Annotated in this window: 44 protein-coding genes and 2 tRNA genes (2 of these 46 cut by a window edge); 24 read left to right on the forward strand and 22 right to left on the reverse strand. The window is 42.4% G+C overall.

The genetic code is table 11. The features are described from left to right. Positions 1-541 carry the 3' end of an ExeM/NucH family extracellular endonuclease gene (locus ACXAC4_RS16535; protein ID WP_475163511.1) on the forward strand. 2,444 nt of this gene lie to the left of the window's left edge, so 541 of the gene's 2,985 nt are visible here — the last part of the coding sequence; the start codon falls outside the window, past its left edge; its stop codon occupies positions 539-541. A 52-nt stretch (positions 542-593) separates the two neighbouring features. On the opposite strand, the gene ACXAC4_RS16540 is transcribed toward ACXAC4_RS16535, so the two are convergent. The 5 genes from ACXAC4_RS16540 to ylqF all read right to left on the reverse strand — a co-directional run bounded on the left by ACXAC4_RS16540 (position 594) and on the right by ylqF (position 7,596). After that, a complete protein-coding gene (locus ACXAC4_RS16540; protein WP_475163512.1) occupies positions 594-986 on the reverse strand; it encodes a hypothetical protein in 393 nt (130 codons plus the stop codon). Positions 987-1,174: 188 nt separating this feature from the next. Beyond that, entirely contained in the window at positions 1,175-3,262 is a 2,088-nt protein-coding gene (gene fusA, locus ACXAC4_RS16545) for an elongation factor G (RefSeq protein ID WP_475163513.1), read from the reverse strand. Positions 3,263-3,455: 193 nt separating this feature from the next. After that, complete coding sequence (locus ACXAC4_RS16550) at positions 3,456-4,244, reverse strand: TIGR00266 family protein (protein WP_058031343.1); 789 nt, start codon at positions 4,242-4,244, stop codon at positions 3,456-3,458. A gap of 88 nt (positions 4,245-4,332) precedes the next feature. Continuing rightward, the gene (locus tag ACXAC4_RS16555) at positions 4,333-5,634 is read right to left on the reverse strand and encodes a GntP family permease (protein WP_475163514.1); all 1,302 of its coding nucleotides are present in this window, start codon (positions 5,632-5,634) and stop codon (positions 4,333-4,335) included. Positions 5,635-6,651: 1,017 nt separating this feature from the next. After that, complete coding sequence (gene ylqF, locus ACXAC4_RS16560) at positions 6,652-7,596, reverse strand: ribosome biogenesis GTPase YlqF (protein WP_475163516.1); 945 nt, start codon at positions 7,594-7,596, stop codon at positions 6,652-6,654. A 152-nt stretch (positions 7,597-7,748) separates the two neighbouring features. On the opposite strand from ylqF, the gene ACXAC4_RS16565 reads away from it, so the two are divergent. Together ACXAC4_RS16565 and ACXAC4_RS16570 are read left to right on the forward strand one after the other, a co-directional pair. Further along, positions 7,749-8,285, forward strand: coding sequence for a YaeQ family protein (locus tag ACXAC4_RS16565; protein ID WP_475163517.1), 537 nt, complete (start codon positions 7,749-7,751; stop codon positions 8,283-8,285). Between the two features lie 119 nt (positions 8,286-8,404). Next, complete coding sequence (locus ACXAC4_RS16570) at positions 8,405-9,010, forward strand: PGAP1-like alpha/beta domain-containing protein (RefSeq protein ID WP_130255403.1); 606 nt, start codon at positions 8,405-8,407, stop codon at positions 9,008-9,010. A gap of 13 nt (positions 9,011-9,023) precedes the next feature. Here ACXAC4_RS16570 and ACXAC4_RS16575 read toward each other — a convergent pair whose 3' ends face one another. Continuing rightward, positions 9,024-9,233, reverse strand: coding sequence for a hypothetical protein (locus tag ACXAC4_RS16575; RefSeq protein WP_130255402.1), 210 nt, complete (start codon positions 9,231-9,233; stop codon positions 9,024-9,026). Between the two features lie 297 nt (positions 9,234-9,530). Here ACXAC4_RS16575 and ACXAC4_RS16580 point away from each other — a divergent pair, with 297 nt between their 5' ends. Continuing rightward, positions 9,531-10,004, forward strand: coding sequence for a Dps family protein (locus ACXAC4_RS16580; RefSeq protein ID WP_475163519.1), 474 nt, complete (start codon positions 9,531-9,533; stop codon positions 10,002-10,004). Here ACXAC4_RS16580 and ACXAC4_RS16585 read toward each other — a convergent pair. From ACXAC4_RS16585 to ACXAC4_RS16605, 5 genes are all read right to left on the reverse strand, one after another. Further along, positions 9,972-10,397: a hypothetical protein gene (locus ACXAC4_RS16585; protein WP_475163520.1), complete on the reverse strand. Its 426-nt coding sequence runs from the start codon at positions 10,395-10,397 to the stop codon at positions 9,972-9,974. The genes ACXAC4_RS16580 and ACXAC4_RS16585 overlap by 33 nt on opposite strands. A 70-nt stretch (positions 10,398-10,467) precedes the next feature. Further along, the gene (locus tag ACXAC4_RS16590; protein ID WP_475163521.1) at positions 10,468-12,531 is read right to left on the reverse strand and encodes a S9 family peptidase; all 2,064 of its coding nucleotides are present in this window, start codon (positions 12,529-12,531) and stop codon (positions 10,468-10,470) included. Positions 12,532-12,606: 75 nt separating this feature from the next. Then, positions 12,607-13,158 (reverse strand): hypothetical protein, encoded by a 552-nt coding sequence (locus ACXAC4_RS16595; protein WP_475163523.1) that lies wholly within the window; start codon positions 13,156-13,158, stop codon positions 12,607-12,609. Positions 13,159-13,322: 164 nt separating this feature from the next. Then, positions 13,323-16,472, reverse strand: coding sequence for an efflux RND transporter permease subunit (locus ACXAC4_RS16600; protein ID WP_475163524.1), 3,150 nt, complete (start codon positions 16,470-16,472; stop codon positions 13,323-13,325). 10 nt (positions 16,473-16,482) lie between these two features. Then, complete coding sequence (locus tag ACXAC4_RS16605) at positions 16,483-17,643, reverse strand: efflux RND transporter periplasmic adaptor subunit (protein ID WP_475163525.1); 1,161 nt, start codon at positions 17,641-17,643, stop codon at positions 16,483-16,485. Positions 17,644-17,924: 281 nt separating this feature from the next. Between ACXAC4_RS16605 and ACXAC4_RS16610 the strand changes: the two genes are divergently transcribed. Next, positions 17,925-20,441, forward strand: a complete 2,517-nt coding sequence (locus tag ACXAC4_RS16610) for a zinc-dependent metalloprotease (RefSeq protein ID WP_475163529.1) — start codon at positions 17,925-17,927, stop codon at positions 20,439-20,441. 91 nt (positions 20,442-20,532) lie between these two features. On the opposite strand, the gene ACXAC4_RS16615 is transcribed toward ACXAC4_RS16610, so the two are convergent. Next, a complete protein-coding gene (locus tag ACXAC4_RS16615; RefSeq protein ID WP_130255394.1) occupies positions 20,533-20,826 on the reverse strand; it encodes a hypothetical protein in 294 nt (97 codons plus the stop codon). Positions 20,827-21,097: 271 nt separating this feature from the next. On the opposite strand from ACXAC4_RS16615, the gene ACXAC4_RS16620 reads away from it, so the two are divergent. The 5 genes from ACXAC4_RS16620 to ACXAC4_RS16640 all read left to right on the forward strand — a co-directional run bounded on the left by ACXAC4_RS16620 (position 21,098) and on the right by ACXAC4_RS16640 (position 28,137). Beyond that, positions 21,098-22,354 (forward strand): HlyD family secretion protein, encoded by a 1,257-nt coding sequence (locus ACXAC4_RS16620; RefSeq protein ID WP_475163533.1) that lies wholly within the window; start codon positions 21,098-21,100, stop codon positions 22,352-22,354. 9 nt (positions 22,355-22,363) lie between these two features. Beyond that, positions 22,364-23,056, forward strand: coding sequence for an ABC transporter ATP-binding protein (locus ACXAC4_RS16625; protein WP_475163536.1), 693 nt, complete (start codon positions 22,364-22,366; stop codon positions 23,054-23,056). Further along, positions 23,053-25,515 carry an ABC transporter permease gene (locus ACXAC4_RS16630; protein WP_475163539.1) on the forward strand — a complete coding sequence of 821 codons (2,463 nt, stop codon included), beginning with the start codon at positions 23,053-23,055 and terminating at the stop codon, positions 25,513-25,515. The genes ACXAC4_RS16625 and ACXAC4_RS16630 overlap by 4 nt, the downstream gene beginning before the upstream one ends. Before the next feature lie 66 nt (positions 25,516-25,581). Further along, positions 25,582-26,910, forward strand: a complete 1,329-nt coding sequence (locus ACXAC4_RS16635; protein WP_475163541.1) for a sigma-54-dependent transcriptional regulator — start codon at positions 25,582-25,584, stop codon at positions 26,908-26,910. 3 nt (positions 26,911-26,913) lie between these two features. After that, positions 26,914-28,137 carry a sensor histidine kinase gene (locus ACXAC4_RS16640; protein WP_475163543.1) on the forward strand — a complete coding sequence of 408 codons (1,224 nt, stop codon included), beginning with the start codon at positions 26,914-26,916 and terminating at the stop codon, positions 28,135-28,137. 18 nt (positions 28,138-28,155) lie between these two features. Here the strand turns inward: ACXAC4_RS16640 and ACXAC4_RS16645 are convergent, their stop codons facing one another. Next, positions 28,156-28,767: a hypothetical protein gene (locus ACXAC4_RS16645; RefSeq protein WP_475163545.1), complete on the reverse strand. Its 612-nt coding sequence runs from the start codon at positions 28,765-28,767 to the stop codon at positions 28,156-28,158. A gap of 199 nt (positions 28,768-28,966) precedes the next feature. Here ACXAC4_RS16645 and ACXAC4_RS16650 point away from each other — a divergent pair, with 199 nt between their 5' ends. Then, a complete protein-coding gene (locus tag ACXAC4_RS16650; RefSeq protein ID WP_475163547.1) occupies positions 28,967-30,133 on the forward strand; it encodes a tetratricopeptide repeat protein in 1,167 nt (388 codons plus the stop codon). A gap of 91 nt (positions 30,134-30,224) precedes the next feature. Here ACXAC4_RS16650 and ACXAC4_RS16655 read toward each other — a convergent pair whose 3' ends face one another. The 4 genes from ACXAC4_RS16655 to ACXAC4_RS16670 form a co-directional block, all read right to left on the reverse strand. Then, positions 30,225-31,640, reverse strand: a complete 1,416-nt coding sequence (locus ACXAC4_RS16655) for a sensor histidine kinase (protein WP_475163550.1) — start codon at positions 31,638-31,640, stop codon at positions 30,225-30,227. 181 nt (positions 31,641-31,821) lie between these two features. Continuing rightward, positions 31,822-34,695, reverse strand: coding sequence for a TolB family protein (locus tag ACXAC4_RS16660; protein ID WP_475163552.1), 2,874 nt, complete (start codon positions 34,693-34,695; stop codon positions 31,822-31,824). A gap of 115 nt (positions 34,696-34,810) precedes the next feature. Then, the gene (locus tag ACXAC4_RS16665; protein ID WP_349284882.1) at positions 34,811-35,065 is read right to left on the reverse strand and encodes a hypothetical protein; all 255 of its coding nucleotides are present in this window, start codon (positions 35,063-35,065) and stop codon (positions 34,811-34,813) included. Between the two features lie 134 nt (positions 35,066-35,199). Further along, a complete protein-coding gene (locus ACXAC4_RS16670; RefSeq protein ID WP_475163554.1) occupies positions 35,200-36,051 on the reverse strand; it encodes a D-hexose-6-phosphate mutarotase in 852 nt (283 codons plus the stop codon). A gap of 185 nt (positions 36,052-36,236) precedes the next feature. On the opposite strand from ACXAC4_RS16670, the gene ACXAC4_RS16675 reads away from it, so the two are divergent. Continuing rightward, positions 36,237-36,635: a YbaN family protein gene (locus tag ACXAC4_RS16675; RefSeq protein ID WP_475163557.1), complete on the forward strand. Its 399-nt coding sequence runs from the start codon at positions 36,237-36,239 to the stop codon at positions 36,633-36,635. Here ACXAC4_RS16675 and ACXAC4_RS16680 read toward each other — a convergent pair. Continuing rightward, the gene (locus ACXAC4_RS16680; protein WP_475163560.1) at positions 36,632-37,546 is read right to left on the reverse strand and encodes a diguanylate cyclase; all 915 of its coding nucleotides are present in this window, start codon (positions 37,544-37,546) and stop codon (positions 36,632-36,634) included. The genes ACXAC4_RS16675 and ACXAC4_RS16680 overlap by 4 nt on opposite strands. 464 nt (positions 37,547-38,010) lie before the next feature. Between ACXAC4_RS16680 and ACXAC4_RS16685 the strand changes: the two genes are divergently transcribed. Together ACXAC4_RS16685 and ACXAC4_RS16690 are read left to right on the forward strand one after the other, a co-directional pair. After that, a complete protein-coding gene (locus tag ACXAC4_RS16685) occupies positions 38,011-39,717 on the forward strand; it encodes an alkaline phosphatase D family protein (RefSeq protein ID WP_475163562.1) in 1,707 nt (568 codons plus the stop codon). Positions 39,718-39,859: 142 nt separating this feature from the next. Then, positions 39,860-41,980, forward strand: coding sequence for a methyl-accepting chemotaxis protein (locus ACXAC4_RS16690; RefSeq protein WP_475163564.1), 2,121 nt, complete (start codon positions 39,860-39,862; stop codon positions 41,978-41,980). A 56-nt stretch (positions 41,981-42,036) separates the two neighbouring features. Here ACXAC4_RS16690 and ACXAC4_RS16695 read toward each other — a convergent pair whose 3' ends face one another. Then, positions 42,037-46,212: a M4 family metallopeptidase gene (locus ACXAC4_RS16695; protein WP_475163566.1), complete on the reverse strand. Its 4,176-nt coding sequence runs from the start codon at positions 46,210-46,212 to the stop codon at positions 42,037-42,039. Between the two features lie 184 nt (positions 46,213-46,396). Here ACXAC4_RS16695 and ACXAC4_RS16700 point away from each other — a divergent pair, with 184 nt between their 5' ends. The 3 genes from ACXAC4_RS16700 (at position 46,397) to ACXAC4_RS16710 (ending at position 47,521) form a co-directional block, all read left to right on the forward strand. Next, complete coding sequence (locus ACXAC4_RS16700) at positions 46,397-46,999, forward strand: PKD domain-containing protein (protein WP_475163567.1); 603 nt, start codon at positions 46,397-46,399, stop codon at positions 46,997-46,999. 172 nt (positions 47,000-47,171) lie between these two features. Next, positions 47,172-47,294 carry a hypothetical protein gene (locus ACXAC4_RS16705; RefSeq protein ID WP_475163569.1) on the forward strand — a complete coding sequence of 41 codons (123 nt, stop codon included), beginning with the start codon at positions 47,172-47,174 and terminating at the stop codon, positions 47,292-47,294. Further along, positions 47,291-47,521, forward strand: coding sequence for a helix-turn-helix domain-containing protein (locus ACXAC4_RS16710; protein ID WP_475163571.1), 231 nt, complete (start codon positions 47,291-47,293; stop codon positions 47,519-47,521). Before ACXAC4_RS16705 ends, ACXAC4_RS16710 begins: the two co-directional genes overlap by 4 nt. A 42-nt stretch (positions 47,522-47,563) precedes the next feature. Here the strand turns inward: ACXAC4_RS16710 and rtcR are convergent, their stop codons facing one another. Beyond that, the gene (rtcR, locus tag ACXAC4_RS16715) at positions 47,564-49,174 is read right to left on the reverse strand and encodes an RNA repair transcriptional activator RtcR (RefSeq protein WP_475163574.1); all 1,611 of its coding nucleotides are present in this window, start codon (positions 49,172-49,174) and stop codon (positions 47,564-47,566) included. Positions 49,175-49,429: 255 nt separating this feature from the next. Between rtcR and ACXAC4_RS16720 the strand changes: the two genes are divergently transcribed. From ACXAC4_RS16720 to ACXAC4_RS16750, 7 genes are all read left to right on the forward strand, one after another. Beyond that, positions 49,430-49,503 (forward strand) — tRNA-Ser (locus ACXAC4_RS16720). 2 nt (positions 49,504-49,505) lie between these two features. After that, positions 49,506-49,574 (forward strand) — tRNA-Lys (locus ACXAC4_RS16725). A gap of 174 nt (positions 49,575-49,748) precedes the next feature. Continuing rightward, on the forward strand, positions 49,749-50,903 hold the full coding sequence (locus ACXAC4_RS16730; protein ID WP_058031387.1) for a slipin family protein: 1,155 nt from the start codon (positions 49,749-49,751) through the stop codon (positions 50,901-50,903). Between the two features lie 26 nt (positions 50,904-50,929). Further along, positions 50,930-52,156, forward strand: a complete 1,227-nt coding sequence (locus tag ACXAC4_RS16735) for an RtcB family protein (protein WP_475163578.1) — start codon at positions 50,930-50,932, stop codon at positions 52,154-52,156. A gap of 5 nt (positions 52,157-52,161) precedes the next feature. Further along, on the forward strand, positions 52,162-53,202 hold the full coding sequence (gene rtcA, locus ACXAC4_RS16740) for an RNA 3'-terminal phosphate cyclase (protein ID WP_475163580.1): 1,041 nt from the start codon (positions 52,162-52,164) through the stop codon (positions 53,200-53,202). A gap of 39 nt (positions 53,203-53,241) precedes the next feature. After that, the gene (locus ACXAC4_RS16745) at positions 53,242-54,495 is read left to right on the forward strand and encodes a multifunctional CCA addition/repair protein (protein WP_475163585.1); all 1,254 of its coding nucleotides are present in this window, start codon (positions 53,242-53,244) and stop codon (positions 54,493-54,495) included. A 130-nt stretch (positions 54,496-54,625) separates the two neighbouring features. Continuing rightward, positions 54,626-55,639, forward strand: a complete 1,014-nt coding sequence (locus ACXAC4_RS16750) for a hypothetical protein (RefSeq protein ID WP_475163587.1) — start codon at positions 54,626-54,628, stop codon at positions 55,637-55,639. A 99-nt stretch (positions 55,640-55,738) separates the two neighbouring features. Here the strand turns inward: ACXAC4_RS16750 and ACXAC4_RS16755 are convergent, their stop codons facing one another. Both ACXAC4_RS16755 and ACXAC4_RS16760 read right to left on the reverse strand, forming a co-directional pair. Further along, positions 55,739-56,944: a VWA domain-containing protein gene (locus ACXAC4_RS16755; RefSeq protein WP_349284907.1), complete on the reverse strand. Its 1,206-nt coding sequence runs from the start codon at positions 56,942-56,944 to the stop codon at positions 55,739-55,741. Then, positions 56,932-57,671: the end of a DUF5682 family protein gene (locus tag ACXAC4_RS16760; protein WP_475163591.1), read on the reverse strand. It continues 1,558 nt past the right edge of the window; 740 of the gene's 2,298 nt are visible here — the last part of the coding sequence; its start codon lies beyond the right edge, outside the window; it ends in the stop codon at positions 56,932-56,934. The genes ACXAC4_RS16755 and ACXAC4_RS16760 overlap by 13 nt, the downstream gene beginning before the upstream one ends.

A 57,671-nucleotide genomic window follows, 5' to 3' on the forward strand; every position in this document is an offset into this window, starting at 1 on the left:
TAAGTTTATGATTGAAGGTACTGAGCTTGTAAAGATCAACGAGCAAGGTAAGTTAATGGTTGCAGGTGAACTAGATTACGAAGCGAATAGCGTAATCACATTCACAGTACAAGCAGAAGACTCAGCGGGTAATGTATCTGACAAGGTTGAGGTGACGCTGAACATCCTTGATATTGATGATACCAGCCCAGTCATTGCTGCTAATCAAACTTTCCAAATCGAAGAAAACGCCGAGATGGACTCAGAGATTGGTATGTTAGAGTTCAGTGATAACACTGCGGTAACTAAGCTGATGATTGAAGGCACTGAGCTTGTGAAGATCGACGAACAAGGTAAATTAATGGTCGCGGGTGAGCTTGATTTCGAAACGAATAGTTCAATCACATTCACAGTACAAGCTGAAGATGCTGCTGGTAACCAATCAGAAGCCGTTGAAGTGACGGTTAATGTCCTTGATATTGATGAAGACGACAGCGGTAGCTTAGCATGGTTAAGCTTACTTGCGACACCGTTCGCTTTCTTACGTCGCCGCCGTAAATAGTCTGTATTAACAACATAAAAAAATGCGCCTTAGGGCGCATTTTTTATAAAAACTATAAAGCAAGTAAACGCTCTGCTTTTGACAAATCAGCCTCACTGACCTGCCAAGCGTAAAAACGGACCACACGATTATCTCGAGTTCTTACCGTCAGCACATCTCCAAATAAGCTTGTGTGAGATGAAATTGCTTCAATAGACTCTTGATGAATATATCTCACTGTAAAGCCAATACCATAACTGATACCCGCTTTATCAATGTGCACAAACAGCTTATTTTTTTGCTGAAGCGTTGCCACAATAACACTAGATGACACCAAAACTAAACCCAACCACTTAAGTAGTTGAAATGTCACGAGCTCAAAATTGACGAGCACTAAACAGAACAGACCTAATGAGAAGCTAATTAGAAGCAATATTTTATTCGAATTTAAATCCACAGTGTGCACAACACGACTCCATTATACGTATCACAAAGCTGGTACTAAAATAGTTACACTATTTGAAGAATCGGCATAATACTTAGCCAATGTCCCTTTTTCAACTATGTTTTATACGAAAATAGAATGAGATATTGCGGGCATAAAAAAACCGCTTGTAAAACAAGCGGTTTTTAAAATCAGATAAAAAGGGCTAATTACTTAGCTGCTTTTTTCTCTTTCTCAGCTGCGATTACAGTGTCAGCAACGTTTTGCGGACATGGTGCGTAGTGAGAGAATTCCATTGAGAACTGACCACGACCAGACGTGATAGTACGTAGGTGACCAATGTATCCGAACATTTCAGATAGAGGTACTTCACCCTTGATACGAACGCCCATTGCGCCAGCTTCTTGGTCTTTGATCATACCACGACGACGGTTAAGGTCACCGATTACGTCACCTACGTTGTCTTCAGGCGTGAATACGTCAACTTTCATGATTGGCTCAAGAAGTTGTGCACCCGCTTTAGGGATAGACTGACGGAAAGCGCCTTTAGCTGCGATTTCGAACGCGATTGCTGATGAGTCAACTGCGTGGAAAGCACCATCGAATAGCTCAACTTCAACGTCTAGTACAGGGAAGCCCGCTAGAACACCTTCTTGCATCATTGATGCAAAGCCTTTCTCAACTGCAGGCCAGAATTCTTTAGGAACGTTACCACCAACAACTGATGAAGAGAATGTGAAGCCTGAACCAACTTCGCCTGGCTTGATGCGGTAATCAATCTTACCGAACTGACCAGAACCACCAGACTGCTTCTTGTGCGTGTAGCTGTCTTCGATTTCTTGCGTGATAGTTTCACGGTAAGCAACCTGAGGCTGACCAACAACTAGCTCAACGCCGTAAGTACGCTTAAGGATGTCTACCTTGATGTCTAGGTGTAATTCACCCATACCTTTAAGGATAGTTTCACCTGAATCTTCGTCAGTCTCAACCTGGAATGACGGATCTTCTGCAACCATCTTACCGATCGCGATACCCATCTTCTCGTTACCACCTTTATCTTTAGGTGCAACAGCGATAGAGATTACTGGATCAGGGAAGATCATCGCTTCTAGTGTACATTCGTGCTTAGGATCACAAAGCGTGTGACCTGTTTGAACGTTCTTCATACCAACAACCGCGATGATGTCACCCGCTTGTGCTTCAGTCAGTTCGTTACGCTCGTCTGCTTGCATCTCAACCATACGGCCGATACGCTCTGTTTTACCAGTTGCAGAGTTAAGTACTGTGTCACCCTTCTTCATGCGACCAGAGTAGATACGGATGAACGTAAGTGCACCGAAACGGTCGTCCATGATTTTGAACGCAAGCGCTTTAAGTGGCTCTTCTGCAGAAACAGTTGCTACTTCACCAGTAGGCTCACCTGTGTCTTTGTCAGTTAGAGGCTGTGGATCAACTTCAGTTGGAGACGGTAGGTAGTCAACAACTGCGTCTAGAACTAGCTGCATACCTTTGTTCTTGAATGCAGAACCACAGAAAGTTGGGAAGAAAGCAAGGTCACGTGTACCTTTACGGATACAAGCTTTGATTTGCTCTAGTGAAGGCTCTTCACCTTCCATGTACGCTTCCATTAGGTCATCGTCTTGCTCAACCGCAGACTCAACTAGCATCTCATGGTATTCTTCAACTTTGTCTACCATATCAGCTGGAACGTCAGTGATTTCGTAGTTTTCAGGAAGGCCTGTCTCGTCCCAGATGTATGCTTTTTTCTCTAGTACGTCTACAACACCAGTGAACTGGTCTTCGATACCGATTGGAAGAGTCATAACTAGTGGGTTAGCACCAAGTACTTTCTCAACCTGACCAACTACGCGGTAGAAGTCAGCACCCATACGGTCTAGTTTGTTTACGAAGATACAACGTGCAACTTCTGATTCGTTCGCATAACGCCAGTTAGTTTCTGACTGTGGCTCAACACCACCAGAACCACAGAATACACCGATACCGCCATCAAGTACTTTAAGTGAACGGTATACTTCAACTGTGAAGTCAACGTGTCCAGGAGTATCGATAACGTTTAAACGGTGGCCTTTCCACTCACAAGTTACAGCTGCTGATTGGATTGTAATACCACGCTCAGCTTCCTGTTCCATGAAGTCAGTAGTTGACTCACCGTCGTGAACCTCACCAGTTTTGTGAATTTTACCAGTAAGCTTTAGGATACGCTCAGTGGTGGTAGTTTTACCCGCATCAACGTGCGCGAAAATACCAATGTTTCTGTATTTCGATAAATCTGCCATTGTTTTACTCTATTTAAAGTAGAAAATTATTCGGCGGGAGTATATCACCTCTTTCGGTGAACATCATCCTAGATATCGTCTAAAATGCAGACAATTTGCTAAAAAGTGATTTTTCTTGAAAAGAAATACGCCTCACTCGATACATTTAAATCGAATGAGGCCGAAAAGCGCTTAAATAAAAGGGTTTCTAAGGCTAGTCGCCATCAATTATGTCACCAATTGAACCTAGCACTGAGCCCTCACCTTGACGACTACCTCCTTGACTTGGTGCATGTTGGATCACTCTGTCGGCCAACCTTGAGAAAGGTAAACTTTGGATCCACACAGTGCCGGTACCCGACAACGTCGCTAGAAATAGTCCTTCACCGCCAAAGAACATACTTTTTAGACCACTGACACGCTCAATATCAAACTCAATGCCTTCACTGAATCCGACCACACAGCCTGTATCTAATTTCAATGTGTCATTATTAAGTTGCTTTTTGATGACCGTACCGCCTGCATGGGCAAAGGCCATACCATCACCTTGCAAGTGCTCAAGAATAAAGCCTTCGCCGCCAAAAAAGCCTGCGCCAAGTTTACGTTGAAATGCGATGTCAACTTTGGTGCCTAAAGCTGCACACAGAAAAGAGTCTTTTTGCAAATAAACAGAACCACCAAGCTCGGCCATATCTAAAGGTATGATGGAACCAGGGAAAGGCGCAGCAAATGCGACACGCTTTTTGCCATGCCCACTATTTGTAAAGTGCGTCATAAACAGCGACTCACCACTGATCATCCGCTTACCCGCACTGAATAGCTTACTCATAAAACCCTGTTCAGGCTCTGAACCATCCCCCATTTTGGCTTCAAACTCAATGCCGCTTTCCATATAGTTCATTGCGCCAGCTTCCGCGATAACGGTTTCTCGCGGGTCTAGTTCGACTTCGACCATCTGCATTGACTCGCCGATTATTTCATAATCAATTTCATGACATCGCATTGTGTAATCCTTCTAGATTGAACATGATAGTGGCTGTTATCTTGCGCCCAAAAACGCCACTTTTAACAGCCTTAAATTGTAAGCAAAGTTAAAAAACAATAAATAATCCTAATATCAACGCCAAGCCAATTAACGGCACGACCACAGTGAGCATGGCTAAAGGCCAATAAGCGTCTTGGTGTTTTTCTCCGCAAATCGCACGTATGGTTGTCACCACATAACCATTATGTGGCAAAGTATCAATGGCGCCTGAGCTTATTGCTACTACACGGTGCAATTCATCAGCCTCAACACCCAAGTCCATATAATGTGGCGCCACCAAAGGTAAAGCAATGGCTTGGCCACCAGATGCTGAGCCTGTTAAGCCGGCAATCACACTCACCGCTATCGCGGCACCTATCAGTTCATGCCCGGGGATCTGCGTCATCATAACCACGGCATCTTGAAATGCAGGGGTTAGCTTAGCCACTGCGCCAAAGCCAACAACAGCTGCCGTATTACCTATTGCAACTAAAGCGCCTGTTGTTGCTTGATTCACCGCAGCTTCAATATTAATAAAGTATTTAAAGTTAATAATAAACAGGCTGATCACCCCCCCAAGCAAAGCCACAATTAAGGCATTTTGCTGCAGTGTTTCATGTAAGGTAAAAGATAGCGCCAGCACGACCAACAAAGGGATCACACCCGTAATAGGATTTGGCAGCTTGTTGCGTGTTGCTTCGGGGTCATTATCTCGCGCTTCAAACTGCTCCCCGTTTGCCACGGCACGTTTAATCATATACTGCAGTAATACATACCCGAGCCCCGCCATGAATATGGCAATAACCAAACTCTCTTGCCACGCTGCATAAGGTGACGTACCTAGGTATTTAATCGGGATCCAGTTTTGAATTTCAGGGGAACCTGCTGATGTCATGGTGAAAGTAACAGACCCAAATGCCAATGCAGCAGGAATAAATCGACGCGGCAAGTTCGCATCTTTAAATAGACTGAGCGCCATTGGGTACACCGAAAATGCCACAATGAAAACGCTCACTCCACCATACGTGAGCAAAGCACAAGCAAGTACAACGGCCAACACCGCATACTTCATACCTAGCTTGTTAACTATATAGCGAGCAACTGCATCTGCCGCGCCACTGTCTTCCATCAACTTACCAAACAAAGAGCCCAGCAAGAACATCAAAAACCAAGCTTGTACAAAGCCTGCAAAACCACTCATGTAACCCGATACAAAGCTTGCTTGATCACTGATTTGGAATAAAGGTAGGCCACTCGATAACGCCACAACCACAGCACACAAAGGAGCAGAAATAAATAAATTCACACCCCTAAGCGTCAAGACAATTAAAGCAATAAGGGCAAGTGCTAGACCCATTGAACTCAACATAATGTCACCTGTTCATTTTTTATTTTTATTTAAAAGTTAACCACACGTTAGGAGATTCAGTTTGAAAAGTACACAGCTCAGTATATAAAACGTACTTACAACTCCGCCCAAAGCTAAATGAGAATTATTTTCAAATAAGTGTTGACACCTTTACAATTCTAACTAATAATCAATCTCAACAAGACGACAGCACGATACACAATCTTGTTTCTCGACCCAGAATACGTGATGCATACACGCTAACATTGCAGGCCAAGAACTCAAATTAACACGCCCCTGTTTTTTGCTGAGTTAGCGGCCGAACTTATTTTACTTGCTACATTGCTCATATCGGTGACGGTAGATATGAAAAGTCAAAAAGCCCTTAATTGGGCTTTTTTTATGTCTAAGTTTCATGTTTTCATCATAAAAGATCTAAATGAGAATTATTTTCAAATAATTGTTGACACATTTATAAATCTAACTAATAATCAATCTCAACAAGACAAGGCACGCTACTGAATCTTGTTTCTCGACCCAGAATTCGTGATGCACACACGTTAACAGCATTGGCCAATAACACTTTTTAACGCGCCCCTTGTTATCCAGTGTTGGCGGCCAAACCCATTTTACTTGCTACATTGCTCATATCGGTGACGGTAGATATGAAAAGTCAAAAAGCCCATAATTGGGCTTTTTTTATGCCTGCAATTCCCGAGTTTAGCCACCCAAAAATAAATGAGAATTATTTTCAAAAAGACTGTTGACACACTCGATAATCTAACTGATAATCAATCTCAACAAAGCGAGATTGACGGCTTACTTTGTTACTTTACTCTAATTTGTTTCTCGACCCGAAACACGTGTTGCCACGTTAAAGCCATGGTAGGGAGTGAGATATCGCAACGCCCCTCGCGATATCTTCACTTTTCTCCAAACACATTTTACTTGCTACATTGCTCATATCGGTGACGGTAGATATGAAACACAAAAAGCCCTGAAAGGGCTTTTTTTATGTCTGCAATATACGTGAGTGTTTTAGCGGCGGTTCTTACGCGCTCTTGCTCTGCGTAATTTTTTCTCTTCTTCTTTTGCGGCTTTCTTTGCTTCCGCTGCGGCGCGCAGCTCAGCAACCATAATTTCTTCTTCATCACGCATGATAGGTGTTTCCATGGTGATACGACCAATAATGGCATCTCGTAATTCATTGATTAGAATTTCAGACATCTTATGGGTATCAACTTGGTTGCCACCGCGAATACAACCACGCTTACGGCCCGCCATTTCGACGAACTCCCAATCTTGCTCCGGCAATTCATCAATTTTATAACGTGACTTTAATAACTCAGGGTAAGCAGTTAGCAAGTATTCAGCGGTAAAGCTGGCGACTTCTTCGTAGTTCATCGCCGTGTCTTTTACTGCACCAGTCGCCGCTAGACGATAACCCGAATTTTCATTTTCAACTTTCGGCCATAGCATGCCAGGTGTGTCATACAGCATGATGCCATCTTCTAGACGAATACGCTGCTGAGATTTGGTCACCGCAGGTTCATTACCAGTTTTCGCCACGATACGACCAGCAAGGTGGTTGATTAAAGTCGACTTCCCTACATTAGGAATCCCCATGATCATGGCTTTTAGCTGCTTATCTGCACCCACTTTATGTGGAGCGAGCTTTTTACAAAGCTCGTTTACTTTGGCAACTTCGGCACCTTTATCATGACCAAACGCAATGGCTTTTACACCACTTTCTTGTTCAAAATAGTCCATCCACTGCTTGGTAAGCTCAGGGTCAGCCAAGTCAGCTTTGTTCATAATTTTGATGACCGGCTTATCACCGCGAAGCGCAGACACCATTGGGTTTTCACTGCTATACGGGATCCTCGCATCTAAAACTTCGATAATCACATCCATCTGCGGCATGATCTCTTTAATCTCATTGCGAGCCTTGTTCATATGCCCAGGAAACCACTGAATGGCCATATTTGCGCTCCTAAATTCTGTTCGACAAAAATTGATTGCGCTATTTTACGCAAAAATCAGCAAAAACACTAAACAACCTCGTTGATAAAATCGTATTTAAACGCACTTGCTCATGTATACTGCTGCCATTCTTATTAGCATGAACGAAGACAATGGCTTTAAAATCGACCATCATCAAAGCGCAACTCGCTTTGAGCGATATGGATAAACACGTATACGAAACACTCTCTCTAACGGTAGCGCAACACCCTTCTGAAAATGAACAGCGCTTAATGATCCGCATTTTAGCATTTGCGCTTCACTACCAAGAACGCTTGGAATTCACCAAAGGTCTATGTGCTGATGATGAGCCTGAAGTTTGGTTAAAAAACTATAATGAAGAGATTGAACTTTGGATAGAGCTGGGTCTGCCTGATGAAAAGCGCGTTAAGAAAGCCTGTAATCGCGCTAAAGACGTTGTGCTTTATTGTTATGGCGAAAACAACCAAGAGATTTGGTGGCAAAAGAATCAGCCTAAGCTTTATAGCCACGATAATCTATCGGTTATCAGTTTACCGTATGAAGCAACATCACAACTTGCGACGATGGCAAAACGTGGCATGAATTTAACCGTGACAGTGCAAGATGGTGAAATTTGGGTAAGCGATGAAGAACAAAGTGTGCACATTATCCCTACCATCTTGAAATAGTGGTTATCATTGGTAAAACTTAAACTGTAATTGCTTTTCAACGATTAATTAAGCGCCGGCTCAGTTTCACTTGTTAGAGTAATCTCAACGAAACAGGGAAGGCTTAAATTGGAGGCACAATGGCAATACATAAAATCATCGTTTTGCATGGGCTTTATATGTCTGGCTTCGTGATGCAGCCATTGTGCAACAAACTTAAAAAACATCAGTTTGAGATTTTAAATCTTACTTACAATACCCTTAGCCCTGATAAATCAGAGATCTTCTCTCAAATCGATGACTTTATTGGTAATGATAGCGCTGCGCTAGTTTGCCACTCAATGGGCGGATTAATTGCGCGTGCATACTTAGATAACCACTCAGCTACCAGTGAGCAGGTTGAGAAGGTCATTACCTTGGGCACGCCCCACAAAGGCAGTATATTTGCCAAACAGATGCATGAAAAAGGGCTCGATGTTTTTTTAAAAAACAGTGTGGAGTTTTTGGTCTCAGACAACCAAGATTGGCCTTACAAGGCAAGGCTTTACAGCATTGCAGGTGATTTACCTTTGGGACTGATGCCCATCTTGCAAAAAGGCAGTAGCTCTGATGGCACAGTGTTATTAGAAGAGACAAAACTACAGGGTATGGCAGAACACAAAGTATTTCATGTTAGCCATACCAGTATGATTTATTCACGCAAAGTCACCGATTATGTACTATCACTTCTAACTGATTCTGAATGACTTTAGTACTTGCTTAGTGATCGCCTTTTTCTGCAATTTTATAAGCCACAAATGCGATAATGCCTGTGATCAGTGGCGTTGGCGCAGCAATATAACCAAATGCATCTGAGTTTGCGAAACTCGCACCTGCTAAATGACCAACAAGACCGACGACAAATGCCAGTAGCGCGATAACGACAACGGTGATTTCTGCTTTATGTTGAGATTGTGTTTTTAGTTCCATGATGACACCCATTGATTTTTGTCTGTTTACAGAGTCATTATGCGCGTCATGCCTGTGCAATTATTGACCTAAATCAAGTTCTATTTCTGGTATTTATACCCCCTATCACCAACTTGTTATAGATCAATTGTCAGGTCAAAAAGCAAACAAACCAGCTAATGTTGGCAAGCTTTATTCCATAGATTAATAACACCTAATCAATCGCTTTTTTGAATTGCAGTCATTGTTTTATCCCGTTAGACCAATCAAAGCACATACCCCATACTTACTCCCATGCAAACAACAGGAGTAAATAACATGACACAGTTCAGCGATATCGGTTTATCAACACAAGCAAGTGAAGACCTAGCAGTAAAACTAAATGGCTTATTAAGTAATTATCAAATTCAATACATGAATGCGCGTGGTTTTCATTGGAATATCAAAGGCAAAAACTTTTTTGAACTGCACCTAAAGTTTGAAGAGATTTATGACCAATTATTGTTAAAAGTAGATGAGCTAGCGGAACGTATCTTAACCATAGGTGGCCAGCCACTGCATGCATTTAGCGATTATCTTGAGCGTGCTGAAATTCAAGAAGCGAAAAACATCACAGATGGTAATGAAGCGGTGACAACACTACTGAATGGTTTCACGCTATTATTAAAACAACAACGCGAGATTTTAGGTGTGGCAAGTGATGCAGAAGATGAAGGTACAGCCGCTCTAATGAGCGACTATATTAAAGAGCAAGAAAAACTAGTGTGGATGCTCAAAGCTTATTTGGGATAGTTCAGTTAAAGGCTTCATATGCTCAGGCTTAGCACTAATATAAGCCTTCTCATCGGGGTAAAAACAGATCTCTGTTTTTGCTCCTTGCCACAACTGCTTTAAATTATATTCCGCAATTGGGTTCACACCTATATAGTCGACCCATTTATAACCTCGTTGCTTTACCCCTTCGAAATATTCTTTAGTTGCCTCCAAACTATCTGAGGTACTCATTTCAAATTCAGATAAATTCAGTACAGCACTGTCACAAGGTGTTGGCTCTGACATAACACGCTTAATAATATCATTTTGAAAATCAATCACCCCTTCGCGATTGAACCCACCTTTCAACGCAATATAAATCGTCGCATTTTCAATATGAACACGCCATAAACCGTGTGCTTTAAACTTCATCTTTACCCCTATTAAAACAGGGCTGTTAAGGTCACAGCCCGTCTTAGACATTTAAAAGTATAGCGTCTTATCATGACGCCTGTTCAAGCAGGCTAATAAAAAATGCCTGTTCTAGGGCAATTTCCTCAAGGCGTTTAAAGCGACCGCTTGCGCCGCCATGACCAGACCCCATATCCGTTCGGAATAACAATAAAGAGTCTGTAGTTTTAGTTTCACGTAATTTCGCCACCCACTTCATCGGCTCCCAATACTGCACTTGCGAATCGTGTAGACCCGTTGTGACTAATATATTTGGATAGGCTTGTTGCTTCAGATTATCGTACGGTGAATATGCTTTTATGGTTTGATAATCAGCTTCGTTATTTGGATTACCCCACTCGTCATACTCATTCGTCGTAAGCGGGATTGACTCATCAAGCATGGTCGTGAGCACATCTAAAAATGGCACGTGACATCCTACCCCTAAATACAATTGTGGCGCTTGGTTTACCACTGCCCCCATTAACAAACCACCCGCGCTGCCACCAGAAGCAAAGACTTTATGCGCATCAGCATAACCTTGTTCAACAAGGCTACGGGTCACATCTTCAAAGTCATTAAATGAGTTCTGCTTATGGGCTTTTTTGCCTTGCTCGTACCATTCTCGACCTAACATTTCAGAGCCGCGAATATGCGCTATGGCATAAACAAACCCTCTGTCTAATAAACTCAGAGTATTACTCGAGAAGTTTGGATCTATGGTGATGCCATAAGCGCCATAGCCATACTGCAGCATAGGATTAGAGCCATCTTTTTTGAATAATGACTTTTTATATACCAAAGAAACAGGCACTTTTACGCCATCTCGCGCCGTAATGTGTAGGCGCTCAGAGGCATAGTCATCCGCAGAAAAACCTCCGAGTACTTGCTGCTGCTTTAAGCACTGCTTTTCACCTGTGGCTAGGTCGCATTCATACACGCTACTCGGCGTAGTCAGACTTGAATAATGAATGCGCACGGCAGTTGATTCTGGCTCAGGATTATTGCCCATATGCGCGCTATAACACACATCATTAAATGCCAATGTATGGCTACCACCCTGATAGTCATGTACGACAAAACGTGTTTGCCCTAAATAACGTTCAGTCACAATATAGTGGCTATTGAAAAGCTCTAACCCTTCAATCAATACATCGCCTCTGTGTGCAATCTGTGTCTGCCACTTTGCAATATCAGCGATGTCTTCTAGCTTTGCTGTACAGAGCTTAAAGTTTTTCGCTTGGTGGTTTGAGACAATGAAGTACTGCTCTGCAAACTTATCAATACCAAACTCATGGCCTTCTAAACGCGGGCACAATAACTCAAATGCCTGTTCCGGATTGTTAGCATCGAGCGCCCATTGTTCTGATGTTTCGGTTGCTGCTAGATAAATATAGATTTGGCTATCGTCACGACTTTTTCCTAAGCCCATATAAAACTGACGATCTTGCTCTTCATAAACGAGTACGTCATCTGATTGAGGGGTGCCCAGAACATGTCTGAACACTTGAAAACCTAGTAGGGTTTGTAGGTCTTTTTTTACATAAAAAACCGTACGATTGTCATTGGCCCACACCACTTGGCCTTCGGTATTTTCTAACTCATCAGACAGATATTCGCCGCTTTCTAAGTTGATAAACTTAACTTTATAAATACGTCGGCCATCAGTATCTTCGCTATAGGCCATCAGTTCATCGTTTTGGCTCACCGCCATATCGCCAATATCATAATACTCATATGGCACAGCAAGTTCATTGACATCCAGCAGCAACTGCTTATTTTGCATCTCGGCATTGTCTGCTCGATAGTGAAACGCATATTCGTTGTCACCTGCAACTTCACTCATATACCAGTATTTACCATCTTTTACTGGTACTGAACTGTCGTCTTTTACAATACGCCCTTTCATTTCTTCAAACAGTTGATCTTTTAAAATATCGTGGGGTGCCATGACCGCATTTAGATAGTCGTTTTCAGCCTCTAAGTGCGCCAGTATTTCTGGGTCTTGGCGATTATCGTCGCGCATCCAATAATAGTTATCGACGCGTTGCTCTGCATGCGTCTCTAAAACATGGGGGATTTTTTTTGCGATTGGGGCTGAAATAGACTGACTCACTTGCCTTTCCTTAAATAAGTTAATTAGCAGCAGTGTACCATAGTCAAACTACCTGAAAAGGGGATGCGATATACCTCAGCACACTTCCCAAGCCATTTCCCACAAAGCGCCAATTCCAGGCTCGAAGTCGCCGCTGGTATCACGACAATATTCACTAAATGGCCAAGCTTTGCACTTGTAATAACGCCCTGTTGCTGGATGCCATACTTTGGTACCTGGTTGATAGTTTTGCGGTTGCTGAGGATAAATGTTTTGAGAGTGCGCTTCATCACTTCGCGCTTTCGGCTTGGCCGTACATTGGTAGCTGAGTTCGAACTCGGTAATACCACTACTTGGGTGGCTAAAGACAGGTAACTCTCCGTAGCCCACTTCCCAACCTAATAAGGCTTTTTTACCCACCTTCACAAGGGGGAGATGAAAATTAATGAGGTTTGCCAGTTCTCGCGTCCAATATTGTGATGTTTGCATTGCATTGTAAGCAATGTTTAAAGTGAGCTGTAACGCTTCGACTTCACCTTCTAGCGTGAAGAAATGCGCAGTGACAGCATCGCCCACATACAGGTGACGATTCTGTTTTAATACTGATATCTGTTGCCATTCATCAAGTATCAATTGGCGCCTAAACATAACTATCTCAAAATAAAGAACGAAGCTAAATTATAGCTAGCGACACCCCAAACTCAACCTTTTAACTACAAAATAAAAAACAGCTACTACTTTTGTATATAAACTCATATTCTACATAAAAAAGGCCAGCATATGCTGGCCTAGATATTCTCTAAAATAAGGTATTAGATATTTTGTACTTTACCTTTAGGCTTAAGCGCATTATTGGCACGCTTAAACAAGCTTCTAACTTTACCAAATATATTACCAATGTCAGTCAGTATGATGTACAAACACGGTACCAGCAATAATGTGATTAAGGTCGCAAACACAACGGCAAAGCCCAGAGACACGGCCATTGGAATGACAAACATTGCCTGTAAGCTAGTTTCAAACATGATCGGCAATACGCCCACAAAAGTGGTAATTGATGTAAGCGTGATCGCACGGAATCTTGCACAACCAGCTTCAATCACCGCTTCTTTTAATGAATGACCCGCTTTACGAGATTGGTTTACAAAATCAGTCATTACCAGCGAGTCATTGATAACAACCCCCGCAGCTGCAATGATCCCGTAAAGTGACATCAGACTTAAATCCAAGCCAAATGCTAAGTGACCCCATAACGCACCGACCAAGCTAAACGGAATAACTGACATAACAATCAACGGCTGAGAATAACTCTTAAGCGGAATTGCCAGTAAGATATACACTAATAGCATACCAATAATGAAGAATACGATTTGCTCATTCGTTTGCGCTTGCTGCTCTTCAATCGCACCACCTAGCTTAGTTTTAACAGACGGAAACGCCTTAATAAGCTCAGGTAATATTTCATCATCAATGCGTTTAGTAACAGCATTAGGTTCTACAACCTCTTCATCGATATTACCGTACACATATACAGTGCGGTAACCGTCTTCACGACGAATATAACTGATACCCGGTTTTTCAGAGATCTCAACAACATCACCTAGCATCACTTCTCGACCTTGCGGCGTTTTAATCACTGTATGCTTTAATGAAGAATATGCTTCACGAGTCAGTTTCGGGTAACGCACCATAACGCGTACTTCTTCACCGTTACGGATCACGCGCTGCGCTTCTCCACCGTAGAAACTTGCACCCACTTGAGAACCAATATCTCGTAAAGTTAGCCCCAGCTCATAAGCAACAGGTTTAAGCGCTAGCTGGATCTCTTTACTTGCAGGGTCAATGGTTGAACTCACATCAAAGATGCCTTTTTCAGTTTGTAGCATGCTGATTAATTGGCGACCCGCCGCATTCAGCGTATCGATGTCAGAACCAAATAATAGGTAACCGAAATCACCGTTACTACCCATGTTTATCACTTCATCGTCGATTTGGATTGACTTCATGCCTGCAATTTCAGGCAGTTGTTCACGCCAACGACGCGTTAATTCAAAGGTATTAAACGGACGGTCTTCTTCATCAACAAGTGGCGCAAGTAAACGGCCTTCAGTGCGACCTTGGTTAAATACCATGACATCACGTAACATAGATGCGCCATACTCTTGCTGAATTTGCTTATCTACATTCAGCACCACAGCTTCAAGTTTTCTAATCGCCTCAATGGTCTGTTCATCAGACACATTGTCATTCATGGTGATATTAATACTTGGGAAATCATGTGGGATCTTTGGTAAGAACAAGGTACGCAACATACCACTGCTGCTCAAAGCAATACTTGCGATGAACATACCAACAAAAGCACATAACACAGTCCAGCGCCACTCTACACAGAGTTTCACAAAACGACGATAAGGCCCATTCACAAAACCAAAGAACTTAGTATTAAACTTATGACGCCAGCTATCTTCTTTTAATGGCTTAAACTTAATCGCAGCGATATGCGCAGGCAAGATCAGTTTAGATTCAATCAAGCTGAAGAACAGACACAGCAGAACTACACCGGCGATATTAATGAAGTTGGCACTCTCAGGCCCTGTCGAGAACATAAGAGGCGCAAATACAGCCATCGTTGTCAGTACACCAAAGGTTGCTGGCGTAGCAACGCGTTTTGCACCCACAATCACGTTGTGAACTCCTGGACCTTTTTTCTCAACTTCTGTGTAAGCACTTTCACCTATAACGATCGCATCATCAACGACGATACCCAATACCATGATGAAGGCAAATAATGAAGTCACATTAATAGTAATACCCAGTACTGGCATTAACATAACCGCACCCAAGAAACATACTGGAATACCGATGGTTACCCACATTGCTAGCTTGAATCGTAAGAACAAGAACAACATTAAGGCCACTAAGAACATACCTTGTAATAAGTTGCTCTTCATCATGGTTAGACGACCATTTAAGTAATAAGTCATATCAACCAATGATTTAAGCTCTACACCCGCTGGTAGCTCTTGATTCTTCAACTTAATGAATTTCTTAACCGACTCAGCAACCGGTACCATGTTTTGCTCTTTGGTTGCCTTAACAGAAATGAATACCGCGTTCTTGCCATTTAGCTTGAAGTAACGTTCACCTTCGGTAAATTCATCTTTGATTTCTGCAATATCTCGCAGTAGAACTTTACCGCCATGCGCACCAATTTTTACTGGTAGCTGACGGAACTCGTCGCCATTATAAGACTGGTTTTCAATACGAACCGAGATGATGCCTGAGTCAGTACGTAACTGACCTGCTGAAAAGTTAGCCGAATAGTTACGAATGGTGCTTGCCACATCATTAATGGTTAAGCCATATTGACGAAGCATATCCGGTTTAATCTCAATGGCGATTTCGTCTAGAGGGACACTCACGTCCACCAATGACACATTGTTGAGTTGCAATAACTCATCCTCAATGCGCTTTGCCATCGGTTTTAATTCGGTCAACGGTAAATCAGCCGATAAAGTCATTTCTATGACTTGCTGCTGGAATTCAATCTGATTAATGGTGACCGGTTCCATCGCTGCAGGGAAAGTCGCAATGCCATCGACACGCAATTTTACCTTATCTAACACGTCAGTTAGTTCAACGTCTGGATCAATTTCTAACGTCGCGCTACCGCCATTTCGGTTTGCGCGGTACACCCCTTCTTTGATTTCAGTGACATCTTTCAAGGCCTCTTCAATCTTCATCAGAATACTTTCTTCGATTTCTTGCGGTGAAGCACCCGGGTAGTTTGCCGCAACCGTAATGTAGTTAATCTCTACATTCGGAAACATCTGTCTTTGAATGGTGTTATAGGTGTACAAACCAATAATGATGATGAAAACCATCAATAAGTTGGCCGCCACCGAGTTTTTCGCAAACCAAGCAATTAAACCGGTTTGCTTTTCAAGTTCAGCTTGACTCATCTGCTACTCCTTAAAGCTTGTCTGTGGTTTCAGCTTTAGATGAATCTGAACCAGCAACTTTTACTGACATACCGGTTTGCGGGTATTCAGGCAAAGTAGTTACCAGTTTTTCGTTGTCTTTCAGGCCTGTGCTCACGTAGAAATATTCACCTTCTTCACGGATCACCTGCACCTTGCGAGATTCAAGTTGGCCTTCGCTATTTAACAACCATACGGTGTTGTTATTGACCAGATCTTGCGGCAAGCGATAGATGCTATTTAACGTTTTACCAGAGAAGTTTACTTGTACGTATGAGCCAAACTTCACTTGTGGCTGTTGCGTCTGTAACCCATATGGATCTGCAATTCTAACAACCAGATTTACCATACGCGTTGCTTTATCAACCACACCTAAATCACGGTGAATTTTTGCAGAGCGGGTAAAACCGTTTAAGCCCGTCTGAGTGATCGTCGCATCTAAGCCCTCAATACGCTCTGGTAAAAAAGCGCTGTCAAACCCTGCAACCGGAATGATCACTTCCGCATGCTCAATATTATTTAGCTGTGCAATACTGCTACCCATGCTGACAAACTGACCTAAACCCACATCACGAGAAACAATTAACGCATCGTAAGGCGCAACTACATCACAGTTGTCTAAATCTCGTTGTGCACGCTTAAGTGCTGCTTTAGCTGACTTTAAAGCGGCTTGAGCACTTAGAAGCTGCGGTTTACGAAGGAATAAGTCGGTGTGTTTTTTACTTGGGAAACGTTTTGCTTCATCGGCTGCAACATCTGCAAGTGCTTGTTCTTCAATCAGTTTAGCTTCCGCACGTGTTACTTCCGCTTCTGCTTGTAAGACAGCCGCTTCATAGTTATCTTTTTCGATACTCAGTAACACTTCGCCTTTGGCGACAATGCCACCGGTTACGAAGTTGTCGTGCCAAGCGACTACTTCGCCTGAAACCTGAGCTGAAAGCCTAGTACTTTCAAAAGGTTGAACTTCACCATAGCTGTTAATGACAACTTGATGGTCAAGTGCTGAAACCGCTTCTACAGCAACAACAGGTCTAGTATCTACCTGCTCCTTTGCACCCGGCTCATTTGCCAAAGCATTGATGCCCTGTGCGCCCATCATCCCAACAACAATAGCTGCGACAGGGAATATCCATTTTAGTACCTTCGTTTGCATAACGATTTCACCTATTAAAAAATTTTCTAGCCTTCTCTACTTTCTATACTAACAAGATTAATACCAAGAAAAATGTGACATTTGTAAGAATCTGTTACAGCTAATACGATGAATAGCAGGCGTTTGGTTTTACATACAATGTTACAAAATCAAAAGCCATAAAAATCATAACCTTAACAACATTCAAACTGACCCAACTATGTCATCAATCGCATCAATATGGCTTTATAAGTCATATTCGGTACACTAAAAAATCCAAAGAAAAATTAACAAGCGTACTTATGAAAAAAACTGCCCTTTCAATTGCGCTAGCACTGACTTTTGCTAGCCAAGCAGCCATTGCTGCCGATAAGAAAAAAGAAGATAAAAAAGAAAAGACCATTGCCAGTCTGATTGAAAACAAAACCGCATTCAAAGGCGTATTTGAGCTTTACCAAGATAAGAAAACAGGTGAGCACTTATTGGTTTTAGAAGAAAGCCAATTAAACACCCCTTTTGTGTATTTTGCACATACCGTTGACGGTGTAACGGATGCTGGTCATGTTCGTGGTAGCTACCGCGAAACTAAACTGATTGAATTTAGACAGCATTTCAACCGCATCGATATCATCAGCAAAACACCACGCTACCAGTTTGAAGAAAACACTGCACTAGCACGTGCAAGCGAAGCAAACATCAGTGAAGCGGTACTGGCGAGTGTAAAAATTGAAAAACAAGAAGATGGCAAGATTGCATTTAAAGCCGACAAAATCTTCTTAAGTGAATCACTACACAAGGTATCACCTTGGAAGCGTGCTGGTGATAAAAATGCCAGCAAACGCTTTAACGTGGGCAAGCTGGATAGCAAGAAATCTCGCATCATCAAACAGCGTCCATATTCAAACAATTTAGACATTGTTGTTGATTATGTGTTTAGCAACCCGAACCCAAGTGTGCGTGGTTCTGCTGCAGTAACAGATCCACGTTCTGTGTCTGTCAAAGTTCAACACAGCTTTGTTGCGTTACCTAAAAACGATTATCAGCCACGTAAAGACGACGCGCGTATTGGTTACTTCACAAATCAATTCGACGTGATGACATCTCCTGATTGGACACCTTACAATGACGTGATCAAGCGTTGGGACTTAGTGAAAAAAGATCCAAGTGCTGAATTATCTGAGCCTGTAGAGCCAATTGTGTGGTGGATTGAAAACACCACGCCAGTTGAATGGCGTGACACAGTCCGTGACGGCGTATTGGCTTGGAACAGTGCATTCGAGAAAATCGGTTTCAAAAACGCATTAGTTGTAAAAGTGCAACCTGATGATGCAGATTGGGATGCCGGGGACATTAACTACAATGTGCTACGTTGGACATCATCACCTCGCCCTCCTTTCGGCGGTTACGGTCCTGCACTTGCGCACCCATTAACGGGCGAGATCTTAGGTTCAGACATCATGCTTGAGTATGTGTTTATGAAGAACCGTTGGATCTACGACACACTTTATAGCCAAGGTGCAATGAGCCACAGCAATGCCGATTTAGGCGAACATGATGCGATGAACTGTTCATTAGGTCATGAGCTACAAGGCGAAATGATGACAGCCAGCCTATCAACGGGCAGCGATATCGAGCGTAAAGAAATGCTTCGCCAGGCCCTTGTGCAACTTATTTTACACGAAGTGGGTCACACGCTAGGTCTTAACCACAACATGAAGTCGTCTATCATCTGGGATGAAAACGAAGTACATGATAAGAACCTAACACAAGGTATCGTGACTGGTTCAGTGATGGATTATGCACCAGCGAACATTGCACCACTTGGTAAAAAGCAAGGCGATATCTTCCAAACTCGCCCGGGTCCTTACGATGATTGGGCAATTGAATACGGCTACAGCGTTGCAGCAAGCACGGCTGATGCAGAAGATAAACGCCTTGAAGCAATTCTATCTCGCTCAAACGATCCAAAACTAACATTCGGTAATGACGCAGACGATATGCGTGCACCAGGTCGTCATATTGATCCGCGTGTGATGATAGGTGACTTATCATCTAACCCAGTGGCTTATGGTGTTGATCGCATGGAGCTTATCGACAGCCTACTAGGCAAGCTAACTGATACAGCACGTGTACAAGGCGAATCACACCAGCAGCTGTTAACCTCAGCAAATGTACTATTCGGCCAATATAAGCGCCAAGCTGACGTGATCTCTCGTCAAATTGGTGGCGTATATGTAGAACGTAACGTTGTAGGCACGGCTGATGATGTAAAACCATTCACACCGGTACCTCTAGCGCGTCAAAAAGAAGCGATGCAAGCACTTACTGACAATGTATTTGCACCAAACGTATTGGCAAACATGCAGCCTCTGTATAACTACATGCAGCAACAGCGTCGTGGCTTCAACCACTATGGTAAGAACGAAGATCCGAAAGCGCACAAAATGGTCTTAGGCATGCAGAAATCAGTGCTAAACCAACTGTTACACCCAAATGTGTTACAGCGTTTATCTGACACGGCGCTATACGGTAATGAGTACGCGTTAAACGACTTTATGACTGATTTAACCGCTGGCATTTTTGTGAAGAGCAAAGCAGTAAGCACATTCAGCCAAAACCTACAGGTTGAATATGTAAACCGCTTAATCAAAGCTGCAGGCCTTGGTAAACCAAGCCGATATGACAACCTTGCTAAAGCAGCAGCGTTATATCAGTTACAACAAATTAATGACATGAGTGCACCTTGGGGCGCTGACACAGCCACTAAAGCACATCATGCTTACATTAAGCGCTTAATCGAGAAGGCATTAGACGCTTAATTACTCAGTTTGCATTGTGATGTTAAAAGGCCAGCGAAGTTTATGCTGGCCTTTTTATTTATCTGTTCTAAGTAATCTATGTCTTGAACAACTACATTTTACTGGCTTCAATCGGCTGAATAGCCACAATACCTTGATTTCGAATGGTCACATTAAAACGCTTTTGCCCACACTCAAGTGGATAAACGCCGTCTTCTAGCCCTTTATTGGCCAAGCTGTTTAACGCCGCAGCAAGCAACATAGTGTCATCTTCTGTCTGCTCGCCGCGTTTCGCCATATATGCCATGCCTTGTTGCATCGCTTTTTCAACTACAATACCCGCCACTTTTTTGCTGGCCTGCTGTTTAAACAATTTAAAAAGTAAGGTCTTTATCAACACGAACATTTCACCCCAACCTTGGTAATAATTTAACTCATCCTAATATAGCGGTTAGTCCCAATATTCGAAAATCATAATCAATTTAAAATGCAACAAGGTGTAAATACCCAACTATTAAGTCAGAGTTGCCCGAAATCGAACACCCTTGTTCGTTACCGCACATACGTCACCTAAAAACCACTCACAAAAAACCACAAGAGATTGATAATTAATGATTTTAATTTTTGGCACAAGACTTCCTTAATCCTTAGCATCGTTACTTATATGCAGGTTTTACATGGATATTTCGACCACCACTCAGCACAAACCTAAACAACATAAATATATTTGGCTAACCGCCGGTTTAATGACTTTTGCATTACTCGTTTTCTGGCTAAATAGCCCGTCAATACCGACTTTAAGAGCCGCTGAACTCGAAACAGCCACAGTTCAACAAGGCCCGCTTGATATTAAAATTCCTGTACTCGGAGAATATGCTTCACGGTACGAGCGCTTGATCAGTGCGCCCGAAACCGCACAGGTTACAGAAATCTTTATACGCGCAGGTGCAGAAGTAACGCCAACCAGCATCATCGCAAAGTTAAGTAATCCAGATCTTGACCAACAACTCTTTGAAAGCCAATCACAGCTAGAGCGTATGCACTCAGAATTCGCGGCATTTAAGTTACAAAAGCAAAACGAACAACTGAACTTTCAAGCCGATCTGGCCGATATGCAAAGCCAAATTCAGGCTGCACAACTCGATGTAGATGTAAACCAGCGACTCGCGCAACAAGGGATCGCCGCCAAAATAGAGTTAGAACGTGCTGAGCTACGTTTATCGCAACTGCAAAAACGATTGCAGTTCGCGCAATATCGTTTCGAAAAGCAGCAAGAAATGCACAAACTTGAACTTGAGCAACAACAAATACAGCTTAATCAACAGCAAAAACAAGTGACACTCATTGCCGATAAAGTGGCAAACCTCACCGTCACAGCAGGCATCGAAGGCACTTTACAGCAGCTCGATATTGAACTTGGGCAGCGCGTATCTCAAGGTCAGGCCATGGCACGTGTTGGCTCTAAGTCTCAGTTAATGGCGCGCATTAATATTCCCCAACGTCTTGCTGAACGCGTACAACTGGGGGCGCAAGTTAACTTAAAACATCCACAAGGGACATTTTCAGGCACTGTGCAACAACTCGGTTCAGTAGTTGAAAACGGCTTTATCATTGCCGAAGTTCACTTTGCTGAAGGCGCGCCGGCTAACTTACGCCCTGCACAGCCAGTTAATGCCTTAGTGTTTTTAGAACACCTTGAAAATGCGCTCTATATCGCACAACGTCCGGGCCTCTCGCCTTTAGGCACACAACCGCTTTACAAAAAAACAGCTCAGCAAGCGCAGCTTACACAAACACAAGTTCGCTTTGGTGAGCTGAGCGAGCAATACCTTCTCATTCACTCAGGCCTAAAAGTCGGTGACATAGTTATCACATCTGATCTCAGTCAGTGGCATAATTTCAGTCAGCTTGCGCTTGATAACGACAAACTATAAGGAACGCACATGAAAACTTTAGTGACCATTAACAACATCAACAAAATCTATCAGCAAGGACAAGTAAACACGCATGCGTTGCAAGATGTGTCGTTACAAATTCAAGAAGGCGAATTCATTGCTATTTCTGGTCCTTCAGGCTGTGGTAAATCGACATTACTCAGTATTTTAGGGTTACTTGATACCGCATCTGACGGTCAGTATGTGTTGGCAGACATAGACACAAAAAACCTCAACGTCGATCAGCGTTCGCAAGTCAGAAATAAGCATATTGGCTATGTATTCCAGTCATTTAATTTGATCGATAGCTTAACTGTATTCGAAAACGTGGCATTGCCCCTTGAACATCGTGGCGCGAGCAAAAAAGACATTAAATCCGCCGTAGAAAAACAACTTGCCGCCGTTAATATGACAGGTCGCTTAGATCACACGCCAAGCCAGCTTTCTGGCGGACAACAGCAGCGTGTTGCGATTGCACGTGCTTTAGTAGGTGAACCTGATCTGCTACTGGTGGATGAGCCAACAGGTAACCTAGACAGTCAAAATGGTGATGCCGTGATGCAGCTGTTATTAGAGCTCAACCGCCAAGGTACCACCATTGTGATGGTGACACACGACGAACGTTATAGTCGTATGGCGAAACGCCAAATTCGTTTATTTGATGGCAAAGTCTTAGTCGAGCAACAGGAGGCGGTAGCATGAGTATTTACCAACGCGCGCTGAAACATGGGGTGCAAAGGCTGATCACAAAACCAAGATTAGCCCTGCCTGTGCTAATAACATTAAGTTTAACCTTAGCCGCCGTACTCACAGTCGTTGCTATGAGTAGCAATCTAATTTTTAAGCCTTTGCCAGACATCAAAGACGAGCAAAATATTTATCATGTTGATAGGCAGGTACAGGTCTCAGAAGACTTTAAAATCTCAATATTTAACCGCCACGGAGCAGCTGAATTTGCAGATTATTATAAGCAGATTGGTGAGGTTGCAACCTTGCATGCCCGCGCCAATTTTGTACAGGTCAACGATCAAAACCTTGCCATTACTAAGCTCACTGCTTCAAATAACTTTCAAACGGTGATCGCCAATACGCCATTATTAGTTGGTGAAATGCCAAGCTTAAGCAATCAAGAGGGTGCGGTGTGGATATCTGAGAGTCTATGGCGTAACGCTTTTGCCAGCAGCTCAAATGTGATCGGTCGACAATTAGAATTAGAAGGAAACCAGTTGCTTATTCGAGGGGTATTCGCTGATTTTCGCTCGTTTTATAGTATGGATGATATCGTTTCGCAGCAAACGTGGCAGTTCTTTGATTTAGCGAGTCACTTAGCTGATGCCCCCTCAAATCGCTTTGGCGGTTCAAATAAACTGTTTATTAAAACGCAAAATCAAGTATTTACCGAAGAAATGCTCACCCAATTTTGGCAGCACTTATTCACAAAGTATGAGGCTGAGTTAGCAACTTATGTAGATATGCTTGAGCAAATGGGCACATCTAGCAAAGTTGAGCTTTATCGCGCACATTTAATGAAAGATCAAAACACACTGATTGTTTTTCTATTTATCTCAGTGTCTGCATTGCTATTCATGGCGACCTTAAACTTATTCAACTTATTCTTGTCTCACTATCAACAGCGCGAGCAAGAATTTGCCACCCACTTATGCCTCGGCTCTCCGAGAAAGCGCTTATTTATCATCGCCTTTTTAGAGAATCTACCGCTGTTCTTACTCTCTGCACTCGTTGGCCTGTTTGCCTGTGCTTGGCTTATTCGCGCTCTGCCTATTATCAGCGGTGGCAATATTGAAATGCTTTCACTGGTAAATTTAGATCTTGTGACTGTGAGTATGGCCATCTTCATTGTCTTGATCATCAATGCTGTTTTCTCTCTGTCTGCCATATTTCAGTGCGACTCGAGGGCGCTGAATCAACATATCAATACCTCTAACAAAGGGGTGAATGCTGGCAAAATGAGCCCGCTGACAAAAGCATTATTTATCGCTCAATTAAGCTCAGCCGCATTGATCATGACAGGTACTGCCCTCTTAGCCGAAGCCACTTACAACAAGGTGAACGTCGATTTAGGCTTCACGCCAGGTAATACCATGATGGTGCAAGTTGACCTTGATGGGTTAGATACCCCGCTACCGACAGAAGAACAACAAAGAACAGAGGAACAACAGCGCCGCAACTTAGAAATCCTTGATATCAAAGCACATTTATCATCTGCTGCATTAAGCATTCAGCCGCAGCTGAATATACTCGATTCTCAAGGTGAACCATTTGGTTCAAACATGATGATTTCTATGAACTTCGATGCCGATACGAATGAACAAATTACTTATATGTATAAGAACGTAGGCGCAGATTATTTAAACGCGTTTGGCTTAAAGCTTCTGGCAGGTCGTAACATCACAGCGGAGGAGCAAACTTCTTTAGCACAGGTCGCGATTATTAATGAACCTTTGGCATTGCAATTATCTCAGGATGGTACGATTGAATCAGCCATTGGCAAGCAATTAGGCACTTTACAAATTATCGGTGTTGTAGCTGACCATTATAGTATTGTTAATAAAGGCCGTGGCTATCCAACCTTAATGGCTCCCATTATGAATACAGCAGAAGCTGGTCTTTACGTCATAATGCAATTGCCTGAGGGACAGACGTTCAAGCAGTCAGAGCTTGAAACCGCCATGCTAAGTGCACATCCAAAGGTAAAACAATTACAGTTTGACTCACTGGCATCAATTTGGGACAACCATATCGAACAAGATCGCATTCGCTTTTACTTTATTTCAGGTTTATGCGTATTAACCTTGTTACTGGCCTTTGTTGGCTCAAATGCCATGGCGGTTGGTTTTAGTGAATTAAAACGTTTTGAACTGGCCATCAGAATGGCAACAGGGGCAACTCGTGTATCATTACTGAAGCGCACTTTGCAAAGCATCACGCCTTTATTACTAATCGCTGCTGGTATAGCCATTGCGTTATCAAGTATTGGCTATGGCGTGCTGCAGCAAAACCACAGTAGTCTGCCAGCACTTTCTTGGACGGCACTGGGCTTGTTTGGTTTTGCCTTGCTTGCTATCGTACTCTCAGCCATTACTTGGGTTGTTTGGGGTATTATCAATGCCGACCCGATGCGTGCTCTAAGAGAGTTATAATACCTATTCTCTGAATCATGGACCGGGCGGCTATGGTGGCCGCCCTAGAAAGAAGTACATATATTCATGCCCATATCAAAGCCCTGCATTTTAATTGTCGACGATCATGACGACATACGTTTCGCGCTCAGTTTATTACTCGAGCAAGCCGGTTTCCGTGTTGTTGAAGCCGAAAACCCATTTGCCTGCCAACAAGTATTAACGCGTTTGACCCCCGACTTAATTTTGCTTGATATGAACTTCTCTCGCGACACCACTTCAGGTCAAGAGGGCCTCGCCTTACTGCCTAAGCTTACAGCATTGAATATTCCGGTCATCTTAATGACCGCGTGGGCAAACATTGAACTTGCGGTAAAAGGTATGCAACTCGGCGCAAAAGACTTTGTTGAAAAGCCATGGCGCAAGGACGCCTTATTAGCACAGATCGCCCGGCATATTGAACCTACCAAAGTACAAAGTGATAGCGCTTCAGCTTGGGTGGCACATTCTGAGAAAATGCAACAAATTGAGCAATTGGTTCAACAACTGGCACAAACAGACGCGAACTTACTGATCCTGGGTGAAAACGGCACAGGCAAATCACAACTTGCACAACGTATTCACCAACTCAGCCACCGTCGCCAAGCTCCCCTGATCAACTTAAATATGGCGGCCATCACAGATAACTTGTTCGAAAGCGAGCTATTCGGTCATCAAAAAGGTGCTTTTACCGATGCCAAGGCTGACCGTTTAGGGGCATTTAGCCAAGCCCAGTCGGGTAGCTTATTTATGGATGAAATAGGAGCGCTGCCCATTCATTTACAGCCTAAATTATTGCAAGTATTAGAAACTGGACAATTTACGCCACTGGGCGCGAGTGCGCCAAGCAAAGTTGATGTGCGCTTAATTGCAGCAACCAATCAGGATATTCCGCAAGCCATTGCTAATCAGCAATTTCGTCAAGACTTATATTATCGACTGAATACCTTTGTTATTACCTTGCCACCACTGCGAGCCAGACAAGCTGATATTTTACCTCTTGCCGAGTACTTTATTGATAAATACAGTCAGAAATATAATAAGACTCGACCGACTCTCGACCAAACTGCCAGCCAACGGCTACTTTCGCATGACTGGCCGGGCAACGTCAGAGAGTTAAGCCACACCCTTGAACGCGCAGTGCTTATCTGTCAAAACGAGTCCATTGATGATAAAGACTTGTTGATTGAAATGACGCATTCAGAGCAAACATCAGAAGTGCCAGCAATGACCTTAGAAGCACTCGAAAAACAGCGTATTCTGGATGTGCTAGCAGTAAATGAGTCGCAGATCAGTGCCTCTGCCAAGGTATTGGGTATTTCACGTAATGCGCTTTATCGTCGCTTAGAAAAATATCAAATCGATTTGCCTGAGTAAGCCATGAGACATACTCAAACTTTCAAAGTAAAAGCGCTCTTAACTGCTTGTGTACTGCTATTACTCACTTTGAGCAGCACTTTACTTTATACATGGAGCAGCGATGTGTTACTCACTGCCAGCGTATTTTCTGTCTTAGCTTATTTGTTTAGCTACATAGCGTACCGCATATATTTGGCTTGGTTTGAGCCCATAAAACAACTACAAGCCTTTGTGGATGCTAAACAACAAGGGCAAACCAATCTCAGTTTACACTTTACCGATCACAGCGCCCCCATTGCGCAACTCGGTATGCAACTGAGCAATTTATTTCATCAAGATGAAGCACAGCAACAGCCGCTGTTTTTTTCACTGCTGCAAAGCTGGCCAACACCGATTGCAGTATTCGATGAACAACAAAAGCTATGCTTTTTTAACCACAGCATGCATCAGGCTGTAAATCTGCCATTGCTCACCGGTATGTCACAGGTTCAAACAGGCTTTAAAATCTCGCAGAATAATGTCTGTCATGATGATTTCAATCAACAATGGCAGTTACAATTATTTAAGCTTAAAGAGCAAGGTTACACGCTGGTAAGCGCCTTGTTTATTGGTGAGCAATTACAAAAAGCCAAGCGCCAGAGCCAAGCCGATTTAATTCGCATATTATCCCACGAACTCACTAATTCACTGACTCCCATGAGTTCGATGGCAGAGACTTTATTAGAATATGATCCACTGCCTGAGTCGCAAACTCGCCAAGCTCTGACTCGAGTCAAAAGCCGCAGCGAGGCACTGCTGAGCTTTATAAAGAGTTACGCTACCCTTAGCCGGTTACCTGAGCCACATGCTCAGCACTTCGATTTACAAAGTATCGTACAAGCGTGTGCAGATGAGCAAAATGTTGAATTACACTACTCTGGCGCCAGTAATTTAATTGCTGATGCAATACAAATAGAACAAGTGCTGATTAACTTAATAAAGAATGCCAAAGAAGCGGCCGAGTCAGACGCAAAAGTCACCATACAAAATCAAGTCATAGGTAGTTGGCAACAGATCACAGTCTGCGATAACGGCCCAGGTTTTGCCAATTTAAGCAATGCACTCACACCGCTTTACACAACTAAACCGTCGGGACATGGACTTGGTCTGGCTATCTGCCAAGACATTATAGAGAGACATGGTGGTGAACTCTCTTTGAGTAACCACCAAGAAGGTGCAAAAGTGACAATACGCTTGCCACTTTGATCTTTATTCTGCGCAAATTTAAGCCAGTACAGGACGGCGATAATAATGAATACAAGCCAATTGCGCAGCATTGGTGAGTAAGATCATCACAAACGTGAGCACGTGTGCCACGCTCACTTGCGTCATATGTAACTCTGCACTCAATCCGGTTAAACCAGCAATGAACTGCAGCGAAAAGTAGCGAGCACTCAAGTTCGACACATCCCCACTTTTAATGGTTTTATAGGTTTGGGGCATAACTCTGACTGAGCTCATCACTAAACCCACATAGGTTAGGCCATTTAACAAACTTGCCGCATCGGTATTTGGTAATAATAACAGCCCAAAAGGCAGCACCGAGCACAGCAGCATCACCGCCAACTGTCTACGCTGCTTTTCATCTGAGTTATAGCGCACAAAGTAATATAAGATCAGCGCACTCAAGGCGCCGGTCACCACAAATGGCAACACCATAAACAAGCGGTCAAAAAACAAATTGTAAGCAATAAAGTAACTACTCTGTGCCACACCAAAGCTCATCATCATCAGTGACAGCCCTGACACACTGCGATTACGGCGCACTTTATTAATTAGAGGCCAAAAACTAAAGACTAAAATGAGGGATGAAACGATCGGCAAGTAGTCGAACAACGCAGGCTCCTGTAACGATATTGTGAACAAGTAAAAAAGGCGTAACCACCAATAAAACACGATGTAAAATACTGATTTTTATTGATAATTAAAAGAGGGCGCGCATTTTAGTGAATAACTTTACAAATACAAGCATACGAGGTAAGAATAGAAATTGAGCAGTGCAAAGCTAGATTGACAGATAACAAGGAGCTGTATTTTGCGTTATTTAATTATGTTTCTTTTCATCACTTTTATTTTTACTGGGTGTAACACGACGCCAGCACCTAAACCTGAAAAAGAACCTACCCCCTCTCCCCTAACACTTGTAAACCCTAATTTATTCAAGCTTATATCCGTGCCTAGTGAAGAAGAGATATTCGCACTTCCAAAAGCTGAAAAGTCGAAATTTCTGGCAGAGTATAATGAATATATTTCACAAGGGCTCAGAGCTGACAAAGCTATTGAAAGATACTTAGACAGCACTATGGGTTACTTCTCATATGACGCAGAGACCTTCACTGCAAGTGAGTCTCAGAGTAAACAACAAGGAAACTGTGTTAGCCTAGCTATCTTAACCCAAGCCTACGCGAACGTCGCAGGTGTAGAGACTGGCTTTAGAGAAGTGTCTACATATCCTATTTTCAAAAAAGAACAAGATCTTCTTATTGTCTCTACGCACTTCAATACTAAACTTTATGCCCCCAAAGAGTCAGAAGAAAAAGATAAGGATTGGATTCAAATTTTAAGAGCTGGCACAGTCGTAGATTATTTCCCCCAACAAAATACGTTTTATCTTGGCAATGCGACTTACTCAAACCTTGTGTCTAAGTTTTATTCTAACTTGGCTACAGATGCGCTAATAGATGAGCACTTTGATTTAAGTTACTCACTCATCAATGAAGCTCTAAAATTCACACCTAAAAACCCTGAGCTAATTAACCTATTAGCCATTTTGCACCGCCGCGCAGGAGACACCAAAACAGCTGAACAGCTTTTTCAATTTGCTATACAGCATAATTTAACAAGTAGTAATCTCATTGCGTCATATCGATTTTTAGCCGCTCAACAGAGTAATACTGATTTAGTTGAAAGACTTAATGAAGAACTTGAAAAAGCAGCCAAAACGCCATTTGATTTCTTGCTAATTGCAAAACAAAGCTTAGAAAAGAAACACTTTGGAAAAGCAAAGAAAATCCTAAATAAAATCATTGAACAACACCCTTATCTACCTGAACCTTACTTCGAATTAGCCAAGGCCCACTATCTACAAAATGATCATGACCTCGCAAAAGAAGCTTTAGAAAAAGCCATCAAAATGTCTGATTCTCAAGAAAAAACTGGGATGTACGAAGCGAAATTAAAATCACTAGAGCTTATGCTTTAGTATTTTGAAATCAAAAAGCCCAGCAATTGCTGGGCTTGTATAATACTTATAAACCTATAATAAATAAGACTATTCAATTAAGCTTATATGCTTAAGAGAGGATTTGAGCTTCAGAAGTAACTTTATCTTTGCGATCATTGTTAGAAAATACATCAGGTAGTGACATCGTAAATTGACTACCTCCCCCTTCTGTTGAAGAGACACTTAAACTTCCACCTAGTTGCTTTTTGAGTAAGTTGTAAGAGATTGATAAACCCAGACCGGTATTACCTTCATGCCTTTTAGTAGTAAAAAAAGGATCAAATATATGTGCTAAGTGCTGTTCACTAATACCTTTGCCATTATCTTTAAAGTGAATATATATATGATCAATTGTCTTTTCGATTATTACTTCTAGTTTCTTCTCTGACTGTTCAGTCTCAAACGCATGATCAATGGTATTGTTAACAAGATTCGAGATTACCTGCGCGAGTAGACCTGGGTTAGTATAGCGTGCATGACGACTTGCAATATTATACTCAACCTGCACTTTGTGTTTTTTCAGCTTAGGGCTAAGCGTATTTAATACTTGTCCAACATACTCTTCTATTATGACTTTTTCACGAGTGGGATTAATTTGGTTGGCCGAGACGTTTTTAAAATCATTCATTAGATGCGCCGATCTATCAAGGTTTGCCAATACTATTTTGAGCGCATCACCAGAGTGGTTCAGGAAATCACTTAGCATAGACTTGGTCAATGTCTTACTCTCTAGGTTTGCACTGACTGCACCCATTTTTTCAGCACATAAACTCGCCGCGGTTATCGCAACACCTAAAGGCGTATTAACTTCATGGGCTATGCCAGCAACCATCTCTCCGAGTGCAGCCAATTTTTTACTTTCCGCGAGCTCTTCTTGCGCTTGCTTAAGTTCATAAATAGTGGCTTCTAGTTCTTTTGTGCGCTTTTTCACAATACTGTCGAGCTCTGCATTAAGGTCGCGTAATGCCTCTTCATATTGCAAACTTCGGTGTGCATTGATCGCCCGTCCATACAGCTCAGCTAAAGTAGATACAAAAATTAGTTCATCATCTTGCCAATGCTTGAGGTGCTGACCTTGATGTTCACAGCAAATGATACCGATCATTTTACCGTTTCGGCGTATTGGCACGTCTAGCATAGAAGCAATGTTGCGAGGTTTTAAATAGACCTCAGAAAATTCAAAAGTGATTTTATCGTTCACCGCATCAGCTGCAGCGATGATTCGTTCGTTATCTAGATTTTGGAAGTAAATAGGAAATGCTTGGCGGCTCAAAAAGAAGTTATCGAATGTTTGAAATTCACCATTATCGAATAGGAGGTGACATTTTGCGCCACTTTCATCTACAGACCACATAGATGTACGAGATATGTTTAATCCGTTACAGCATGCTTGAATGATTAAACTACCAGCCGTTTTAAGATCGCCACTATCAATTTCTGGGCTTTGGCTAATTTTAAATAATATTGTTTCGAGTGACTTATCCATACCGTTATTGCTAGATTAGTTCCTTTATCGCAATAGTATAATTCAAGCAGCCCCTTTTTTGGAAACAACTTCGGAATGTTAATTATGACTCAAAACTAAAAGCTGACTATTTATAAAACAAAGCCTTATAAGATGGGTTACCAAAGAAGCCTGCTTTAATAACCCAACAAGTCATTAACGCCTACAAATCAAACCAAAGCCCAAGCCATGCGCGGTTTTCATTTTCAAAACGTTCGCTTTCAACGCGGCTTAAGCCTATATCAATACGTAGATCACTGATCCCCGCAGGAGCGAATTTTGCACTCCAATCGCGACCATTAAACCAGGTGGTCCATTTGACTCCATAGCTTTGCCCAAACACTTGGTTATCTAATTGGTGCTGTTGGTAGTAAAGCCAAGGCGCACCTTCTGACATTGCCACACCACCACCATAACCTTGATAACGCTCAGCAACGCCGGCAAAGAAAGGTAAATCTGGTTTATAGATAGTATTTGCCATGACGTTTTGGTCAATCAGACTCGATCTAAAGCCACCTAAATTCAAGAGAGAATCTTCACGCTTCGCTTGCTCAGCTTGTATATACAAAGGCATGTGAAACGCTTTGCCGAATATCGTCGCAGCAAGGTTATAGCCCTGCCAGTCTGTCTCGCCTGATTTGCCGTCTAGCCACTGGGCTTTAATTTGCTGGCCAATCGCAAATGCCTGTTTGTCATATTGCCAGCTTTGTTCCAACCCAAGACGCAACCAGCGTTCGTCTTGGTTTCCTAAGCCTGTGTCTAGTTCACTCGCATGTACGGCAGCATGGCCAGTCAATGACAGCATATTTTGGCGATAGCTATGGCTAACCTGCGCACTAAGCCCTGTTTGTTGCAGCGTATGCGGTGCAATTACAGCGAGTTCTGCCCCACGACTTTGCGCTGCGGTATCTAGTTCAAATGAAAACGCCTTTGCCTGCCACTCGGTATTACCTTGTTGCATTTTTACATCGGCAAAACCACCAACTAGGGTGCTGTCGCCCAAGCTTTTGCTTAGCCCTACATGCCAACTGACTTCTTCTAAAAAGTCAGAGCCTTTTACTCCTAGGTGTAGCACTTCAGTACTGGCACTGTAATACTGCGAGCCCAAGGTCATGGATGCACTATGATCCCACTTATCATAGGGTTTACTTTGCAATGGCTGCTGGTAAATCTGGGCATCATCAAGTTGCACGGCTGCATTTGAAAGTTTAGGGGCTTGCTTGGTGTCACTCAACTCAGTGACCAAATTGGCAGTGTTATTAATTTCCAGTGTGTAAGCATCTGGGCCTTCTGACGAAACACCTAGATACAGCAATTCACTGTCGTTTAACTGCTGTGGAAAACTCACCACATGCTGGCCTTGGCTTAACTGCAACAACTGCTGCGTGCTAAAGTCATAAGCATATAGATTGATCGCACCCTCTACGCCCGCTACGTAGAACAAGGTTTTACCGTCTTTGGACCAGCTCGGCTGAGTTAAGAATTGATAACCTTTTGGGGTGGGTACTTGAAAGTTGTTTTGTGTTTGCGTATCTCGCACATACAACTGCCAGTTTTGATTCAACCCTGATTTTAAATAGGCCAGTTTATTGCCGTTTTCAGAGATCTCAGGATAATCATATGTATCACCAAGCTGGTTGCTTGAAAGTACGGTTTCAGATCCATTGTTGAGCTCTAAATTCACTAAGTGTGAATAACCGTAGCGTACTTTTTCAGCCACGATGGCATTGTTGTTTTTATCTATCGCAAAGCGACGAATACCCGCATCTTCAGTTAACTGTGTGACTTGGTTATCATCAAGCGTCCACTGAAATAATTCGCCTTGCACCGCATACTGATCATTTTGTTTTTGTACCGATGCCACGAAATAGAGAGTATTTTCATCTTTCCAACGCGCATAGCGAATGCCTGAAAAATTACTTGGCGTAAGGGTGTGCTTTTTTATTCTGCCAAAGGTCTCTGGCGCATTATCTGCCACATCTTTAGGATCTGCCGCAAGTAAAGCCTTTTGCTTTTCATTGAAGTCTTTTTCAGCTTTTTCATTATCTTTTGTCGCATAGATATTAAGCTCAGTGCGACCTTTGCTATCACGCTCAGTGACGGCAATGTGTTCCCCGCTCGGAGATAAGCGCAAGTTTTTAGCATCAAACTTAAAATCATGCCATAACTTAGCATCCAACTCAGGTAAGTCTTGCGCAGAAGCCATGCTCAGGTAGGTGTATTCGGCGACAAATCGCTTATATAATTTTGCAGGGTGGTCGCCAAATACGCCCTTAAACGCCTCGTCAAAATCACGAGACTCCACCGCCTGCATACGAGTCCAAACAGCGTCTAAGGTCTGCTCACCATAGTTCTTTTCAAGCCATGCCAAGTATCGCACACCGATTAAATATGCCATTGAGCCACTCAAATAACTGTCGTTACCATTATTGAGCGCTGAATAAGGCAATAATGCACCTTGGCGAGCAAACTCCGTGAGTAGGGCTTCAGTGTAGTTATCAAATAAACGGCCTCGACCTGTCATTTTCGACTCCATCAAGGTGGCATACCCTTCTGCCACCCAACGCGGCATGATCGCAAGCGCGATATCGTATGGGTCCCATACATCACGAAGTGTTTGTCGCCATGTACTGCGGTTAGGTTGAGATAAATGCACCAAATGAATGTACTCATGCAAAATCAATAGCTGTTGCCAACCACTGCTGTTAGAGATCACGGTGTCTGATTGCGGTGGCGTGGTAAATAACGCCATTAGGGGCTTATCGGTACTTGGAATAGCAAAGCCGTTTGCACCATGGTAAGGGTCAAAGACCACCACATCGGCTTTGGCTTCTAAACTGCGATTTTGCTGCTCAAGTACTTTATTGCGAACTAACTCAAGCTCATGTGCGGCAGATTCTGCCCAGCGCTTATGTCCTTGCGTGTAATGTACATTGAAGTGTTCGGTTTCTATGGTTTGCCACGTCGGTTCGGCATAACTCATACTCGACAAAGACATGAGTGAGCCAAGGGCGACTTTTTTCATAACTGAATGCATGTTCCGTGATCCTTTCTCAAATATGCGTATAAGCATAAGGGAATCACATTGTTAAGAATGTAGGCAAGCCGTATGAAATTGTAACATGGTGTTATGTAACCAAAACCAAGGGGGTTCAGAAAAAGCTATTCTCGCCCTGCTCTGGCTTTGCCAAAGTGATAAATAACGCCAAAATACCACCAGCCACCACAAACATAGTGACCGCCAACAGCATACTTAGTCCCATATAAAACATAGCGCTGGCTATGATTGCCGCCGCTAACCAAGTCGCAATATGATGCAAATATTTAAATAGCGGTGTGTACGCTCTAATATTGACCAAAGCCATTATCATTAATACAACGACAGCTAAACTTAAAACAAAGATCATTACCCTTCCTTATTTTTACTGTGTCAGACACCATCCTTAAAACTGATTATATGCAAATAAGAATCATTATCAAGTTTGATTTATAAAAAAAGCCACATCATGCAATGCAGCTTTTTAAAATGAATGAAAAGCGTTTATACCCAGCGCAATGTCGTTGTCAAAGTATGACTTTGCCCCGGTTCAACGGTAGCAGCGTCATCCATTACATTTGCCGCTTCTAGACACAACATGGTTTTATATTCGTCATCTCTAAAGTTGCTTAGACGCTTAGACTTTTCAATCCACGGGTTCCAAAGCACGCAAGAAGTAGAGCTTTCACGACCCACTTCAATGTTACCGTCTGGCGTTCTAATAACTTGAACCGGTGCAGCTTGGGTATACACCATGTCTGTTTCACGGGCGAAACCGACGACTTCATTTTGATCAAATGGGCCTTCACCAAACTCAATAAACTTCGAGCCCTGTAAGCCATCCACTGTCGTCGCTTCAATGTTTGGTGTCGGGAAATAAGTATGCAGTGCTTGAGTTAAAGTAAAGGGTGAATCACCCAAGTTTGTGTTAGTTAGACTCACTTTTAACTGTTCTGTTAAATGAAATTCAACTTCAAGCTTAGATTTATGCGGCCAGTAGGTCCCATCAACCAAGGTCATAGGTAATGAAAGCTTAATCACAATGGCTTCATCGCTTTCATGTACTTCTTCAGCACGCCACATTAATTTACGTGCCACACCATGAATTGGCCAGTCAGGGTCGCTATGCACGCCAAACCATGGCCAGCAAATAGGAATACCACCACGAACGGCTTTGCCTTCTAGATAGTCTTCATCTTCTGACACCCAGATCAAATTGCCTTTGCCAACAGGCGTGAACTCTGTCAGTTGTGCACCTTGTAAAAAGATTTTAGCACTACAACGCGGACCGTCGACATTTAAATACTCGAGTCCAGACTCCGTGCGCTGGATAGAAACTGATGCTGAAAGTTCCATAATTCACCTAACTTCAAAATTTTGATATCTAGAATACATTACCGAATAACCCCACTCATAGTAAACATATAAACGTCCAAATGAAGCATCTTCACGCAAACGTCATACATCAATGTTACTGAAAAACTCGCAAACTAATAACTCTGTGATAAGCTTAAAATATTACATGTTGGCGAGATTAATTAATGAGCAAAAGTAGTCTTAAACTCTTTAATAAATGCTTTTGGCTGCATGCTGCAGGGATCATTTTTGTTGGTCTTGGTTTTGTGGGTATGGCCTTACCTGTTATGCCAACCACCATTTTTTTTATTCTCGCGCTCGCCTGCTTCACACGCTCTTCACCTAAATTCGCCAATTGGCTACTTACACACCCTAAGTTTGGTGAGCCGTTAAGACTTTGGCATGATCATCAAGTTATCCCTATCAAAGGAAAATGGGGAGCAGGTTTAGGTATGCTACTTGGGTATATGATTTTGCTATACAGCCAACCCGCGCTATGGGTGCTAATACTGGTTGCAAGTATCGAAGTGGCGGTGATGATTTATATTCTGTCTAAACCTTCTGCACCGCCTGTCAGTATTTAGTCAGCGCACTTATAGGTATTGCGCCCTGCGTCTTTTGCTTGGTATAGCGCCTCGTCTGCACTTTGCATCAAAGACTCAACCGAGGCACATGTTTTGGTGGCAGATGCAACACCCGCACTAATAGTCACTACACTATGCTCAGATTGACTATGTTCTAACGCCATGCCAGCAATAGCACGTACCAAAGTTTTGGCAATAATCTTCGCGCCTTGCAAAGGGGTATCAGGTAACAGTACGACAAACTCTTCGCCACCATAACGACACACAGAATCAAGCGGTCTTCTGACAATTTCTTTTAGCTTATCAGCCACTTGCTTTAGCACATCGTCACCGGCCAAATGCCCATAATGGTCGTTATACTTCTTGAAAAAGTCGATGTCGATCATGATCATAGAAAGTGAATGAGCTACACGATGACGCTGCTTCAGCAGTCTTTCTACTTCAGTATCAAAGAAACGTCGGTTATAAATACCTGTTAAGCCATCAATAAAAGAATAGTTACGTAAAATATCAGCTTGAAGTTTATATTTAAGATGCGTCTTTACACGGTTTTGCAGGGTTTTAGGTACGATAGGCTTAGGCACAAAGTCCACAGCGCCCGCTTCCCAACACTGTAACTGACTCTCTTCATTGGCGTTAGAGGTAACAAATACTATCGGGATTTCAGATAACTTAGGCGTTGCTTGCATTTTTTTACAGGCTTCAAGCCCTGACATACCTTCTAGTACCCAATCCATCAAAACTAAGTCTGGCTGCTCTTCTTGGCAATAGGCAATTGCTTCTTCGGCTGACTCGACTGTTTTTACATTACATATCTCTTGCAGACATCCCTCTAGTAGCCTGCGCATTAGCTCAGAGTCATCAACGATTAATACTTCACAACTAGCAAGGTCACTGACATCTTTAAACATAACTCAACTTTTCCATTTATAACTCTGGGAGTACACCTTGCAGCTTTTAACTTAATCGATCTGAACAAGTGCTGATATGAATACCAATTTTCAAAATAAATTACTTAATTAACAGTGATAGATATAACAACTAAGCGTGTCACCATTAAATACCTTTATCGACCAAGATTACAACAACTTAAATACCTAAAATCAGACGCAAAACCAAACTATACTAGTTCAGTAAATTCTTTTTTCTCAGCCAAGGTTATTTATACTGACTCTTCCTGTTAGCTTTTGCCCAATCTAATTCTCAAAATTGCTAACTTTAAAGCATATAAATCAATATATTAATAATTATAGGCTGAGGCAATATGACACTAGCATGAATAACTTATTACAAGGTAAGACCAGTCGTAAAAATGTCATAACTCTTCTCTAACATCGCCTCTTTTCTTAAATATAACAACAAAGAGGTACAGCTCATGAAAGGGCTTTCACGTCGCAATTTTATTAAAAGTGCATTAGCTGGTGTTGGCGCTGCCACGGTATCTTTATCTTTAACTGGATGTGGCCACAATGACTCAAGTCCATCTTATAATGACTTTACCGTTGCGTTTGATCACGGTGTAGCAAGTGGTGACCCTTTAACTGATAGAGTTATCTTGTGGACCCGAGTTACCCCTGAAGGTACACCTAATACTGTCAATGTGAGTTTAGAGGTATCTCTAGACAAAACATTTGAAAACATAGAATTTAAAGAGTCACTTTCTGCATTAGCAAAAAACGATTACACAGTAAAAGTTGACCTGACAGGACTGAAAGCCAATACCCGCTATTATTACCGTTTCAAAGCCAACGAGAGCCCGTCACCTATGGGCGAAACTAAAACCTTACCTGAAACAGATGTGTCGCAAGTGAAGTTAGCGGTTATGTCATGCGCAAATTACCCAGCGGGTTATTTTCACGCTTATGCTGAAGCTGCAAAAATGCAAGACCTAGATGCTGTGCTACATTTAGGCGACTATATTTATGAATATGGCATGGGTGGATACGCCACTGATAAAGCGGCTGAGCTTGGCCGAATGCTACCAGAAGATAACCAAGGCGAGCTCATCTCTCTGACCGATTACCGCAAACGTTATGCGCTTTACAGAACAGATACAGGTCTGCAATCCTTGCATGCAAAAGCGCCTTTCATTGCAGTATGGGACGACCACGAAGTCTGCAACGACGCCTATCTAGATGGGGCTGAGAACCATAATGACGATGAGGGCATGTTTGCCGACCGAAAAATGGCTGCGCTAAAGGCCTATTATGAATGGATGCCTATCCGACCATACGTTACAGGCCAAACCGAAAGTCTATATCGCAAATTTGATTTCGGTTCTTTGGTGTCACTTTACATGCTCGACACACGTCATGAAGCTCGCGTAAAGCCGCTTGATTATCAGAACTATTTTGATCCAACATCGGGTCAATTAGATGCAGCGAATTTCCAAGCAGATCTGGCCTCTCCCAATCAACAGTTGATTGGTACTCAGCAATTAACTTGGTTAACCGATCACATCAAAACATCAGATGCCAAATGGCAAGTACTTGGCCAACAAGTACTGATGACAAAAATGATGCTACCAGCAGAGTTACTGGTTGCCATGGCTAACCCAAGCCCAGCTATCGCTGCACAAATGACAGAACTGGCGCAATTAAAAGCACGCACGCAAGCATCTGACCCTACGTTAAGTGAGCAAGATAAAATGCGTATCGGTTTTACCGCTCCTTATAACTTAGATGCCTGGGATGGGTATCCTGTAGAGCGTGAAGTCTTATTACAAACAGCGAAAGCCGCAAACAAAAACCTCGTTACCCTTGCTGGCGATACCCATAACGCTTGGTCTGGTAAATTATGCACAGCACAAGGTGATGTATGCGGTTATGAATTTGCGACACCATCAGTGAGCTCTCCTGGTCTAGAGTATTACCTACAATTGCCAGAGTCACAGGTCAGCGAATTTGCCAAGGTACTTGAACTATTGGTTGACGATCTAGAGTTTGCCAACATCCACCAGCGCGGCTTTATGACACTGACATTTACACCTGATAATGTTGACAGTCAATGGCACTTCATCAGCGACGTACATAGCCAAGTATTCGGGGTTGAGAATAAAAACCTAATCCAGAAGACGCTATAAGTTTCAACAAGGAAGATTAAGCGCTTAACTAATCTTCCTCCTTCAGTTGGTACCACCTCTGCCAGCAAAAAGTCATAAATTGTCTATATTTAGTAATACCTCGTAATTGCAACGAATATCTCATAATTAAAACGGTAGGAATATGAATCAGCGCTCTATTAAGATTAAGCTAATCGCTTTTATTTCCATCACACTTGTGTTGCTTGTCGCCTCATTGGTCACGATAAGTTGGGTTCAGCTCAACAATAATAATCAGGTGCAAAGTGAGCGTGTACAAGGTGTTGTATTAGGTGAAATTAATGCTCGATTGACCGCGAAAGCGCGGCTGTATGCCGAGCAAGTCAGCGGTTATATCAATAAGGAGTATCAAATTCCTTATAGCCTATCTGGCGGTATTGCTAAAACAGCAGAACAAAACCCTATTTCAAGACAAAGCCTGTATTTAATGGTTCTGGGTGCACTTGAAAAGAACCAAGGGGTGTCGTCAATCTATGCACAATTCGAAGCCAACGGCTACGACGGTAAAGACAATCAATTTAGCAATTCAGGGCAAACCCACTCAGTCCCAGGCGCTGGCTCCTTAGAGGTGTATATTACCCGTGATGCGCCGGGTAAATTCACGCAACACCAAATTGAAGATCCAGGCGAAAAATACCTTAATGCCCGCAATGAGTTTGGCTTTAGAGAAAGTGAATGGTATTTGTGCGCCAAAGATAATCTTAAGCCCTGTATTATGGAGCCGTACTTGTATGAAATCACACCCGGTAATTCTGAGTTAATGACCTCTCTCACCGTACCTGTGATTGCAAACGGCCGCTTTATTGGTTTAGTCGGGGTTGATATAAACCTGCCACGTTTTCAGACTCTCACCGAAGAAGTGTCGAAGTCGCTTTATAATGGTCAAGCCAAAGTCAGTATTCTCAGCGATATAGGGTTAGTCGTTGGCTCAAGCCACTACGACAAGCTTGCACGCCCCTTAACAGAGTCTCTGCCGGGTAACGCGGGCAAAACCATTATGGACAACCGTAAACAACAAACTCAACTCGAAATTGGCAGTAACCTAGTTTTCACTATGCCCATTGAAATTAAGGTCGCCAATACAACTTGGAGCTTGGTCATTGAATTACCGAAAGATCTGGCACTTGCCAGTGCCCAAGAGTTAGCAGAGCAGCAAGCTGAAGATACCGCGACCGTCGGCTCCAGCATGATATTAATTGGGGTGATCGCATCGGTTATCGCATTGGCCCTTTCTGTGGCTATTTTAAAGACCATTATCGACCCACTAACTGACATCAAAGACAGAGTAGAGAATCTTGCAAGTAACGATGGCGATTTAACCGTACAACTCGACGTCACGCAGCATGAAGAGCTCATTGCCATAGCGACAGGTTTTAACCTATTCACACAGAAACTGCGAAATATGGTCAATGACTTAAAAGGGCTCGCCAACAACTCTTATCAGCAATCAACCAAAACCTCGCAGGCAGCAGAAGACATTAAAGCCAAAGTAAACATGCAACATATGGAAATCGACAGTGTGGTAACCGCCATCAATGAGCTCAGTGCCACCGCGAGCGAAGTCGCCCGTTCATCAGAAAATGCAGCGGCTTCAACCAATGCGACCAACGAAAAGGTAAAACAAAGCGAGCGCGGTATCTCTGCCGCATCCGACTCTGTACAGGTGATGTCTGATCAAATTGCCAGTGCCAAAGAGTCTATCAATGCGGTTGCCATTCGCAGTAGCGACATTACACAAATTCTCGATGTAATTCGCTCAATCGCAGAGCAAACCAACCTACTGGCTTTGAATGCTGCCATTGAAGCGGCTCGCGCAGGTGAGCAAGGTCGCGGCTTTGCCGTTGTTGCCGATGAAGTCAGGTCTTTGGCTTCCAAAACACAAGACTCAACTAATGAGATAAGCCAGCTCATTGATAATTTACAAAATGAAGTAAAAACGTCTGAAGACATCATTGAACGCTCAGTCGTACAAGCCAGCGATGCAATGACCCATTGTGGTAGCGCTGCGGCACAAATGAGTGAAATGGTGCAAGCACTTGATGATATCTCAAATGAAGTTACACAAATAGCCACCGCTGCCGAGCAGCAAAGCGCGGTAACCGAAGACTTAAGTGCAAATATGACAGGGATTTCAGATGCGGCAGCAGAACTCGCGCAATTGGCTGACACCATTGAAGATGCCGCACAAGATTTGATGAAACTGGTCGAACACAAGAACAGTCAATTAGGGCTACTTAGAACTTAAATATTCTCAACATTCGCTTATTAAAAAGGGTCACTCAATTGTGACCCTTTTATTTTTTAAAGACTTGAGAAAGAGAACTTTAGCGGCTTCTCTGTGTTATTTTGCCAAGTAAAATCAAGACCTATATCAGCATAAACATATATAGATTGCGAGACCTCTTTTACAAGCTTTCCTGCCATAAATACCTGTAACTTGACCATGTAATCAGTCGCTAGAGTTGTTAACTCTTTTTCAAGTTGCTTTGAAGTAACTTGCTCTCCATTTAACAACCAAACAAGTTGATACTGATCACCCAAGTTATCTTCATTGCTCACTTTTAGCTTTAATGTCGCATTATGCTGAGCAAACAAAATAGCGATCTTTTCATGGGGTAACTCTTCAACAGTGACAGCACGCTGATGTGTAAACTGTGCACCAGTTACAGTTACCAAAGTTAACATTACATCGTAGGTTCCAGCCTTAATAAATTGCATTTCATAATAAGGCTCAGAAGTGTTGATTGACTCTTTCTGCGCAACTAAAGACCACACATATGCTTTGACTGATGTGTTGGCATTGTGCGTCGCTGTTAATTGACAAGTTAGACCTTCGGCAACACATACAAAGTCCAAATTAGGGTTTGCTTCTCTAATAAAGCTCACTGTTTGCTGATCAATAATTTGCTCATGTTTCCTAAGGATAAAAGTATAGCTAGATATCTCATTCGGTAACTCAAGGTCTAATTTGCCCTCGTTTAGAACATACTCCTGCCCTGCAATCACAAGTGTCACCTCATATAAAGTAGGCAGTGGAGAATTCAATGAGAAGAAAAAAGTGTCATTAATTTGAGAAACATCAAAACTCACTTCAGGAATTGGCTCTGGTTCCTGAATATGAACTACCTCACTTGAGGTAAACTCAGCATTCGTGTCGGGCACCTGAAGTGTAAGAGAAACTGCAAACTCACCATAACCGGCAAAGTCATATTGAAACGCGTCCTTTGACGTTTTAGTAATCGTTTCATTATTTAATTGCCACTGATAAATAAGATTATTATCTGGCAAATCATGAGATGCTGACAATTCACATTGGGTGCCTGTTAGCACACACTGGATCGTCAGGTTCGGCATTGTCATTGGCGTAACTAATTTAGATACCTCTTTCACAACTTCACCTGATTTTAGTAGCTGTAAGGTAACTGTTTGTGCCGTTGTAAAGTCATGAGTTATTTCTTTTTCATGACTAGATTGCAACTGACCATCTATTAGCCAATTTAAAGTAAAGCCTTCTCCTAATTCACTGTCTGCTAGCAGAGTAATAGTGCTATTAATTTGTTTCCCTACAACTAAACCTAGCTCAGGCAAAATTTTAATAACCTCACTTGAGGTAAACTCAGCATTCGAGTCGGGTACCTGAAGTGTAAGAGAAACTGCAAACTCACCATAGCCGGCAAAGTCATATTGAAATGCGTCCTTTGACGTTTTGGTCATCGTTTCATTATTTAATTGCCACTGATAAATAAGATTATTATCTGGCAAATCATGAGATGCTGACAATTCACATTGGGTGCCTGTTAGCACACACTGGATCGTCAGGTTCGGCATTGTCATTGGCGTAACTAACTTAGACACTTCTTTCACAACTTCACCTGATTTTAGTAGCTGTAAGGTAACTGTTTGCGCCGTTGTAAAGTTATGCGTTATTTCTTTTTCATGGCTAGATTGCAACTGACCATCGATAAGCCAATTTAAAGTAAAGCCTTCTCCTAACTCACTGCCTGCTATCAGAGAAATGATATTATTTACTTGCTTTCCAACAATCAGGTCTAATTCTGGCAATACTTCTTCCAAGGTTATTTGCGATTCGGTTGAAAACTCTGCTCTGCCATCTATTGTCATCATAGAGAGTGCCACATTAAACACGCCATATGCTTCAAAATCATAGCTAAATGGTTGAGCATCTTGCCTAGTAACTTGCTCTCCTGCCAATGTCCATTGATACTCAACAGCCTCAGGCAATGAAGTATGACTCACGGTAAACTCACATTGTGTACCTTGTGCTTCGCAAGCTATAGCCAAATTAGGATCGGCAATCAGTTCAATCTGCTTTTCAGCTCTGCTAAGCACGCGGTCATTCTCAACATGCTCAAGCGATACAACATATGCTCCTTGTGTATTCACTGCTTGCTCTAACTTACTGTCAGTTTGCTCAATGACTTGCTCAGGTAAAATCCAACGAAACATAGCTTGCTCGCCATAGCTTGGCAAGACAGTAAGATATAATGTTTGTTCTACTTGCTTGTAACTAAAATCTATCGGTGTACTGGGGACACCCGCTTCAATGTGTACTTTCAAGTCAACAGACTGACTTAGTTCATTCGCAGTACATGCGCTTACTGCTGCATCATCAATACGTAACCTCACCAGCATGTCGCCGGGCACAGTATCAACACTCGGTAAAGAAATGGCAGTATCAAACTCCGTGGCACTGAGTACATTTTCATCGTCTGAAAACTGACGATCTCTATTCAAATCATAAAATACTGATACTACTTTATCCGTGGGCATGTTGTGGAATTGAAACTCACCTAATGCCTGCTGATACCATGCATTCTGTGGCACCAATAACGTATAACCTTGCTCCAAAACAAAGTCTTCACCATTTATGCTTAACTGATTTGATAGTACATTCTCGGTGTCTGGCTTACACAGAGGATCTGAAAAAATACTCAAAAGTCTATGACCTGTTTTAGTCTGCCCCTGCGTGTTTGTCGTTTCAATCGAGAGTAAATGTTCGCCTGACTCTAAATTAAGTTGCGCTTGTTTTATTGCATTGAATTGTGATGGTGTATTTAAGTTCGCTTGCCACTGATGCACAGGCTGCTCATTAAGACTAATATTCACGGCACTTAACTCGGCTTGCTCTGATTCTGCTAGGGCATAGTTAATTGACGTATATAAGCGCTCAATAGAAAAGTCGAGGTTGTTAGCTAAGCTATTTGTTGGGACTAAACCAACCTCTTGCAACTTAACCGATATTCTCGCTTTGTCTTGCTCATCAGCAACATCAATCAAGCAGAATGCGGCATGCTCAAAACTGGTATCTTCAGTGAAACATGACTGCGCAGCCTTCATGGTTAAACGGAATGTCTTTGCGATATCCCAGCCATCCGAAATTGACAGGCGGTAGAAAAAGCGATTTAAAATACCAGCTTGATAATGCGGACCAGGCGTTTCAGTTTCTATATCACGCCAATCATCAATACTTGCGCCATCTGTCATCGGCGAAAAAAGATAACGCAGCGCTTTGTTGCCAATAAAACTATCCCAAGCCATGGCATAGTAAAAAGTACCATCAATCGATAACTGTTGATGTGCATCAGACTCTATAAAATTTTGTTCACCGCCGATCTGAAGTCTTTTATAAAACTCGCTCCGTACGAGGACTGCGGTTAAATCAGCGAATGCTTCTTGAATAGCAGCGGTTCCCTTGAACTCAAATGAAATATCAGAGTTCCAAGTCAGTACTGCATGGCCTGTTTCATGAGCAATAATGTCTAATGAAGAACCATGAGAAAAATAGCCGCCTGTCGCCATGCCCCGATCTAGCAAAACATGCTCACCATCCCAGCTACTGGTGCGAAAAGTCGTATCTCCATCGACAATTATGCTGAGTTGCTCTAAACAATAATCAGCTCCCGCTGAACATGCTTCTGCTGAATTTGGGTACATAAGGGCAAGCTGCTGATGCAATATGTCCATGGTAATGCCAGCATAAAAATGTACATCGTTTTCGGTTTGAAAATCACCTTGTCCGAAGTAGTTAAATTTGAGACGAGAGAGGTTAGCACTTTCTTGTGCTGCACCGTCACAACTGTAACTGTAAACAGGAAAGTTCACAGCGTTTTGACGTGTAACCACTCCCGGGTTTTCTAAAGAGCACATACCACTTTCATGTTTTACAATAAATGGATAACCACTGTATTGAGAAAACAACTGGCTATTCTCATCTCGATAAAATAAGTTGTACTGCTCAGGGATATACGGAAACCGCGCCTGTGTTAAAGGTGTATCTGGTATCACAGCAGTTTGACAGTCTTGACTTGGAAGATCTGGCGCCTGCGCGCACAGCAAACCCATTTTAGCATTACCCATCATGGCAGGTACGGCGTGATAAGAAGCTTCATTGGCTGTAGCAGGCATAGCGAGCGCAAACAAAGAAGCGAACAAGCTAGGCTTTAAATAATCCTTCAAAGCAAAGTCCTTATTGAGAATAAAACAGTATTTGGTGGGCAAAAATCCACCAAACCAAATTACCCCTTATGAGCACAAAAGTAAATTACAAATAAATTAATCAGAGAGTTAACACCTAGCATAATCGCTATTAATCTGTTATTTCTAGTGTTTGGAATTCTCTAATTTAAGGACAGAATATAGAATGTTTAGCATAAAACAGGTAATAGGGTATGCAGCTCTGTTTGCCTTTTCAACGCTCGCCAATAGCTCAGATATTACCGCTTATCATTGGGATTTTGGTGATGGAAATAGCAGCACCGCTGCCAAACCAGACCATGAATATAAACAGCCGGGCTTTTATCAAGTAACTTTGAAAGCTTTCGTCAATGATGAATTAAGCTATAGCAAGCAGCATCTTGTCGATGCAGTCTCACCTGTGATTGAGTCATTCAGTGTATCCGGTAAAGCTGAGGCGAAAATTGGGGAGCGAGTCAGGTTAACGCCGCAACTAAAAACGTCCCAACCACTGCAACTTTCTTATGTTTGGAAAACTCATGATGGTACAGATTTCAGTGGCGAAGAGTATGAGTTTACAGCAACTGAAGCGGGTACCTTTACCCTGAATGTCAGTGGTCTTTTTGATGGACGAGAGGTTATCAGCGAACAAGTTACTTACACGATAAGTGCAGCATCTAACACCGAAACACCCAAGAATGACTCGTCACAATCGGGTGGTGCTGGTTCGTTGATTTGGTTATTACCTAGCATGTTCTTTATTGCTTTCAGAAGGCGAAACTCTAAGTGAACTTTTTACAGGGCCTTTGGCCCTTTTTAGTGCAAACCCACCTTTAACTTCACAGAAATAGTGCATCAGCTCTAAACAAAAAACAACAAACCAAATAAAATCATAACCTTAAAACTCTGGCACAACTCTTTCTATAGATAGGGAGCAAAGCAGTTATTACAGGGGTTTTCATATGCACAACTTGGTTCAAACCATGCAGTTAATTTGGCACTTAGACTGGTACTCACATGTCAGTGTGTGGCCAATTCATGAAGAAAAGCACGCAACGAAAAGCACCAAGGAGCAAGCGAAATGAGCAAACAAATTGATTTACACGAGGCCATGTTAAGCGTGATGATCGGCGAGTCGAGCCTTTCACAAGCGGCAGCAAGATATCAAGTTTCTAAACGCAGCCTTTACAGTGCACTACGTTTTGCTAAACAAGCCCCTGAACAACGACAACAACACCTGCAGCGAGTGAAAGAGCAACTCATGGCAAATATCGCCAGCATTGACTCTCGGCTCGCCCAGCAAACTGCCTAACCCTAACTCCTCCAAACGTTAGGTAAAATAGCGAGTCGACGATTACTCGCTATTTTTTTGCTCGCTCAAATCTGACCATTTCAAACCAAACTTAGCGAGGTACTTCTGCAATCTTGTAGAATCGTTTACTTGTGCCTTTAATGTTCGACTAACGTTGAATAACTCTCTTCCAGCAGCTGCCATACTCGTATGTTTTTCGCATATCACAAGTACATTATTAAGTTGAATAGCATCGAATTTATCGAGTTTAGATATTGCTTCGCTAGTTAAATACCTTTCGATAGCTTTACGTTGCGGTTCTGAATCAGGTAAATGCCATGACTCTTTTAGTCTAGCTATTTCTTCTGTCACATCAGCTATAGCAATGCGCGATGAATCTGCAAGAGTGCCTAATCGTGTAATTGCCGAACTTAAATCTCTGAAGTTACCAGACCAAGGCGCTTGGTTTGACATTGCAAACTCTTCAAATAATCGCTTAGCTTCTTTGTTAAACCTGACTCTTTCCCCTGTTTTCTGTGCAAATAAGTCCATTTCATAGTCAATATTGCCGGGGATGTCCTCACGTCGATCTTTTAATGCTGGTAGTTTGTAAGACCACAAATTAATGCGCGCAAGTAAGTCTTCTCTAAACATTCCTTTCGCAACTTGCTGTTTCAAATCACGGTTCGTTCCGGCAATAAGTTGAAAGTTACTTTTTAACGTTCTATCACTACCAACGGGATGAAACTCTTTATTTTCTATGGCATGAAGAAGCATCGCCTGCTCTTCTAAGCCAAGCTCACCGATCTCATCCAAAAACAATACGCCTTTATCTGCCGTGAGCAAATAGCCATCTCGAGACTTTAATGCTCCTGTAAATGCACCTTTTGTATGGCCAAATAAAGCTGCCATGGCATTTTCGCCTTTCAGTGTCGCGCAATTTACTGAAACAAGTTCACCCTCTAACATGGCTCGTTTCTTTTTGAGTTGAAAGATACGAGTAGCAAGTTGGCTTTTTCCTGCACCTGTTGGACCCGTCAGTAACATCGGGTCTTGTGAACGGATAGCCACTTTTTCAACTTGCGTTATAAGTTGGTTGAAGGCCTTGTTTTTAGTATGAATACCGCCTTTTAAAAATGCTTTACCCTCGAGATGTTCACGGTCAAAACGCGTTGCTATTTGATCATATTTAGACAAGTCGAGATCGATTATTTGTGCTTTACCGACCGATTTATTTTTATTGTATTTGTCTGGAGAGGTTTGAATGAGTCGACCGGGAAAATGCCGGCTTTCAGTAAGCAGGTAACTACAAATCTGAACAACATGCGTCCCTGTAGTAATATGAAACAGGTAATCATTTTTCTCAGTATCAAATTCTTGTTGGGCACACCAATCATAAAGCTTGGCATATACCTCCTCAAAGTCCCAAGGGTTAGAGAAGTTTATATTATGTAATTGCACCTGTGTTTCAGGTGACACACTTTCAATGTCCACAGCAACATTATTCGCGAGTTTCCAACTGTGGTTATCATGGAGCATATGCAGCTCATCGACGATTAAATCTTCTTGACTACACAAGCTAATATTCGGTCGCCACCGTGACCATCGATCAATACGTTTGCCAACAAAATCCAACTGTGTCCCGATCAATGTTACCGCAATTGTCTTCTTCATCAACCTATCCCTTAAGATACATACATATCCAAAATATTATATTTGTGCTTTTTTGATTGTCTATGTCGCTTGCAAAAAATGAGCAAAAATAAAAATTTAACTATTTAAAATCAACAAATTAAGACTTTTGTTTTTTGTTTGCTTATCGTTTGGCACATCACTTGATATGTATTATTCGTCTGGTTAAGTGGTCGTGATTCAAAAAATCACTCCGGTGCGCTGAACAATGTGAATGCGTATTCCTAATCAAACACAATTTAAGTAGCTCAGTCAGGTAGAGCAGCGAAATAGAGTTTCGTGCGTCGAAGGTTCAAATCCTTCCTTAAATTCAGGTAGCTCAATTGGTAGAGCCTCGAACGTTTACTTCGATTGTTGTGGGTTCAAGTCCCACCCTAAACCATTTGGAAAACGAATAAGTTGATAAGTCGTGGTTACCCATGTTTAGAAAACGCATTGTATTAAAACCTGTTAGCAAGCGGGACGCTCCCTAACATGTAAAGCTGCAAATGCCTTTTTAATCAAGTAATTCACCCTTATCAACACGCTTAGAAAGCGACATTAAAAGGTATTAAACATGTTAAGAAAAACACAAACTGTAAATGAAAATCAAAGACTTCTAGTCTTTAAAAACCAAGAGTTAATCAAAATACTAAACGCGGGTAAACACACCCTTTGGGATATTAAAAATGAACTTAATTTTACCACTTTCGATATCAATGAATTGTTCGTTTCACTGCCAAATGTAGAACGACTTTACCGTAATAGTGAAGTGTTAAAAACACAAATTGAGCACTGGAAATTAGATAATGACCAAGTTGGTATTTTATATGTGAATGATCAACTCAAAGGCATAGTGGCCCCAAGTGAGCATCTGTATCTATGGAAAGACACAGGTGAAATTCGCCTTGATAAAGTTTCTATAAAAAACCAAATAGCTATAGAAAACAGAGTATTTAACCTAATTATGCGAGCTGGAGCCAATAGCGCCTCACGTTTAATTAGAAGTGAAAACACTGTTGCAACCAAACCAATCGCTGACCTGTCGGTACCCAAAGATCATGTTGGCCTTTTGTATATAGATGGCAAATTGGCAGAACAGCTTCCACCTGGTAACTATGGCTTTTGGCAGTTGAGTAACAAAGTTGAACTAAAAAATTTCGATTGTCGCACTCAGATACTCGAAGTATCTGGGCAAGAGATTTTAAGTAAAGACAGGGTGAGTTTGCGTATCAACTTGAGCGCCAGTATTCAAATTAAGGATGCTCAGATCGCAGCAAGCAGTGTAGATAAACTAGATGAATATATATACAAGACGCTGCAATTAGCGCTTCGAGAAGCCGTCGGTACTAAATCACTCGACGACATTCTAATAGACAAGCTTTATATCAATGAAACTGTAAAAGAACTTGTGACGACGCAACTATCAAGTATCGGCATTGAACTCAAAAGCGTAGGGGTAAAAGACATCATTTTACCGGGCGAAATGAAGGCCATTTTAAATCAGGTCGTGGAAGCGCAAAAAGCAGCGGAGGCTAATGTCATTAAACGCCGAGAAGAAACATCCGCTACCCGAAGTTTACATAACACGGCAAAAGTAATGGAAAACAACCCAACACTAATGCGACTTAAAGAACTAGAAGCATTAGAGAAGGTAGCAGATCGCATTGATAGCTTAACCGTTTATGGTGGGCTGGATGGACTAATGAATGGTGTCGTTAAACTCACTTAATGCATAAAGAAAATAACGAGAAAAACATGTGTAAAAATTTTAATACTATAAAAACCACAGGCCATGCTCCAATCAAAGCTTGGACGAAAGGTGTCCCTTTTGAAGAACAAGCGCAAGCTCAGTTAAAAAACATAGCTGCAATGCCAATTGTGCATTCGCATATCGCAGTGATGCCTGATGTGCATATGGGTAAAGGTGCCACCATAGGCAGTGTTATTCCATCTGTTGATGCTGTGATCCCTGCTGCGGTAGGTGTTGATATTGGCTGCGGAATGGTAGCAACAAAAACCACGCTTACAGCGAGCCAACTGCCCGATAATTTAGCTGGGATCCGCCATGCCTTTGAGGCTGCAGTACCCCATGGGAGAACAGGGGGTAGAAAAGGCAAGCGTGATCGCGGTGCCTGGCATAACATTCCAGAGCTAGTCGCTGATGAATGGAAAAAACTTGAGGTACGTTTTGAGCGGATCTGCCAAAAGCACCCGGCAATAAAGAAAAGTAATCATGTAAATCACTTAGGTACCATGGGGACAGGTAATCACTTCTTAGAATTATGCTTAGATGAGCATGACGCAGTTTGGATAATGCTTCACTCTGGCAGCCGTGGCGTGGGCAATAGGATAGGTAATTACTTTATTGAACTCGCTAAGAAAGAAATGCAACGCCACCAAATGCATTTACCCGATATGGACCTCGCTTATCTGTCAGAAGGGAGCAAGTACTTTAATGACTATGTCGAAGCGGTAGAGTGGGCACAAGATTTCGCAGCCAAAAATAGAGAAATTATGATGTTCAATGCAATTAACGCACTCAGAAAGGTGTTACCTGTTTCATTTGAGACAGCGGACCTTGCGGTGAATTGCCACCACAACTATATCTCTCGCGAGCACCACTTTGGTAAAGACTGTTTTGTAACACGTAAAGGCGCGGTGCGTGCACAAAAAGGCGAGATGGGGATCATTCCAGGTAGCATGGGGGCTCGATCATTCATTGTCAGAGGATTAGGGAACCCAGACAGTTTCAATAGTTGCAGTCATGGTGCTGGCCGTGTGATGTCCCGAACAAAAGCCAAGAAGGTCTTCAACATACAAGATCAAATTGACGCGACACAAGGGGTTGAATGCCGCAAAGATGAAGCCGTTATCGATGAGATACCTCATGCATATAAAGACATAGAAAAAGTCATGGCAGCACAAAAAGACCTCGTAGAAGTGGTATACACGCTAAAGCAAATTGTATGTGTAAAAGGATAATAACTATGAAATATATAACCATAGATGGCGCACAGGGTGAAGGTGGTGGGCAGGTGTTAAGAACCGCATTGACATTATCGATGCTCACTCAACAACCAATTGAGTTAATCAACATCAGAGCTAATCGACAAAAGCCGGGACTCATGCGCCAACATTTAACTTCAGTATTGGCGGCACAAGCCATTTGTGATGCTGTTGTAGAAGGCGCTGAATTGGGGTCATCTCACATTCGCTTTCAACCTAAACAGGTTAAAGCGGGTCAATATAAGTTTGCAATTGGCACAGCTGGCAGTACTGTTTTAGTGTGCCAAACCATTATGCCTGTACTTGCACTTGCCAACGGGCTATCGACGGTGACATTCGAAGGAGGCACGCACAATGGCATGTCACCTTCATTATGTTTTTTTAAAGAAAGCTATTTACCCATCTTGAATGCAATGGGCGTTCAAAGTGACATTGAAGTATCACAATTAGGGTTTTACCCTGCCGGTGGAGGGAAGTGGCAGATCAAGATCAACCCAACAAAACAATTAAAGCCCTTTAAAATAGGCAAAGCGCCGGACGTTGATCTATTAAACACAGACAATACTAAGCTTACAGGGTTTGTGAGTCAGTTACCTGACAGCATCGCAATGCGTGAAATGAACGCAGCGAAGAAAGCGCTTAATTGGCCCAATGCTGATTGCCAAATCAATCATGTGCAGTCTCCAGGGCCAGGCAACAGCTTACAAATTAAAATACAGAGTCAAAGCCATACACACTTATTTGAAGTCGTAGGAGAACTTGGTACTTCTGCAGAAAATATAGCAAAACGCTGCGCTGGGAGAGTGAAGGCCTTTTTAAAGTCAAACTCACAGGTAGAACACTATCTAGCAGACCAATTATTAGTGCCCATGGCGCTGGCTGGCAGTGGGAGTTTCACAACCTCTAAACCCAGCTTGCATACTCTTACTAACGCTCAAGTAATACAGCAAATAACCAAGAAAAAGATAAATATAGAACAAGAAAGTGAACATATTTGGCGTATTTCTTTAACGTCAACTTAGAGCAACTGAATTTGTGACAGGACAAGCCCAGAGGGAATCATGAAAATATTAGACCATACCTACTTAGTCGGCGGCGCGGTACGAGATGCCTTACTTGGTAAAACACCTAATGACCGAGACTATGTGGTTGTAGGCACCACAACTAGTGACATGTTATCACTTGGCTTTATACAAGTTGGTAAAGATTTCCCTGTTTTCATTCATCCAAAAACTAAAGAAGAATATGCATTAGCGCGTACCGAAAGAAAAAAGGGTTATGGCTATAAAGGTTTCTCAATCGATGCTTGCAGCAAGGTGACATTAGAAGAGGATTTAGCTCGTCGAGATTTAACAATTAATGCTATGGCACTTGGCAAGGGGAATAGCTTGGTAGACCCTTTTAATGGCTTTACTGATTTACAAAACAAGGTTCTGCGCCACACAACTGACGCCTTCGTAGAAGACCCAGTTAGAGTTCTGCGTGTAGCACGTTTTATGGCCCGTTTTGGCGAGCAATGGTCAATTGCGCCGGAAACACAAAACTTAATGCAGACTTTGAAAAATCATGGAGAATTAAAATATCTGGTACCAGAGCGTATCTGGGCAGAAACTGCAAAAGCGCTCTCTGAGCCGCACCCTCACCTGTACTTTCAAACACTAAATGGTCTGGGTATTTTTCCTGAGATAGAAGCAATGGTTGGGTTAGCACAGCCTGCCAAATATCACCCAGAAGGTGATGTTTTTACACATACCATGTTAGTTCTAAAACGCGCTGCAGATTTAAACTTTGACCTTGAAACGCGCTTTGCAGCATTAACCCATGACTTTGGCAAGGCAGCAAGCTTTCAGAAGCAGAGTAATTTTTTTGGTCATGAACAAGCTGGTATAGAAGTAATAAACAAGTTTTGTCAGCGTCTTAACGTACCAGGGCGCTTCAGAACATTAGCAATACTCACTAGCGACAATCATACCCGTTGTCACAAGCTGTTTGAGATGAAAGCGAACAAAGTACATAAATTAATTGTTGAAACTATGGATGCAGTTAAGAAACCTGAACGGTTCCAGCAATTCTTGCAAGCCTGTTTGTGTGATGCGCAAGGTCGAGGTCAAACATTCGAGCAAAAAGACTACCCACAATATCGCTTAGCATTATTGTTGCTTAAAAACCTCTCTGAGCTCGATACAAAAGCGATCGTGCAGCATGCTTTATCTTTGCAGAAACAAGGGTCAGAGATCGGACAGTTTATTCGACAAGCTGAATTGGCATGCGTTAAACAAACCTTATTAGAAAAAGAAGAAGTAAAACTACCATGAAAGTTGAAACAATAAATAACACTTGTCACCGACAGATCGAAGAGTCTGTTCATACAGAAATATTACGTCGTATTGCTGCTGCCGAACAAGAACACAATGTAAAAGTGTTATTTGCCGTGGAGTCAACGTAATGAAACACAAAGATAGGAGTGAATTAGAAAGTAGGTTGCAAAAAGCATTTGAGAGGCAACCCCAAAGCTTTGCCAATAAGATACCATTCAAGCTCTCAGCTGTAATAAATGTAACAGTACTTATTCCCTTAAAGAATATAGATTTCTGGGAGCGGCACATACGTTTTCTACATGACAAAGTCAGTGAACCAAGGAGGAGACGCTTTTGGGGGACTATACGATGGAAACAGCCATCCATCTCAGTATTAGACCTGTGTAGTTGGGATGGCCACCGACGAGAGTACGCTTTAAAAGCGGCTAATACTGGGTTGCCCAATAGCTTTTTTGTCATTTTGTTTCTAAGGCGCCTTAATGACTGGGTACCACAGGTTCGTGATGCCGCAAGAAGTGCTTTAGAGACAGCCATTAATAATACCGACCCCAATGAGGTAGCCAAGGCATTAGTTTATGTTTTTCAACACTGGACTTCTTGGCAGAGGATTAATGAACAAAGCAAAGAGTTATTGTTACGCGTTTTATACAACGACGAAGTGTTTAACAAAGTTAAAGAGTTGCTTATTAAAGAAAACGCAGGGCCTCTTTCGCAAATCTTAACTCAAGTCGGCCGTATAGATGTTTTTGACTCTCATCTAGCAGAAATAGCGAAATGTTCTGTTCAGCCAGCGCTTCGAGCTAAGGCATTTCGTTTTTTACTTGAGAAGAAAGTAAGTTGGTATCATGGTCGGGAATGGGTATGGACAGATAAGCGCTATGGAGAAGGTAAATTAAAACCAGTAATAAAAACTCGGTCTTTAACCGTAGAGCCACTACTTTCTCAGCTCATTGAGGAAGCCGCGCATGACCCCTCTTCTATTGTTCGTAGAGTATCAGCTGAAATGTTAATTGGTAACTTAGATAGCTTAGATGGAAGAGCTTACCACTTGGCTAAATACTTCTCGCGAGATACTTCGAAAGCAGTATCTGAACGGGGAAAGTTTGCTTTGAAGAAATTAGCTGGTGAGTCGATTTTTTGAATAGGTTAAATCAAAAACTGAAAGCGATAAACCTAGCAGTGACCAGTAAAGCATAGAGTTACTGCTAGGCAATATGTGAATAAATATAAGTATTAGGTGTTACTCTGAGGCCCGTATAGTTTTGATATCTTGATCAGCTGCCCAACTAAGTACGTCCTCCCTCTTCAACGCAGTTGCCATGAGATCTGGGAATTGATCCGGTGTACAAGCAAAAACCGGAGAACCGATCGCTGCAAAGTCTGAAGCTAATTCTCTATCATAAGAAGGTTTTCCATCATCACTTAGGGCTAGCAATGTGATTACGTTAACATCTTGTCGCACTAAATTGGCCACTCGGGCTTTGAGCGCCTGCTCATCACCACCTTCGTATAAGTCTGTAATTAAAATAAGATGAGTCTTTGAGGGTCTTTCTATTTTTTCTTCGCAATATGCCACAGCTTGATTAATGTCGGTGCCCCCCCCTAACTGCACACCAAATAATACGTTTACAGGGTCTTCAAGGTCGTCAGTCATATCAATAACCGCTGTATCAAAACAGACAAGTTTTGTTTTGATGGCGGGAATAGACGCCATGACTGCAGCAAAAATAGAACTATAAACTACAGACGTTGCCATAGAACCTGATTGATCGACACATAGTATGACTTCATCTAGGTCAACTATTCTCCGTTGTTGGCGCATAAAACCTATCAACTTTTCTGGCACAATAGTTTGCTGCTCTACCTGATAATGGCGTAGGTTAGATTGGATCGTCCTATGCCAATCAATATCATTGAACCTAGGTCTAAAGGTTCTTTTAGATTTATTGATGGCTCCCCTAATTGACTCCGCTGTTTTTTGTTCTAGCCGCGCCATGAGTTCAGCCACTACTTTATTTATTACTTGTCGAGCAGTCTCTATAGTCTTATCGGGCATAACAGATCGCAAACTGACAAGATCTGCAACTAAATGTACATCTGCCTCTATTGCTGAAAGAAATTCAGGTTCCATTAGCATTTCTTTCAGGCCTAAGCGCTCAAAAGCGTCGCGTTGTACTACTTGAACAACACTTGAAGGGAAAAACTCCCTTATATCTCCGAGCCACTTAGAAACCTTTGGAGCCGAGCGTGACAGACTGCCACGACCTTTTCTTAGTTCTTCGCCGCCATATAGAGCCGTTAATGCATAGGAAAGACGACGATCGGCATCGGATAAATTATTTGATTCTTCTGAGTCTGCTCCTAAAACTAAACGCCAGCGACGGTCTTTATGACCTGTTAGATCTTGGTCTTTCACCAACTTTGTATCCTGTTCTATTGTGGCCACAGTCTTTCCCTTTTTATTAGTGAAGCGAGTCTTTTTTGTTGCTTGGGCCAACTTGCTAGGGCATTTTCATTGATTGTTACGCTCAGTTGCCCGTTATCACGCCCTTGCAAAACACGATCAATTAGGCGTTTTCTTTCCATAGCATCAAGTGCGGAAAATATACGTCGGAATAGAGGTAAAAACTCAACGAATGCCTCTTCATCTAGTTCTACGAGCCAGTTTTCGATAGCATCTAGTAGCATGTCATCGTAAAGCAGTCGGTCAATAGCATCGCTAAAGAATCCCTCAAAATACTTAGCTGCTTGCGCTGGAGCAACGGCTCGAGACAACATTTTACCCATTAGGAGAGAGAGTTCATCATTTGATAAACGCTCAGCTTGATACAATAACCGAGCCGCTAGACCGGTCAGTAGCACAGAGCTTTGAGCACTATCTACAATTGCCGCCAAGGCTTGCCACCATTGACTAGAGACAGGTTCACTCCAATCGGTGATTAACAATGCATTATGTGCATCACTTATCGCCCGGCGGTAATGCCAAGCCTCATCATCGTTTAAATTCCGGCAAGCATAAGGCATTGCGAGTGCCCCTTGAATCGTTAGCCTTTCAATCAACAATTCAACGTGTCCGAGTGAGACGTTTCTGGCAGTGCCATAACGGCTTATATCAATGAGAGGCGCTATACTAGTAAGAATTTCAACACAATCACTGGTGTGTGCTGCGCGTT

The organism is Pseudoalteromonas sp. AWM4_233 (assembly GCF_056158285.1).

Excerpts from the sequence above, each read along its gene's own strand:
- ACXAC4_RS16675 (WP_475163557.1), top strand. The coding sequence starts at position 36,237 with ATGAGCAAAAGTAGTCTTAAACTCTTTAATAAATGCTTTTGGCTGCAT.
- ACXAC4_RS16660 (WP_475163552.1), bottom strand. The coding sequence starts at position 34,695 with ATGCATTCAGTTATGAAAAAAGTCGCCCTTGGCTCACTCATGTCTTTG.
- ACXAC4_RS16630 (WP_475163539.1), top strand. The coding sequence starts at position 23,053 with ATGAGTATTTACCAACGCGCGCTGAAACATGGGGTGCAAAGGCTGATC.
- ACXAC4_RS16730 (WP_058031387.1), top strand. The coding sequence starts at position 49,749 with ATGTTAAGAAAAACACAAACTGTAAATGAAAATCAAAGACTTCTAGTC.
- ACXAC4_RS16680 (WP_475163560.1), bottom strand. The coding sequence starts at position 37,546 with ATGTTTAAAGATGTCAGTGACCTTGCTAGTTGTGAAGTATTAATCGTT.
- fusA (WP_475163513.1), bottom strand. The coding sequence starts at position 3,262 with ATGGCAGATTTATCGAAATACAGAAACATTGGTATTTTCGCGCACGTT.
- ACXAC4_RS16640 (WP_475163543.1), top strand. The coding sequence starts at position 26,914 with ATGAGACATACTCAAACTTTCAAAGTAAAAGCGCTCTTAACTGCTTGT.
- ACXAC4_RS16735 (WP_475163578.1), top strand. The coding sequence starts at position 50,930 with ATGTGTAAAAATTTTAATACTATAAAAACCACAGGCCATGCTCCAATC.
- ACXAC4_RS16635 (WP_475163541.1), top strand. The coding sequence starts at position 25,582 with ATGCCCATATCAAAGCCCTGCATTTTAATTGTCGACGATCATGACGAC.
- ACXAC4_RS16655 (WP_475163550.1), bottom strand. The coding sequence starts at position 31,640 with ATGGATAAGTCACTCGAAACAATATTATTTAAAATTAGCCAAAGCCCA.
- ACXAC4_RS16585 (WP_475163520.1), bottom strand. The coding sequence starts at position 10,397 with ATGAAGTTTAAAGCACACGGTTTATGGCGTGTTCATATTGAAAATGCG.
- ACXAC4_RS16665 (WP_349284882.1), bottom strand. The coding sequence starts at position 35,065 with ATGATCTTTGTTTTAAGTTTAGCTGTCGTTGTATTAATGATAATGGCT.
- ACXAC4_RS16555 (WP_475163514.1), bottom strand. The coding sequence starts at position 5,634 with ATGTTGAGTTCAATGGGTCTAGCACTTGCCCTTATTGCTTTAATTGTC.
- ACXAC4_RS16550 (WP_058031343.1), bottom strand. The coding sequence starts at position 4,244 with ATGCGATGTCATGAAATTGATTATGAAATAATCGGCGAGTCAATGCAG.
- rtcA (WP_475163580.1), top strand. The coding sequence starts at position 52,162 with ATGAAATATATAACCATAGATGGCGCACAGGGTGAAGGTGGTGGGCAG.
- ACXAC4_RS16745 (WP_475163585.1), top strand. The coding sequence starts at position 53,242 with ATGAAAATATTAGACCATACCTACTTAGTCGGCGGCGCGGTACGAGAT.
- ACXAC4_RS16595 (WP_475163523.1), bottom strand. The coding sequence starts at position 13,158 with ATGTTTAGGCGCCAATTGATACTTGATGAATGGCAACAGATATCAGTA.
- ACXAC4_RS16685 (WP_475163562.1), top strand. The coding sequence starts at position 38,011 with ATGAAAGGGCTTTCACGTCGCAATTTTATTAAAAGTGCATTAGCTGGT.
- ACXAC4_RS16625 (WP_475163536.1), top strand. The coding sequence starts at position 22,364 with ATGAAAACTTTAGTGACCATTAACAACATCAACAAAATCTATCAGCAA.
- ACXAC4_RS16575 (WP_130255402.1), bottom strand. The coding sequence starts at position 9,233 with ATGGAACTAAAAACACAATCTCAACATAAAGCAGAAATCACCGTTGTC.
- ACXAC4_RS16670 (WP_475163554.1), bottom strand. The coding sequence starts at position 36,051 with ATGGAACTTTCAGCATCAGTTTCTATCCAGCGCACGGAGTCTGGACTC.
- ACXAC4_RS16570 (WP_130255403.1), top strand. The coding sequence starts at position 8,405 with ATGGCAATACATAAAATCATCGTTTTGCATGGGCTTTATATGTCTGGC.
- ACXAC4_RS16600 (WP_475163524.1), bottom strand. The coding sequence starts at position 16,472 with ATGAGTCAAGCTGAACTTGAAAAGCAAACCGGTTTAATTGCTTGGTTT.
- ACXAC4_RS16705 (WP_475163569.1), top strand. The coding sequence starts at position 47,172 with ATGCACAACTTGGTTCAAACCATGCAGTTAATTTGGCACTTAGACTGG.
- ACXAC4_RS16605 (WP_475163525.1), bottom strand. The coding sequence starts at position 17,643 with ATGCAAACGAAGGTACTAAAATGGATATTCCCTGTCGCAGCTATTGTT.
- ACXAC4_RS16565 (WP_475163517.1), top strand. The coding sequence starts at position 7,749 with ATGGCTTTAAAATCGACCATCATCAAAGCGCAACTCGCTTTGAGCGAT.
- ACXAC4_RS16580 (WP_475163519.1), top strand. The coding sequence starts at position 9,531 with ATGACACAGTTCAGCGATATCGGTTTATCAACACAAGCAAGTGAAGAC.
- ACXAC4_RS16700 (WP_475163567.1), top strand. The coding sequence starts at position 46,397 with ATGTTTAGCATAAAACAGGTAATAGGGTATGCAGCTCTGTTTGCCTTT.
- rtcR (WP_475163574.1), bottom strand. The coding sequence starts at position 49,174 with ATGAAGAAGACAATTGCGGTAACATTGATCGGGACACAGTTGGATTTT.
- ACXAC4_RS16620 (WP_475163533.1), top strand. The coding sequence starts at position 21,098 with ATGGATATTTCGACCACCACTCAGCACAAACCTAAACAACATAAATAT.
- ACXAC4_RS16750 (WP_475163587.1), top strand. The coding sequence starts at position 54,626 with ATGAAACACAAAGATAGGAGTGAATTAGAAAGTAGGTTGCAAAAAGCA.
- ACXAC4_RS16610 (WP_475163529.1), top strand. The coding sequence starts at position 17,925 with ATGAAAAAAACTGCCCTTTCAATTGCGCTAGCACTGACTTTTGCTAGC.
- ylqF (WP_475163516.1), bottom strand. The coding sequence starts at position 7,596 with ATGGCCATTCAGTGGTTTCCTGGGCATATGAACAAGGCTCGCAATGAG.
- ACXAC4_RS16710 (WP_475163571.1), top strand. The coding sequence starts at position 47,291 with ATGAGCAAACAAATTGATTTACACGAGGCCATGTTAAGCGTGATGATC.
- ACXAC4_RS16615 (WP_130255394.1), bottom strand. The coding sequence starts at position 20,826 with ATGTTCGTGTTGATAAAGACCTTACTTTTTAAATTGTTTAAACAGCAG.
- ACXAC4_RS16690 (WP_475163564.1), top strand. The coding sequence starts at position 39,860 with ATGAATCAGCGCTCTATTAAGATTAAGCTAATCGCTTTTATTTCCATC.